A 57,671-nucleotide genomic window follows, 5' to 3' on the forward strand; every position below is an offset into this window, starting at 1 on the left:
GCTCTGGCAGAAATGCTAACCCACGTTTGATTCCTCACGAGAGGCCAGCCCCTGCCACGCGGAGTCATACTGTCTAACATTGCCTTCAGCTTGAGCGGGGCATCCTGTCTCCATGGCGGAAGAGGTGTTCTCGGATGCCGACCCTGTTCACAGGAGGTCAGGATCATGAAATTCGTTATCCGTACCATCATGCTGGCGGCAGTCATCGTCCCCGCGTTCGCATCGGCAGCGCAATCGAACAGCAGCCCGACCCGGGCAGAAGTGCGCGCAGATCGTGCAGGTCGAGCAGGCCGGTTACAACCCGGCCCGCAAGGACATTCACTATCCGCAATCGATCCAGCAGGCCGAGGCACGCCTCCGGTCGTCGGAATCGACGCAGCAAGCCGATGCATCGGGCTATGGGCCGGCACCGGCGGCAGGCGGCGACGCCGGGGCTGCGGTCCCGGGCCATGCGGCGGCGCAACGGTTGTACGTGCATCATTGACGTCATGCGCGCGAGCGCGGGTCGACCCGCGCTCGATACGACTTGCCGGCACGGTCGCCGACTCGCGTAGCGCGCGGTGTCAGTCGTCTCCCTTCTCGAGCACGTTCTGCGTGAGCGTGACCGACGGAATCGTCGGCTTGAGCAACGCGCGGCGCGCGCGGCGGCTCAGCCACTTCCAGCCGGCCACGAGCAGCAGTGCGACCAGCGGGATCGACGCGATCGTCCACGTACCGTTCGGGTAGTCGAATGCCATCAGCACCAGCACGCCGAGGAGGAACAGCAGCGTGAGCCACGATGTCACGGGCGCGCCCGGCATCCTGAACGACACGTCGTCCACCTCGCCGCGGCGGACCGCGGCGCGGAACTTCATCTGGCACACGACGATGAAGCCCCACGTGCTGATGATGCCGAGCGACGCGATGTTCAGCACGATCTCGAACACGCTCGACGGCACGAGATAGTTGAGCAGCACGCCAACGACGTAGATCGCGACCGTCACGAGGATGCCCGCGTACGGCACCGATTGCGCGCTCATCCGCGCGAGGAACGCGGGGGCCGAGCCGCCCATCGACAGCGAACGCAACACGCGCCCGGTCGAATACAGGCCCGAGTTGAGGCTCGACAGCGCCGCCGTCAGCACCACCAGGTTCATCACCGAGCCGATCCCCGGCACGCCGAGCGCGCCGAAGAACGTGACGAACGGGCTCTGGCCCGCCTTGTACGCGCTCCACGGCAGCAGGCAGACCAGCAGCACGACCGACGCGACGTAGAAGATCGCGATGCGCCAGATCACGTTGTTGATCGCACGCGGCAGCACCTTGCGCGCGTCCTTGCATTCGCCGGCGGCCGTGCCGACCAGTTCGACGCCCGCGAACGCGAACACCACCCCCTGCACCAGCACCAGCGCCGGCATCAGTCCGTGCGGAAAGAACCCGCCGTTGTCGGTGATCAGATGCATGCCGGTGTCGTGGCCGGCGACCGGCACGCCCGTGCCGAGGATCACCGAACCGATCACGAGAAACAGCACGATCGCGGCGACCTTGACCAGCGCGAACCAGAACTCCATCTCCGCGAACCACTTCACGCCGATCAGGTTCATCGTCGCGACGATGCAGAGCGCGACGAGCGCGAAGATCCACTGCGGCACGCCCGCGAACGGCGCCCAGTAATGCATGTAGAGCGCGACCGCGGTGATGTCGACGATGCCGGTCATCGCCCAGTTCAGGAAGTACATCCAGCCTGCGACGAACGATGCCTTCTCGCCGAGGAATTCGCGGGCATACGACACGAAGCTGCCGCTGCTGGGGCGATGCATCACGAGTTCGCCGAGCGCGCGCAGGATCAGGAACGAAAACGCGCCGCACACCAGATAGACGATCGCGAGCGACGGTCCGGCAGCCTGCAGCCGGGCACCGGCCCCGAGAAACAACCCGGTGCCGATGGCCCCGCCGATCGCGATCATCTGCACCTGTCGATTGCCGAGGGTCTTGTGATAACCGGCTTCGTGCGATTCGAGCCAGCTGCGTTTGTCGGTTTCACCCGTGGTCGACGGTTCGGGAATCGATGCCATGGCTGCGTCCTCGTGCACTAACGTGATTGGATTCATCCCGATCGCGATACGACCGGGACCACCGGTACCCAGGACCCGGCGCGCTGCAGCGCGCAGGGTCGTCCTGATCGCGGTTCGCCGATCGTGGCGAACGGCACGGTACGTCGCGAACGTATTCAGCCGTAATTCCGATCACAAACAGCATGCAAATTTCGACTGGTCCTGTTCGAATCCGTGCATACGGGCCATCGCCATCACGCCGCCCGGCAATCGCCTTGCACCGCGTGAGCGACGCCGGAGGTCGGGAACCGGCGAGCATCGGTTACGCCAGACCCCGATTCGCGGAATGAACCAGTTGGTTAATTTGGTGCGTCGGCGCGCGCTGCGGATGGGCAACCGCTGCGGCCGGCGCCGGCTCATGCACCGAAATGGGGAATCCGGTCCGCCGGAATTTCCGTCCGGTGCCGGTGCGGCAAGCATTTCACGGCGATGGCCCGGTTTTTGCTGGAGTAGCCCTGGCCGCGCAACGGTTGCGCATCGCCCGACGACATACCAGACAAGGAAGATTCACCGTGAGCCCGACGACTCGACCGTTCCCCCGCCGCACCTGGCTGGCTGCGCTGATCGCAGCCCCCGTGATGGCGCTGTTCGCTGCCGCGCCGGCGCAAGCCGACGCGCTCGACACCATCGCGAAAAACGGCGCGCTGCGCGTCGCGGTGCCCGAAGACTATCCGCCGTTCGGCTCGGTCGGTACGGACATGCAGCCGCAGGGCTATGACATCGACATGGCCGAACTGCTCGCCAAATCGCTCGGCGTGAAGCTGAAGCTGGTGCCCGTCAACAGTGCGAACCGGATTCCGTACCTGACGACCAACAAGGTCGACATGGTGATCTCGTCGCTCGGCAAGACGCCGGAGCGCGAGAAGGTCATCGACTTCTCGAGCGCATACGCACCGTATTTCCAGGGCGTGTTCGGGCCGTCCGACATGAAGGTGAGCACGCCCGCCGACCTGACCGGCAAGACGGTCGGCGCTACCCGCGGCGCGCTCGAGGAGATCGCGCTGTCGCAACTCGCGCCGAACGCGACGATCAAGCGCTTCGAGGACAACAACGCGACGATCCAGGCATTCCTGTCGGGGCAAGTGCAGCTGATCGCCGCCGGCAACATCGTCGCGGCGGCGATTCTCGCGAAGAATCCGCCGCGCCGCCCCGAGGTCAAGTTCGTGATCAAGAATTCGCCGTGCTTCGTCGGCGTCAACAAGAACGAGCCGCGCCTGCTCGCGAAGATCGACGACACGATCGCGCATGCGAAGCAGGACGGCACGCTGGGCGCGATGTCGAGGAAGTGGCTCGGCCAGCCGTTGCCGGCCGGACTGTGACGGATCGCAGTGTCGCCTGATACCTTGCCGCGGCCGGCACCCACGGCGCGGCGGGTGTCGTTGTCCGAACCCGAATCTACCCACTTCCCATGAGCTACCAGCTTCAATTCGGCGAGCTCGCCGATTACGCCGGCGTGTTCGCGAGCGGCGCGGCGATCACGCTCGCGCTGACCGCGGTCGCGACCGCACTCGGCGTGGCGGTCGGCGTGCTCGGCGCGGCCGCGTACAGCGCCGACGCGCCCGCGGCCGTGCGGCTGCGCCCGCTGATCGGCGCGTACGTCGAGGCGGTTCGCAACACGCCGTTCGTCGTCCAGCTGTTCTTCCTCTTTTTCGGCTTGCCGGCGCTCGGCGTGCACATCGGCGAATACACGGCCGCGATCCTCGCGATGACGCTCAATCTCGGCGCGTACTCGGTCGAGATCGTGCGTGCGGGCGTCGCCGCCGTGCCGAAAGGGCATCTGGAAGCGGCGTCCGCGCTGGCGATGTCGCGCGCGCAGATGCTGCGCCACGTCGTGCTGCCGCAGGCGCTCGCCAAGGTGTTTCCCGCGCTGTCGAGCCAGATCGTGATCACGATGCTCGGTTCGGCGGTCGTGTCGCAGATCTCGGTGGCCGACCTGACTTATGCGGCCGGCTACATCCAGTCGCGCAACTTCCGCGCGTTCGAGACGTACTTCGTGATCACGCTCGCCTATCTGGCGATGGCGCTGCTGCTGCGCGCGACGCTCGGCTCGATGGGGCGCCGCCTGTTCTCCCGTCGCGTGCGAGGTGCGCGATGACCGATTTCACGTTCGGGCAGATTCTCGCGAATCTGCTGCTGGCCGCGCGCTGGACGATCGTGCTGTCGATCGTGTCGTTCCTGTCCGGCGGCCTCGTCGGCCTCGGGCTGCTGGTGATGCGCGTGTCGGGCTCGAAGGTGCTGCGCGGCGCCGCCAAGCTGTATATCGAGGTATTCCAGGGCACCCCGTTGCTGATGCAATTGTTCATCGTGTTCTTCGGCCTGCCGCTCGTCGGTCTCGACGTGCCTCCATGGGTCGCGGCCACCGCAGGGCTCACGTTCTTCACCAGCGCGTATCTCGCGGAAATCTGGCGCGGCTGCGTCGAGGCGGTGCCGAAAGGGCAGTGGGAGGCATCGGCGAGCCTGGCCATGAGCTACGTCGAGCAGTTGCGGCACGTGATCCTGCCGCAGGCCGCGCGCATCGCGATCGCGCCGACCGTCGGCTTCGGCGTGCAGGCCGTGAAGGACACGGCGCTGGTGTCGATCATCGGCTTCACGGAGCTGACGAAGGTCGGCACCGCGATCTCGAACGCGACGTTCCGGCCGTTCGTCGTGTACGGCCTCGTCGCGCTGATCTATTTCGCACTCTGTTATCCGCTTACCCGTTACGCGCGCACGTTGCAAAGGAGATGGCATGCCGCTCGTTGAAACCCGTGGTCTCGAAAAGAACTTCGGCACCCATCATGTGCTCAAGGGCATCGATTTCGCCGTCGAGCGCGGGCAGGTCGTCTCGATCATCGGCCGCAGCGGCTCGGGCAAGAGCACGCTGCTGCGCACGCTCAACGGGCTCGAGAGCATCGACGCGGGCACGATCTCGATCGACGGCGAAAGCGTCGATGCACGGCACGCGGACCTGCGTGCGCTGCGGCTCAAGGTCGGCATGGTGTTCCAGCAATACAACCTGTTTCCGCATCTGAGCGCCGGGCAGAACGTGATGCTCGCGCAGTCGGTCGTGAAGAAGGCGCACCGCCAGCAGGCGCGCGCGATCGCGGAGCTGATGCTCGAGCGCGTCGGCCTCGGCGACAAGTTCGACGCGTTTCCGGAGCAGCTGTCCGGCGGCCAGCAGCAGCGCGTCGCGATCGCGCGGGCGCTCGCGATGAAGCCGAGCGTGCTGCTGTGCGACGAAATCACGTCGGCGCTCGATCCCGAGCTCGTCGGCGAGGTGCTGGGCGTCGTCGAGCAGCTCGCGCGCGAGGACATGACGCTGATCATGGTCACGCACGAGATGAACTTCGCGCGTGCGGTGAGCGACAGGATCGTGTTCATGCACCAGGGCAGGGTGTGGGAGAGCGGCACGGCAGAAGACATCTTCGAGCGGCCGCAGACGGTGGAGTTGACGCGGTTCCTGGGCAGCGTCCGGAACACGGAAGCCGTGGCGCGCTGATTCGCCGTGCCGGCGGGGTGCTGACATCGTCGCCCGGATCGTCGACAATCCGGCGAGTGCGCCGCGCCCGCGCGCGCCAAGCCGCCCGAGAGACGCTTCCATGTCCGGACTATCCATCCGCTCCGCCAGCCTCGACGATGCGCAGGCGATCGCCGATTTTCACGTCAAGGTCTGGCGGCATACCTATCGCGCGCTCGCGCCGGCGCAAGCGCATGCCGTCCTCGACGAGCGCTATCGCGGCAGGACATGGCGGGACAAGCTCGCGTCGAACGATGGCGACCAGCTGGTGCTCGTGGCGGAAATCGACGGCACGATCGTCGGCATCGGCGCGGCCGGCGCGCCGTCGGAGCCGATCTTCGGCGGCCGTGGCGAGATCAAGTTCCTGTATGTCGACCCCGAATTCAAGCGGCGCGGCATCGGCCGCGCGCTGCTTGCGCGACTCGCAACGCATTTGCAGACGATGCGGTATCGCGGCGCGGCGTTGAGTGTCGTCAAGGGCAACGACGCCGCGCTCGCCTTTTATGCATCGCTCGACGGCCGCCTGGCAGGCGAATTCGTCGATCCGGGGCCGATCTGGCGATCGCACAACATCGTGATGGTATGGGACGACCTGGCGCGTCTCGTTACCTGAATCCGCCTGCTGCCGCGCGCTCGCGCGTCACGCCAGGCGCGCGCGCAGCCACGTCGTGAACGCGGTCACGAGCGGCGAATCGGCCAGCTCGTGACGCGTGACCAGATAGTACGCATGACGCGACGGCACCGCCGCGCTGAACGGCCGCACGAGCGTGCCGTCGAGCAGGTCGTCGCGTACGGAGAGGCTGTCGCCGAGCGCGACGCCTTGCCCGTGCACCGCGGCTTCGACGCCGATGTGCGCGTTGCCGATTTCCAGAATGCGGATGCCCGGCAGCTTGTCCGCGTTCGCTTCGGCCAGCCAGCGCATCCACGAGCCCGCGTGCTCGCAGAACAGCGTGCGTCCCGCGAGATCCTGCACCTTGCGGATCGCATCGGGCCCGTTCATCAACGCCGGGCTCACGACCGGGAACAGCGCCGGATGCGCGAGCAGCTCGACGCGCCGGTTCCGCCAGTTGCCTTCCCCGTAGCGAATGCAGACGTCGACGTCGGGCGAATAGGTCTCGCGATCGTCGTTCGACGGAATCACTTTCAGGTGGATCCCCGGATAGCGCTCGAGAAAATCGCCGATGTGCCGGGCGAGCCAGCGCGACGTCAGCGACAGCGGGGTCGACACGACGAGATCGCCGGCGGCCGCCGGCGAATCGAGCCTGACGGTGGCGTTCGCGATCATGTCGAACGCGGCGCCGACCGGTTCCAGCAACGCCTCGCCTTCGGGCGTGAGCTTCACGCGTGCTTTTGATCTGACGAATAGCGCGACGCCGAGCGTGCTCTCGAGAATCCGGATCTGGTGGCTGACCGCGCTCGCGGTCACGTGCAGTTCGTCGGCGGCGGCCGACACGCTGCCGCGCCGGGCGGCGGCCTCGAATGCGCGAAGCGGGTTCAGCGGAGGCAGGCGGTTGCGCATCGGCGGGCACGTCGCGGGCGACGGTGCTGAGAAAAATTTCATTAAAGCGGATTCAATTTCTCGCTACAACAAAAAAAATTGAATGCCTACAGTGAGGGCAATCCAACCGAGTCGAGGTCGACCGCAATGAGCCTTACCGAACCGATCGAGCGCCTGTGGGGCGGCCGCTTCCAGTCGAAACCGTCCGACGCGCTGCAGAACCTGTCGCGCTCCGATCCGAGTTTCTTCCGCCTCGTGCCGTACGACCTGGCGGGCTCCCGCGCCCATGCGCGCGAACTGAATCGCGCCGGCATCGTGAACGACGACGAACTCGCGCAACTGCTGGCCGCCATGGACGGCATCGCGCGCGACTACGCGGCCGCTGCGATCGCGCCGTCGCTCGCCGACGAGGACGTGCACACCTTCCTCGAGCGCGTGCTCACGCAGCGGCTGCCGGCGCTGGGCGGCAAGCTGCGCGCCGGGCGCTCGCGCAACGACCAGGCGGCGAACGACCTGCGCCTGTACCTGCGCGACAAGGCGCGCCAGCTCGTGCGCGGCGTGCTCGACCTGCAGGATGCGTTGATCGGCCAGGCGAGCCGGCACGTCGACACGGTAACCGCCGGATTCACCCACCTGCAGCCGGCGCAGCCGATCGTGTTCGGCCATCAGTTGCTCGCGCACGCGCAGTCGCTGTATCGCGACGCCGACCGCCTGGTCGACTGGGACCGCCGCGCCGCGCGCTCGCCGCTCGGCGCGGCCGCGCTCGCGGGCTCGGCGATCTGCGTGCGGCCCGAGCTGTCCGCGCAGGAGCTTGGTTACGACGCGCCGTGCGAGAACTCGATCGACGCGGTGGCCGCGCGCGATCACGTCGCCGAATTCGTGTTCGTGACGAGCATGCTGGCCGTGAACCTGTCCCGGCTGTCGGAAGAAGTGATCCTGTGGACGTCGCGGCAATTCCGCTGGGTGGAACTCGACGACGGCTACGCGACGGGCAGCTCGATCATGCCGCAGAAGAAGAACCCGGACATCGCGGAGCTCACGCGCGGCAAGGCAGGGCGCCTGATCGGCAACCTGACGGGCCTGCTCGCGACGCTGAAGTCTCTGCCGCTCGCGTACAACCGCGATCTCGCGGAAGACAAGATCGCGGCGTTCGATTCGATCGACACGCTCGAACTCGTGCTGCCCGCGATGGCGGGGATGATCCGCACGATGCGCGTAAACGTCGACGAGATGCGTCGCCAGGCGCCGCTCGGCTTCACGCTCGCGACCGAGGTCGCGGACTGGCTCGCGCTGACGGGCGTGCCGTTCAGCGAGGCGCACGAGATCACCGGCGCGCTGGTGCGCGCGTGCGAGCGGGACGGCATCGAGCTGGCCGACGCGAGCGCGGAACAGCTGCAGGCCGTCGACACGCGCCTCGCGCCCGCGGTGCGCGCGCATCTGACGCTCGACGCGGCCGTCGCCGCCCGCGGCGGTGCGGGCGGCACGTCACCCGCGCGCGTGCGCGAGCAGATCGGCCGCCTGAGCGACGCGATCGAACGCCAGGCCGCCTGGGCGGCCGACTACCGGGGGCCGTCATGCTGAGCGCATCCGAATCGAGCCGTCTCGACGGCACACCGCAGCCGGCCGCCCGCGCGGCGGACGATCTCGCCGGGCTCGTGCGCGTGCGCCGGCGCTACTGGGGCCGCTATGTCGCGTCGATCGCGATCATTGCCGCGCTTGCCTACGTGGCGGTCGCGTTCGCGCGCGGACAGATCGAATGGCGTGTCGTCGGCCAGTTCCTGACCGCACACTCGATCCTGACGGGGCTCGTCAACACGATCGTGATGACCATCCTCGCGATGACGCTCGGCGTCGTGCTCGGGGTCGTCACCGCGGTGATGCGGCTGTCGTCGAACCCGGTGCTCGGCGCGATCGCGCAGGGTTACATCTGGTTGTTCCGCGGCACGCCGGTGATCCTGCAACTGCTGCTGTGGTTCAACCTCGCGCTGGTGTTTCCGACGCTCGGCATCCCGGGCATCGCCGCATACCGGACCGTCGACGTGATGACGCCGTTCCTCGCGGCGGTGCTCGGGCTCGGCATCAACCAGGGCGCCTATACGTCGGAAGTCGTGCGGGCGGGGCTGCTGTCGGTCGACACCGGCCAGTACGAGGCCGCGAAATCGATCGGCATGGCGCGCCTGCAGGCGCTGCGCCGGATCATCCTGCCGCAGGCGATGCGCGTGATCGTGCCGCCGATCGGCAACGAGCTGATCGGCATGGTCAAGCTGACGTCGCTGGCGAGCGTCGTGCAGTACGCGGAGATGCTGCACAACGCGCAGAACATCTATTACGCGAACGCCCGCGTGATCGAGCTGCTGATCGTCGCGGGCATCTGGTATCTCGCGGTCGTCACCGTGCTGTCGCTCGCGCAGGCGCGCGTCGAGCGGCGTTTCGCGCGCGGCGCGGGCCGGGCGGCGGGCCGCAAATGAACGACACGACCCTCAACCATCGGGAGAACGTCATGACGAACGCGGTCGTTCGCGCGGTCGACGTACGCAAGTCGTACGGCGATTTCCAGGCGCTGCACGGCATCACGCTCGACGTCGCGCCGGGCGAAGTGCTGTGCATCATCGGGCCGTCGGGCTCGGGCAAAAGCACGTTCCTGCGCTGCATCAACCAGCTCGAGACGATCAGCGCCGGCGCGCTGTGGGTCAACGGCGAACTGGCCGGCTACCGCCGCGCCGGCGACCGGCTCCACGAGCTGTCGGAGCGCCAGGTCGCGCGCCAGCGGCTGGCCACGAGCATGGTGTTCCAGCGCTTCAACCTGTTTCCGCACAAGACCGCGCTCGAGAACGTGATCGAAGGCCCGGTGCAGGTGCTCAAGCGCCGCCGCGCGCAGGCGGAGGAGGAAGCGCGCGCACTGCTCGCGCGCGTCGGGCTCGCGCACAAGTGCGACGCGTTTCCGGTCGAGCTGTCCGGCGGCCAGCAGCAGCGCGTCGCGATCGCGCGGGCGCTCGCGATGCATCCGCAGCTGATCCTGTTCGACGAACCGACGTCGGCGCTGGACCCCGAACTCGTCGGCGAAGTGCTGGCCGTGATGCGCGATCTCGCGAAGAGCGGGATGACGATGATCGTCGTCACGCACGAGCTCGGGTTCGCGCGCGAGGTGGCCGACCGCGTCGTCTTCATGGACGGCGGCCGGATCGTCGAGAGCGGGCCGCCCGACCAGGTGCTGTCCGCGCCGACCCACGCGCGCACGCGCGAGTTCATCTCCGCCGTGATTGCATGACCGGGCCGGGCGCCCCGTTTTGCAGCGCCCCAACGACCGAGCCGTCGACGAGCGCGGCGTAGTCCCCATTACTCCACCATGACAAGGCGACACCCATGAAAGCATCCGTCCTGACCCGCACGCTGGCCGCCGTCGCATTCGGCGCACTCGCATTTCATGCATCGTTCGCCGCCGCGCAAGCCGCGAGCGCGAAACGCACGCTGAACGTCGCGATCGTGCCGAACTACCCGCCGTTCGAATACAAGGATCCGGCGACCGACAAGCTGGCCGGCTTCGACGTCGATCTCGGCGAGGCGCTCGCCGCGAAGATGGGCGCGAAACTGAACTGGGTCGAAACGAGCTTCGACCAGATGATGAGCGCGGTCGCGACGCAGCGCGTCGACATGATCCTGTCCGGCATGACCGACCTGCCGACGCGCCGCGACGCGGTGACCTTCGTCGACTACATCGAGACCGGCCCGCAGTTCTATACGCTGAAGACACGCGCGGGCGAGTTCGCGCAGATGGGCGCGCTGTGCGGCAAGCGCGTCGGCTCGAGCCGGCGCACGTCGTTCCCCGACAACACCACCGCGTGGAGCGCCGAGAACTGCGTGAAGGCCGGCAAGCCGGCGATCATCGTCGTCGGCACCGACGGCTCGTCGGACGCGCGGATGCAGTTGCGCCAGAACCGCATCGACGCGGCCGTGCAGGGCGGCGAGACGCTGCCGTACCAGAACAGCCTCGAGCAGAACGCGTATGCGCCGGTCGGCAAGCCGTTCCTGTCGCAATACACGGGCATCGGCGTCGCGAAGAGCAACACCGCGCTGAGCGGCGCGCTGACGACGGCGCTCAACCAGCTGATCGCGGACGGCTCGTACCAGAAGCTGCTCGCGAAGTGGGGGCTCCAGGAGCATGCGGTGGCGAAGGCGATGGTCAACGGCACCCACTGAGCGAGCGATGACGGACCTGGCTCCCCGCTGGCCGGACGCGAAGCGCGCGTGCGTCGCGCTCGCGTTCGATCTCGACGGCCCGACCGGCGACGCGATGCTGAACGGGTCGATCTGGCGCAATCCGGCGTATTTCACGCTCGGCAGCTACGGGCCGTGGCGCGCGCTCGGGCGGTTGCTCGACATGCTTGCGTCGTTCGGCCTGCCCGCGACGTTCTTCGTGCCCGCGTGGGTCGCGCGGACCTGGCCCGACCAATGCGCGGCGATCGTCGAGCGAGGCCACGAGATCGGTTATCACGGTGTCCGGCACGAAGCGTTCTGGACGCTCGAGCCGGGGCGGCAGCGCGAGATCATGGCGCAGTCGGCCGACGTCTTCGCCCGCACGCTCGGGGTGCGGCCGGTCGGGTTCCGCACGCCGTCCGGCGACTGGAGCGAGGCGACCGTGGCGGTGCTGCGCGAAGCGGGCGTGCGCTATTCGAGCTCGATGCGCGGCGACGACCGTCCGTACCTGCTGCCCGGCGCGGACGGCGAAGCGCCGCTCGTCGAGATTCCCGGCCGCTGGGAGACCGACGATTACGCGTCGCTTGCCTATCACCGCAACCCCGACTATCCGGCCGGGCTCGACCGGATCGCCGGCTACGCGGCGACGCTCGACAACTGGACGCGCGAATTCGACGGCATCTACCGCGAAGGGCTGTGCCTGACGACGCTGCTTCATCCGAAAGTCTGCGGGAAGCCGGGGCGCATCGCGCTGCTGGAGGCCTGGCTCGGCCACATGTGCGCGCAGGATGGCGTGTGGTTCGCGCGCTGCCGCGACGTGGCCGACTGGTGGCTCGCGCAGCACGCGCGCGGCGCGCAACCCACGCACCGGAGCACCCCGTGAACACACCTCGTGCCTGGCCGGGCGGCGCGCGATGCGCGGTCGCGATCACGGTCGACTTCAACGACATTCATGGCATCCAGACACGCGAGCCGCGCATCGTCGGCCGGGAAAAATCGCTGTCGGTGTGGCGCTACGGCGCGACGCGCGGCGTCGACCGGCTGCTCGCGGCGTTCGACGAATTCAGCGTGCCGACGAGCTGGTTCGTGCCGGGCCGCGTCGCGCAGACGCATGGCGACGCCGTGCGGGCGATCGCTGCCGCCGGGCACGAGCTCGGCGTGAGCGGTTTTCGCTGCGAGGATTTCGACGCGCTGCCGCTTGCCGCGCAGATCGATGCGTGCCGTGCCGGGCGGGCCGCGCTCGCGGACGCGACCGGACATCGCGCAGAAGGCTTTCGCTCGTTCACGGGCAACTGGGCCGACGGCTTTGCGGACTTTCTCGTGGCGGAAGGCTTCACGTGGTCGTCGTCGTGGCGCGGCGACGACTTGCCGTACCTGCATCCGCGCGGCGACGGACGCACGAACGAAAACGACCCGCGGCTCGTCGAGCTGCCGCTGCACTACGAACTCGAGGACGAGCCGTACTTCGAGTTCAACCTGTCGCCGCCGGTGCCGGCCGGTCAGCCGCGCATCGCCGCGTACCGTGACGTGCTCGACAACTGGCGGCGCGACGTCGACGGGTTTCGGCGCTTCGGGCTGTGCTGCGTGCTGCGCCTGCATCCGGAGATCATCGGCACGGTGGGGCGGATCGACCTGCTGCGTGCGTTGCTCGAGCACCTGCGCGACGCGGGCGACGTCTGGTTTGCGACCGGGCGTGACGTCGCGCGCTGGTGGCGCGAGCACGTGAGCGCCAACGAGCCGGGCCATCCGGTCGATGTATTTGCGCGCTGCGTCTCTGAGGAGTCGGCGCGATGACGATGGATCCCGAAACGCGCGCCACCCGGCTCGCGACGTTCGTCGCGCACACGCCTGCCGCCGCCGTGCCTGACGAGGTCGTCGCAAAGGCGACGCGTCATGTGCTCGATACGTTCGGTGCCGCCCTGGCTGGAACCTCGGCCGTCGAGACGCGCAGCGCGCGTGCGCTCATCGGCGCCGTCGCGCACGGCGGCGCGTCGCTGTGGGGCACGCAGTGCAGGGCAGGGGCGCGCGACGCCGCGTTCGTCAACGGGATCGCCGCACACGCGCTCGAGCTCGACGATGCCGGCGGCTGCGATCATTCGGGTGCCGTCGTGCTGCCGGCCGTGCTCGCCGCGCTGTCGTGCGCCGGCCGCCCCGTGACCGGCCGGGAATGCGTGACCGCAATCGTGCTCGGCTACGACGTCGGCCGGCGCGTGCTGGAAGCCGCCGGCGGCTACGCGGCCCACAACGGTGCCGGCTGGCACTCGACACTCAGTTGCGGCGTGTTCGGCGCGGCGGCCGCGAGCGCACGCGTGCTCGGGCTCGACGCCGCGCGCACGCGCGACGCGCTCGGGCATGCGGCAAGTTTCTCCGGTGGTCTGTGGGGCTTCATCCACGACGGCTCGCAGACGAAACGGCTGCATGCCGGCCGGGCCGCGGAAGGCGGCGTGCTCGCGGCGCTGCTGGCACGCGAAGGGGTGAGCGGCCCGGCCAGGGTGTTCGATGACGTATGGGGTGGCTTCTTCAACACGTTCGCCGCGCAATCGCAAGCGCCCGACGCACTGACCAACGGCCTCGGCGCGCACTGGAAACTGATGCGCTGCTCGATCAAGCCCCACGCGTCGTGCCGCAGCGCGCATGCGGCGGTCGACGCGGCACTGCAGCTTGCGGACGGCCGCACGTTCGAGGCCGGCGAGATCGAGCGGGTGGTCGTGCGGGCGAGCGCGTTCGTGGCCCGGATGTGCGGCGGGCGCGACCTGTCGACGCTGTCGTCGGCGCAAATGAGCCTGCCGTACGCGGTGGCGGCGGCACTCGCGTACGGCGACACGGGGATCGGCGTGTATCGCGACGACCGGCGTACGAATTCGCGCGTCACGGCGTTGCTCGCGCGTATCGCGATCGAGGTCGATCCGGCGCTGCGCGATCTCGACGAGCCGGCCGTGATCCTGCAGCGCGCGGACGGACGGCGGGAATCGCGTCACGTGCCGATCGCGCTCGGCGATCGGCGCAATCCGCTGTCCGATACGGCGCTGCTGGCGAAGTATCGCGCGCTGGCAGGCATGGCGCTCGAGCATGCGCAGGCCGATGCGTTGAGCGACACGTGCCTGTCGCTGGACCGGTTGGCCGACGCGCGGGTGCTGAACGCGCTGCTCGCGGGGGATGCGGAACGGTGTCGATCGTGATTGCTTGATGACTACACCGTCGATGTTGCCGAGAACGGCAAGATCGGATTGTTCCTCGCGCTGCATGAAAATTTTGACCTCGTCGTGCTCGACGTCATGCGCCCGGAGCTGAACAGATTCGAGGTGCTCAAGCGCCTCCGTGCGGAAAAGCAAACGCCCGTGCTGCTGCTGACTGCCCGCGAAGCAATCGAGGACATGGTTTGAGCTCGGCGCGGACGACTATCTGCTCAAACCGTTCGCCTATGCGGAATTTCTCGCCCGGATTCGCTCGTTGCTACGGCGCGCACCAAGGACCGCCCGGGACATCCTGCTCGTCGCCGACATGGAGATCGACCTGCTCAAGCGGCGCGTGCGTCGCGGTGACAATTGCATCGAGCTGACCGCGCAGGAGTTCGCGTTGCTGCAACTCCTGGCTGAGCGGGAAGGTGAGGTTCTGACACGTACTTTCATCATCTCGCAGATTTGGGACATGAACTTCGACAGCGACACGAATGTCGTCGACGCCGCGATCATGCGCCTGCGCGCCAAAGTCGACAATTCGTACGACAAGAAACTGATCCACACCATCCGGGGCATGGGGTACGTGCTCGAGGACCGTTCATGACGGAAAACGCGGCGCCTTACTCGCTGCTCACGCGGCTGACGGTCGCCTTCGCCATCGTCGCCGGTATTGCGTTTGCGCTCTCTGCCGCTTACCTGTATCGATCCCTGTCGACTGAACTGCAGCGGCGCGATGACACCGAAATCAGCGGCAAACTGAGTCAGTTTTTGCAGTTGGCTCACGCAAGCGGTTCGGCACGGAACATTCGGGCGATGCCGGCGGTGTTTCACGAAGTGCTGCTCTCGCATCCCGGTGTTTACCTCGGGATTTACGACGCGCGGAACAATCCGCTCGTCGAGAACACGGCCGTGCCGATCCGCTGACGCTCTCGATCAATGCGTTGATCGCGAACGGCAGCTACCGGAACGTACTCAGCCGCTGGAGTCTCGATGCGGAGGCGATCGACCGTTCGCAGACCAATCCGCCGGGATTGCCGAAGACGTGAGCCGGTAGGGCGGGGTGACGGGCGACGGGTGTCACGCACGGCGTGTGAAATGATCAGCAGGCGAGTGTGCCGAAGCGCGCGCGCCGCAAGCGGGAGACCCGTGCCCGCAAGCTGGACGCCGCGCTCAGAGCGATGGCCGAGAAGGGCATGGAGAGCGTCGCCATTAACGAATCCCGGAGGCCGCCGCCGTAGGATCTGTAGCTGGAACGCGAGCGGACGCCAGCCTCATCACAGGCATATACTTCCAAAATTGGTTGAATAGGATTTATGCGATGAAGGAAGAGCGACCCATTGGGGCCGCGCGGCTGGAGTTGCCGGCTGAGCGCGGCGTTGCACAGTATCAGCGGCTGGCGTCCCTGCTGCGGCACCGCATAGCAAAGGGTGATTACCCGCTCGGCACGCAGCTGCCGCCGATCACGCAGCTTGCAGACGATCTCGGCGTCGCCGTCGTGACCGTTCGGCAAGCATACGAGCTGCTTTCCAAGGAAGGGTTGGTCCGCAGCCAGCGGGGCGTCGGGACCCACGTTACAGCGCTGCCCGCCACCACGGGCGACTTCGAGCAGGTAATCAACAACCCCTTCGCCGCGCCGCAGGCGCTCGTCTTCGAGATACTCGAAGTCCGGCACGGCACCAAGGTGCCGCACGAGCTGCTCGGACCCGATGACCGGGCGGTCGACGACTACGTGTGTGTTCGCAAGCTTCACTCGTATTCCGGCGAGCCATTCTGCTACACCGAAATCTATCTGCCCATTTGGGTATTCGAATCACTGCCCCAGGACACCGCGAGGAAGCGCAAACTGCTTGCCGCGGTGCTCGACCAACTGGGCCCGCGCTGCAAACGCTTGCGGCAACGCATGGCCGTGATGCCCGCGGATTTTCCTCTATGCGACATGCTGAAGATTCCGTTTGCGTCGCCCGTCGCGAAGATCTCGCGGCGCCTGGTTGACGGTAAAGGCAACGTGCTGTACGCCGGTGCCGCCTGGTATCGAGGCGACCGCTACGTCTCCGAGATCGACCTCCCGGCTTCCGCCCTGAAAACCGCGCCCGAAATCACCGAGCCTCAGCGACGCACTGTCGGATAAGTCCGCGACTGTCGGGTAAGCCCGTACTTGACGTCATTTTTCGCATACCTAAACTACTAACATTAGGCATTTAGGTTCAATTCTCCGAAGTTAAGTCCTCGAAGGAGTTCGAAGCGCATGCGGAACCATTTCCTCCTCGCTGCCGCCTTGCTCACCTCGCAAGCAAGGGTGGCGGCTCCTTATCCGACCAACCCTATCGCTTCCGGCTTCATGGCGGCGCAGGCAACCGGCCCGGCGATGAAGACCACATGGTGCCAGCCCCAATGAAGCCCATACCTCGCGTGATCCGCGCGGCAGACCTTGCCGCCTACGCGCCGGCCAACCATACCGGCACCTCCAATGTGCGCGTGATTGGTCCCGAGACCGTCGGCGCGACGGCGCTCGAAGTGCTGATCGGCACGATCGTGAAATCGCACGGTGCGCGGCCGCACGCGCATCCCCACCTGGAGCAATGCGCGTACATGATCGAGGGAACCGGCGAGTCTGGGGCGGAGGGTCGCGTGGAAGCGATGGAGCGCGGAACCTGGGCCTACGTTCCGGCAGGCGTGTTCCATTCGTTTCGCGTGACGAGCGAGCAGCCCGGGCGGGTGCTGGTCGTCTATACGCCACCCTATGGCGAGAACCCGGCGCACACGGTCACGGAACCCGACGGCGCGTCCGGCACGAGCGGCCACGGCGAGGTGCGCGTGATTGCCGTCGGGGACGCCGCAACGGGCACCGTTCCCCTTATCGACCGGGAGACCGTTGGCGCGCGCTGGGTCGACATTGCTGCGCTGCGCATGAGCGCCGGCAGCGTATCGGCCTGCGGCACGGAGCCGGACGCCGAGCAGGTTCTCTACGTGGAAAGCGGACGAATCGATGCGTGTGTCGACGGGCAGGCCTTCGGTCTCGCCCCGGGCGATTTCCTGTTTGTTCCGCGCGGGGCGGCCGCCTCCCTGCGCTCGTTGCCGCAGCAGCCTGCGTCCGGCTTCCTTGTCAAAGGGCGCGTTCCACCCACGGCTTTACCTTCACCCACCATCGGAGACAACAGATGAACGCACGGATTCTCTCGCAGCCCGCCACGTCCACCGGCGCCCCGCTGCCGCTGCCCGCTCTGCCGCAGGACAAGCTCCTGACCGTCAACATCGAGCAGATTCCGCTGATCAAGGATGTCTTCCCGGGCATCCACATCAGGCCGCTGCGCCTGGATCTGGAGCGCGGCGAATGGGTCATCATGGCCATCCTGGAACCTGGCTGCTCGCTGCCGATTCACTACCACACCGGTACGGCGCAGGTGTGGACGATCCAGGGCCGCTGGATGTATCGCGAGTACCCCGACCAGCCGCAGACTGCGGGCTCCTATCTGTACGAGCCTGGCGGCTCGGTGCATACGTTCTACACCCCCGCGGACAACACCGAGGACACCATCACCATTGCCTGGATCGAGGGCGCGCAAGTCAGTTTCAACGAGGACGGCACGTTCCATTCGCTCAATGATGCGGTCTCGATGCGGTACGCGATCGAAGCGCTCTCGGCGGTGCGCGACATCGGGCCGGTGCCCTACATCCGCGGCAATGGTGCCGACGTAGCCGGTTACTGACCGAAAAGAGGAGCACGGGCCAGATGAAAAACGACTCCGACCAAGGCGGACCGCTCGCGGGCTTGCGCATTGTCGATATCACCGAGGTCGTCATGGGACCTTCGGCCACACAGATGCTGGCCGACCTTGGCGCCGATGTGATCAAGGTCGAGCCCCCCGGCGGCGACATGCTGCGCGCCACCGGTCCTGGCGGGCGCGCGGGCGCTGGCCCGCTGTTCCTCAACCTGAACCGCAACAAGCGCAGCATCGTGCTGGATCTGAAGCGCCCCGAAGGCAAGGAGGCGCTGCTGAAGCTGGCGCAGACGGCCGACGCGCTGGTCTACAACGTGCGGCCGCAGGCGATGACGCGCCTCGGGCTCGACTACGACGTGCTGCGGCAGGTGAACCCGCGACTGATTTATGTTGGCACGTTCGGTTTCAGCCAGCGCGGCCGCTATGCGGACATGCGCGCCTTCGACGACCTGATCCAGGCGGCAGTCGCCATCCCCGAAGCCAGCGTACGGGCCGGTTCGGACATGCCGCGCTATGCTCCGCTCAATCTCTCCGACCGGGCGACGGGCCTGTACGCGTTCGGTGTGATCTGCGCGGCGCTGTTCGCGCGCGAACGCACCGGCCGCGGCCAGGCGGTCGACGTGCCGATGTTCGAAACGACCGCGCAGATGATGCTGGGCGACCATCTGTACGGCCACACGTTCGTCCCGCCGCGCGGCGGCTTCGGTTATCCGCGACTGCTCAACCCGCAGCGCAGGCCGTACGCCACGCACGACGGCCTCGTGTGCCTCGTCGTCTACACCGACGAACAGTGGAAAGCCTTCATGCGCGTGATCGGCGAGGCCGAGCGGTTTGAGAGCGACCCGCGGTTTGCCGATGGTGAAACGCGCACGCAGCATGTCGAGGCGTTGTACCAGATCCTCTCTGATGCGCTGAAAACCAAGACTACGCAGCAATGGCGCGAACTGCTGGAACCGCTCGGCATTCCGGTATTGTCGGCACACACCTTCGAGTCGCTGCTCGACGATCCGCACCTGCAGGACATCGGGTTCTTTCAGCAGCTCGAACATCCCACGGAGGGCGTGCTGCGAACCCTGGCGGTGCCCAGCGAATGGCCGCAAACGCCGCTGCCGCCCCTGCGCCCGCCGCCTTTGCTTGGCGAGCACAGCGCGCAAGTGCTGGCCGAAGCCGGCTACTCGCCCCAGCAGATCCGCGAGATGGTACAGGCGGGAGTGACGCAAGTGGCGGCGTGTAGCGAGTCAACGGGAGTCGAAGCATGAGCGAGCTCGTGCACGTCAGCCGGCAGGATGGGCGGCTAATGCTCACCATCGACCGCCCGGAGCGCCGAAATGCACTCAACGCGGAAGTGATCGGAACCTTGGAGGATGCGCTTGATTGCGCCCGATCGGACGAGACGATTCGCGCTGTGGTGCTCAGCGGCGCAGGCGACGACGCGTTCTGTGCCGGCGCCGACCTCGGCGGGGATGCGTTCGCGTTCGACTACGCCATGCCGACCAGCGCCTATGCCAATCTGCTGCGCACGGCCCGCACGCTGAACGTGCCGCTCGTCGCGCGCGTCAACGGCGCCTGCATGGCCGGCGGCATGGGCCTGCTTGCCATGTGCGATCTCGCGATCACCGCCCGGCATGCCACATTCGGCCTGCCGGAGGCGAAGGTAGGCGTGTTCCCGATGCAGGTGCTCGCCGTTCTGCAGGCTCAGCTGCCGCAACGCTGCCTGGCGCAGCTGTGTCTGACGGGCGAGCCCATCGACGCGGCGCGGGCACGCGAGATCGGTCTGGTGAATGAGGTGGCCGACGACCTCGATGCCGCGCTCGAGCGCCTGCTGTCGCGGCTGCTCGCCAACTCGCCCACCGCGCTGCGGCGCGGCATGTATGCGATGAAGGCGATGCGTTCGATGTCCTTCGAAGAGGCGATCGCGTTCGGCGAAGGGCAGCTCGGCCTGCTGGCACTAACCCGGGACGCGCGCGAGGGCGTGGCTGCATTCAAGGAAAAAAGGAAACCGCAATGGACGGGAAAATGACATTCTCGATGCCGGGCAAGGTCGTGCGCATCGGCGGCGCCTCGGGCTTCTGGGGCGATAGCAGCCTCGGGCCGGCGCAACTGGTGCGCTGCGGGGGCATCGATTACCTGGTGTTCGACTATCTCGCCGAGCTCACCATGTCGATCCTCGCCGGCGCGCGGGCGAAGCGACCGGAGGAAGGCTACGCCATCGACTTCGTCACAGTGGCGCTGCGCTCGGTGCTGAAGCAGGCGGTCGAGCAGGGCATTCGCATCGTCAGCAACGCGGGCGGCGTGAACCCGAAGGGCTGCGCGACAGCGGTGCAGGCGCTGGCCGACGAACTTGGCGTACCGGTGCGCGTCGCGATCGTCGAAGGCGACGACGTACTTGCGCTCGCCGACGCGATGCGGGCGGCCGGCGCCATCGAAATGTCCAGCGGCGAACCGATGCCGGAGCGGTTGGTGTCGGCCAATGCCTATCTCGGGGCACTGCCCGTCGCGCAGGCTCTGGCCGCGGGCGCCGACATCGTGATCACCGGGCGCTGCGTCGATAGCGCTGTCACCCTGGGCGTGCTGATGCATGAATTCGGCTGGGCGGCCGACGACTTCGACCGGCTCGCCAGCGGCAGTCTGGCCGGCCACATCATCGAATGCGGCTGCCAGGCGACGGGCGGCCTGCACACCGACTGGGCCAGCGTGCCGGACTGGGCGAACATCGGCTATCCGATCGTCGAGTGCCACGAAGACGGTAGTTTTGTCGTCACCAAGCCAACGGACACCGGCGGCCTCGTCACGCCCGCGACCGTCGGTGAGCAACTGCTGTACGAGATCGGCGATCCGGCCAGTTATCTGCTTCCGGACGTGACCTGCGACTTTCGACACGTGCGCATCGAACAGACCGGGCCGCATCGCGTGCTCGTGACCGGCGCGCGCGGCCGGCCACCGACTGACACCTACAAGGTCAGCGCCACTGCGTCGGCGGGCTTCAAGGTTTCAGGACAACTTACCATCATCGGAATCGACGCTGCAGCCAAGGCGAGGCGCACGGGCGAGGCGCTGCTCGAGCGAGGCCGGTTGCTGCTGCGTGAGTGTGGGTTCACGGATTTCCTGGGCACCCATATCGAGCTGCTCGGCACGGAGTCGGCCTACGGGCCCCATGCGCGCCCGTTGCCGACGCGCGAAGTCGTGTTGCGCCTGACGGTGACGCATGCCGACCGGCGTGCACTGCAGATGTTCAGCCGCGAGTTGGCCGCACCAGGGACATCCTGGTCACCCGGCACGACCGGTGCGGGTGGCCGTCCCTCGGTGTCGCCGGTGCTGCGGCAGTTCGCCTGGCTCATGCCGAAGGAGCAAGTGACGCCGACGGTCACGCTCGGCGACACGACCTTCACGGTGACGCTGCCGCCACCGCAACCGCAGGTCGCGCGAGAACCGCTGGCGCCTATCGAAGGTGCGCTGCCTGCCGGCCCACGCCAGACCGTGCCGCTGTTGAGAATCGCGCTCGGACGCAGCGGCGACAAGGGCGACATTTCCAACATTGGTCTCATCGCGCGGCATCCGGCCCTGCTGCCGGTGCTAAGAGACCAGGTGACGTCAGAGCGGGTCGCGACGTACCTCGGCCATCTGGTGCAGGGGCCGGTCCAACGTTACGAACTGCCCGGCATCCATGCCATCAATCTCGTCTGCGAGCGGGCATTGGGCGGCGGCGGCATGGCATCGATGCGTAACGACCCGCTCGGCAAGGGCATGGCGCAGATGCTGCTCGACATGCCGGTCGACGTTCCCACCGGCATGTTGCAGGAGTTCCCCGCGTGAATTTCGATTTTTCCGACGACCAGCTTGCGATTCGCGACGCCGTCGACGCGCTTTGCGCCGACTTCGGCGCCGATTATTGGCTCCAGCGCGACCGCGATGGACGCTGGCCCAGCGAATTCTGCGATGCCGTTGCCCGCGGCGGGTGGTTTGGCGTGACCATGCCAAGAGAACATGGCGGCGCCGGCCTCGGCATCTCGGCGGCCGCGATGGTGATGCGTACGGTCGGCAAGCTCGGTTCGGCGGCGGTGTCGTCAGTCCACCTGAACCTGTTCGGCCCGCAGCCGGTGGTCGTGTTCGGCAGCGAGGCGCAAAAGCGGCGCATGCTGCCGCCGCTGATCGACGGTTCGGATCGCGCCTGCTTCGGTGTGACCGAACCCGACGTCGGGTCCGACACCACACGCGTCAGAACCTCCGCCCGCCGCGCGGGCGACCGCTACATCGTCCACGGCCAGAAAGTCTGGACTTCGACCGCCCAGCAAGCGAACAAGATACTGCTCGTGGCCCGCACGACGCCGATCGAGGCATGCGCGCGGCCGATGGACGGCGTGACGCTGTTCTACACCGACATCGATCGTTCGCATTTGCGTATCTGCGAGATCGAGAAGATGGCGCGCAAGGCGGTGGACTCGAATGAACTGTTTATCGACGGGCTGGAAATCCCGGTCGAGGATCGCATCGGAGAGGAAGGCCAGGGTTTCAGGTACCTCCTGCACGGGCTGAACCCGGAGCGCATCCTCGTCGCGGCTGCCGCGCTCGGCGCCGCCGAGACAGCGTTGGCGCGGGCCACGGACTATGCCAAGGAACGCGTCGTGTTCGGCCACCCGATCGGCAAGAACCAGGCGATTCAGCATCCACTGGCGGAATGCTGGATGCGCCTTCAATCGGCCGAACTGCTGATGTGGAAGGCGGCGGCGCTCTATGACGCCGACAAGCCCTGCGGTGTCGAGGCCACGGCGGCCAAGTACCTGGCGGCGGAGGCCAGTTTCGAGACGTCGTTGCGCGCGGTGCGCACGCACGGCGGCTATGGCTACGCGAAGGAGTACCACGTCGAGCGCGGCTTGCGCGAAAGCGTGCTGTCGCTGCTCGCACCGGTGACGCAGGAGCTCGCATTGTGCTACGTGGCCGAGCAGGCGCTCGGGCTGCCGAAGTCGTATTGACGCGCACGGCGCGAGGCAAACGGAATCCAGGGGGCAGGACCTGCGGGTCAATGGCGGAGCGACGCTGCGCGGCAATCCGGCAGAAATGGGCGACGCCTGTGCCCGGGTTATTGCCGACCGTCCGCATGACGGAAACATCGCGATAGATGGAAACGTGTCATCGTCAGCGGCCGAACGTGTCGCGTGGCGAGATAAACGGTTAGACATCCAAATTGTAAAACTGAGTTTTCAAAGGAAATGGCGTGAAGAACTTCACAGTAATATCGCCTGAATTCAAGGATCTGGAACGGCTGCACCGGGTGCATGAGTTCAATGGCTTCGATGGCAGCGGTCAGAACAATTCACCCGCCCTGCAATGGAACGGCGCGCCGGAAGAAACCAGGAGTTTCGCGCTGACGCTGTACGACCCGGACGCACCCACCGGCAGCGGCTTCTGGCACTGGATTCTGTTCGATATCGATTCGTCCGTCACGCAGCTTGCCGCCGGTGCAGGCTCCACCGACGCCGCTGACCTCGGCGCCAGTGGCACTCAGGCCACCAACGACTACGGTACCGCCGGCTACGGCGGCCCCTGCCCACCCAAGGGCTTGCCGGCGCACCGCTATATCTTCACCGTGCACGCGCTGCGTGTGCCGAAGCTTGATTTGCCAGCCAACGCGCCCAACGCGGTGGTGCGCTTCGTGATCCACCAGAACACGCTCGCCGTGGCCACCCTGACCGGCCTCTACAGCCGATGAGGGTGCTCGCATGAATGGGGCGGACACGATCGAATAATCCGATGCATTACAGCTTCCCAAACTTTGGAGACTGCAAGATGAGAACGGGCATGGTCAAAACGGTACTGATACTGCTGGCGTTGTTGACGACGCCGTTCGCCGCGAAGGCCTGGGAGCGCGGCAAGGTCGAAACATTTGCCACGTTGCCCCCTGGCGAGGCGCATCCTGAGGGGATCGCCCTGGACCATGACGGCAACGTCTACGTCGTGACGGTCGCGGCGAACAAGCCTTTGACGAGTGAGGGAACGCTCATTGTGTTCGACCCACAGGGCGAGCACCTACGGACTGTCCGCATCAAGGGCTCAAGCCGGCTATTGCTCGATGTCGGTTTCAATCCGCAGACCGGCAAGTTGCTCGTCATCGATTATCAGTATGGGAAGGTTTTGAGCGTCGATCCCGATACGGGTGTCTCAGCGGTATTCATGACGGTCACGGGCAAGAATCCCGGCCTTGACGGGATGACGTTCGATGCCGCCGGCAACGTGTACGTCACCGACTCCCACCAGGGCATCATCTGGAAAACCGGACCAGGCGGCGGCGAAGGGTTGGCATGGGTCAAAAGCCCACTGCTCAGTCCGACAAGGCCAGCGCCGCACATCGGCGCGAATGGTCTCGCGTTCAACAAGGAGCGGACGGCGCTGTTCGTCGCCAACACATCGAACGACACGATCGTGAAAATACCGGTGACCGGCTTGGCGCTTGAACCTGGCACGCCCGAGGTCTTCGTCAATCGCGTCGGCGGCGGGCCCGACGGCCTGATCATCGACGAGCACGACAACATCTGGATTGCATGCAACCAGTCCAACGAGATTGTCGTACTCGAGCCGACACAGGGGCGAGTGATTGCAAAGCTCGGCGATTTCGGCGGAATCGATCGCAAGGGGGCGCCCATAGGTCTCCTTTGGTCGAATAGCCTGGTCTTCCGCGATGACGACGTGCTTGTCACCAACTTGTCTCTCGATTACGCCGCGGCACTTTCGAGGCTTAGCGATGAGCTTGGCTTCGCGCATCCCGTGGCCGCGGATCTGCGGACAATCGATGGGCCATGGGCAGGCCAGGTGAAGGTCCACACGATCTCGAAAATCAAGAGGCGGATACCGCAAGGCCAGGACCTCACCGCACGGCAATAAGATTCTGCTGCTCCACTGCACTGCGTTCGACCGCTGGCGTGCGCATATCACGCGATCGAACACATGCAGCGCAAGACCGAGATGAATCGGCGAATGGTCGGTATGTACCGTCAATAAAAGCAGTGGGAATAAGGATCGTATCGAGGTCCTCATTGCCGCTCGATATCCACCGTGGAAGGAAGAAAGGAGACGAACGTGCAATTTTCTGCGAAGACCATTTGCGGGGCTACATTCCTGTTGGCGGCCGGGAGTGCGGCCGCAGAGTCGAACGTCACACTGTACGGCGTGGTCGATACATTCATGCAGTATCTTAATAATGGCGGTCACACTTCGTACTCCGAACGAAGCGGTGGTGAATCGGGTTCGCGCTTCGGATTATTGGGGCGGGAGGATCTGGGCGGAGGGCTTCAGGCAAAGTTCGATATTGAAACAGGCTACAACGTCAATAACGGGATGCTCTTCACCGATACGACGGCGTTGTTCTACCGTCAGGGATGGGTCGGGCTCTCCGATAACAAATACGGTTCGCTGACGTTCGGACGGCAGTATCAGCCCTCATTCAATACCGCCTATGGCGCCGATCCGTTTGCACTCGACGAAGTCCTGTCGCCGTTTGTCGCGTCGGTCCTTGCCGTAGACAGGAACACGCTGTCGACACAATCGATCGCCGGGCGCACGAGCAATGCCGTGCTCTATCAATCGCCGGACTTCGGTGGCGTACGGCTGGCCGCGATGTACGCGTTCGCCGCGACGGTCACGCAACCCGTGCCAGCTTCGACGGGCAACCTGCTTGACGTGTCCGCAACCTACACCGGGTATGGGCTGTATGCGTCTATCGCTTATCAATCGCAGCGTCCGGGAACGCAGGCAGTCACCGTCGGGCCGCTTGCTTCGCTAAACCTGGTCGCCACCGAACACTTCACCGGTGCACTCGCATATCGCTTCGGGATTGCGAACATCCAGTTCCTTTATACGTACGCGCGACCGCACGACGCACCAGCGGGCTCGGCGGCCGCGCTCGCCGGCACTGCGCACCCGGTAGGCATCGCGGGCATCGGCGTAACCATTCAGGCATCGCCGCAAGACGTTGTCGAGATCTCGGGAATCGAACGTAACGTGCGCGGCTCACACGACAATACGCTTGGCGTCCAACTGGGTTACGACCATCTCCTTTCGAAACGGACAAGCTTGTACGTACGGGCCGGCCATATGAAGAACAACGGTACCGCAACGACGAGCTGGGTCGGGGTACGGGTTGCCACGCCGACGGGTGCGCCGGATTTTGGTGCGTCTCAGACACTGGTCGCTGTAGGCGTCTCGCATCGCTTCTGATTTGGCTGTCAGCAGCCGCGCCATCATGGGGATAGGCCAGGTGGCGTGATTCGCTTTCATGAGCTCGAACCCTTGTCGGGCAGCGTTGTGGCGGCGACGTTCAATTCCCTCGATGCGCGTCGCATGGCTCGCTTGCCTCGCCTTTCTGAACTGGAATGGCGGGTTTCGCGTCGTTCAGGACTGAATCGAACCGCGCGCGAAACGCGGGGTCCCGCCTTGCGAGAAGGCTTGCCTCGACCCAGAGGGTAAAGCAATCGTCGCTTTGCAAGTAATCACGGAGTTTCAACAACGCGGAGTGCAGGTTGCACGTCCGCTCGTCCTGCTTCCAGTGCAATGATTCGATCAACAAGTCGGACTTGTCGTAAAAGTTGCAATAGAACGCGCCGCGCGTGTAGCCTGCCGCTTCGGCGACATCGGCCACGCTGGTCGCCGGAAATCCCTTTTCGATAAAGAGCTCCCGAGCGGCTTTCACCATTTGCTCGCGCGTCTGCGCTCTTCGTTCCGCGTGCGTCAGCCTTTTGCGTTTCATTGGATGTCCATGAGAAGTCCAGTGTCCCAATGGGCGGATCGGAGCAGGCTGCCGGCTGACGCCCGAGCAAAGACGAGGCCAATTCCGCAATTGTAAATGATATTCAGATCAATAGTGACTTGTTTGTCGATTAAGACGTTTGAATCTATACTGCGGTTCTGATCGAGATCGGAATCGTCATGTCGAAGACAACAAATCGCCCGATACAAAAGCGCGCCGCTCCGCGAACGCCTGCCGTTACTTTGGAGACCGCTGACGCGCGGGAGCCACGCGGCGCCCGCCGCAAGAGAGAGACGCGGGCCCGCTTGCTCGAGGCTGCGCTCAAGCTCATGGCCGAAAAAGGCATGGAAGGTGTGGCCATCAACGAAATCACCGAGGCGGCCGACGTCGGCTTCGGCTCGTTCTACAACCACTTCGAGTCCAAGGAGGCGATCTACGCGACGCTGGTTGAGTCCGTGTTCGAGGAGTTCGCCGACTGGCTCGACCGTCTCGCGACCGGCGTGTCCGACCCGGCCGAGGTGATCGCTGTCTCCGTGCGCTATACCTTGCTGCGCGCGCATCGCGAGCCGCTTTGGGGCCAATTTTTGGTACGGGAGGGCTTTTCCTCGCGCATGCTTACCCGCGGACTGGGTCAGCGTTTGTTGCGGGATGTGCAAAGGGGCATCGATGCAAAGCGTTTCGCCGTCGCGGATCCATTCGTCGCGTTCTTGTCCGTGGGCGGCACCGTGCTTGCCGCGGTGACAGCCGAACTCGGCGTCGTCGTGCCGGAGGCGCCGAATGCCGACGCGTTGAACGCGTTCGATTTCAGCAGCGAGCATCTCGCCGAGCGCGTGGCCGCCGTTCTGCTGCAAAGCCTGGGCCTCAAACGGGCGGAAGCCGAAAAGGTTGCGACGCGTCCGTTGCCGATCGTGGAACCCGCTGTCGAAGCCGACTGAAAACCATGACGGCATACCGCTCGGCTGACCGTCGGCAAGGCGGGTAGCCGAGCGGTATTCACTCATTGCGCGAACCCCGAACGGGCCGCATACGATCCCGAAATCGATATGGCGTCGTTTGCGATGTGGGTGGCCGGGGACGGACACTGCACCGTCGGCGCCCAATTCGCTGAACGGCTTGCCGTCGACATTGGCGGGCTGCCCGCGCCGGCGTCGAGAGCGCGAACGGTCGCCGCCAGTTGCCCGGCGATGGTCGTCAGCGCGCGGCGATGACCGTCCGCCAGCGCATCGTAACCAGCGGCTACAGGCTCGAACACCGTGCTGCGGCAAGTCAGCTTTTCACCGGGCGCGCCCGGCGAGCGAATACTCCAGATCGCATCGACGACCACCCGCGCACCAGGCCACGACTCGAAACGCTGCATGTCGACGGCAACGCGATAGACGTGCGCATCGCCTTTCTGCTTCGGACGGGGAGCGCTGACCTCGCTCAACTGTTGTGTCGCTGCGATCGACAGGGCCATGCGTATTTCGTCGCTCAATGGCGACGCCCAGCGTTCGTTTTCGAGCACGTCAACCTGCGTCTCGCTGATCCTGACGACGAGCTGATTGCGCGCAACCTGGTCCGGCACGTTGACAGATTGAATGTCGATCAAGGCAGCGGGACCGGAAACGCTCGAAGCGGCCCCGGCTCGCGCCTCCGGCGCCAGCGTATAGAACCGACTGGGCGGCGACGACGCACAGGCGGACAGCGCGAGCGCACTCGCCGCTGCGAGTACTCGAATGACGGCGGCGCGTCTTTGAAATGCGTTGAACATCATTGACGATCCCCTTTCTTGCCGAACACGAGTGCTTCGGGATGGCGGTCCAGATAGTCCGCGAGCCCGTTCAGAGACTGCAACGTGCGGGTCAATTCCTGCATCGCCCCATGAACGTCCGCTTGCATCGGCGAATCCTGTCCAAGAGTCGCTTGTGCCGCGTCGAACGTTTTCTGGGCGGATGCGAGCGTGGATCGCGCTTGCGGCACGACTTCCGTGTTGAGCTGACCGAAGAGGCGGTTCGCGCTTTCGAGTGTGCCGTTCAGATTCGCCCCGATCTTGTCGAACGGAACCTGATTGAGCTTCTTGGCGATTTCGGCAATCTGAACTTGCAGTTCATCGAGCGTGTTCGGCACGGTGGGCAGCTCGATCGGCGTGTTGCGCAGATTGACCGTCGCGTGCGGTGCATGCGGGAACATGTCGAGTGCCACATAAAGCTGGCCTGTGAGCAGGTTGCCGGTTCGCAATTGGCCGCGCAGCCCCTGCATGACGAGGTGTTGCAGCATGTCGTGGCCGCCCTGGCTATTCGGCGCGGGCAGCGACGTGTTCGAACGGCGGCTGAGCCGGTCGGGATAGAGCGCCATGGTCACTTCCATGCTGAAATTCTCGGCCTTCTCGTCGTACTCGAGACCGATCTTCGTCACTTGACCAAGCGTGATGCCGCGCAGATCCACCGGTGCGCCGACCGACAGTCCACGCAGCGACTGGTTGAAATGCATGGCGACATAGAGCGGTGCGCCGTCCGGCTCCCGCATGGCGTCGGTTTGGTCCGACGCGAGCCTGAACGCCGCGCCGTCGGCGGCTTGCGGGCCGGCATCTTGTCCCGGCGGTGCTTCGAAGGCCAGCCCGCCCATGATGACGGTGGCAAGCGATTGCGTGTTGAGCTTGAGCCCGCCGGAGTCGAGACGCAGATCCACGCCGCTCGCGTGCCACCAGCGCGTGTCGGTCCCGACGTACTTGTCGTACGGCGCATTGACGAACACGTTGACGATGACGCCCGATCCCTTGGGGTCGAGCGAAAAGCCGACGACCTGACCGACTTGAATCCTGCGGTAGAAGATGGGGGCACCGATATCAAGCGAGCCGAGCGAATCTCCTCGCAGCGTGTATTGATGTCCCTGCTGGTCGGCGGTCACGATCGGAGGATTCTCGAGACCGGCGAAGTCTGTCTTGCGCACGGTCGAGCGGCCGATGTCGGCGCCGATGTACGCGCCGGACAGCAACGTGCCAAGGCCGGATATTCCGCTCGCGCCGACGCGTGGACGCACCACCCAGAATCGCGCCCCCTCGGTGGCGAACTTTCCGGCTTCCTTATCGAGCTGGATCTTGACGCGGACATGCCGAAGATCGTCCGACAGCGCGATAGTGCGCACGGTGCCGATCTCGACATCCTTGTATTTGACCTTCGTTTTGCCCGCCTCCAACCCTTCGGCGTTATTGAAGGTCACGGTGACGGTCGGCCCTTCATCGGTGATGGATTTCGCGAGAAGCGCGATACCGATCAGCGCCGAGATCAAGGGAATCAGCCATACCAGAGAAGGAAGCCAGCGGCTACGAGGCTTTATCTCCGGATGCGGTAAGTCAGAAATTTGCATCGCTGAAAGGAATCGAATGAATGGTTGTCGAAGCCGGACGGTACGCGGCGATTACGATCGTGCGGAAGAGCGTGCCGGCCGGCGCCGGACGTTGTCCCAGATCAGGCGCGGATCGAACTCGTTCGAGGCGAGCATGGTCAGCACCACGACCGAGCCGAAGGCCAAAGCCCCCGGTCCCGCGGTGATCTGCGCCAGCGATCCGAAATGCACGAGTGCCACGGTGAGCGACACGACGAATATGTCGAGCATCGACCAGCGCCCGACGCGCTCCACCATGCGATAGAGCTTGGCGCGCTCGAGCGGCTGCCAGTCGGAACCGCGATAGGCGGCGACGGTTTGCAGCGTGAGAATGGCGAGCTTGAGCATCGGCACCAGGACGCTGGCGACGAACACGATGACCGCGAGCGGCCAATCGCCCGACCGCCAGAAGTAAGAAATGCCGCCAAGAATCGTGTCGTCCTCGGCGCGTCCAAGCGAAGAGGTATGCATGATCGGCAACAGATTGGCCGGGATATAAAGCAAAGCAGCGGCAAGCAGCAACCCGAAAGTCCGCGTGATGCTTTCGGGGCGCCGCTCGTGCAGCGGTGAGCGGCACCGAACACAGCGCGAATCGGCACCGTGCGCGCTGCGCGAGTGAACGAGCCCGCAGCAGTGGCAGGCGATGAACCCGGCGTGCCTCGCGGTGACCGAAGCCGTTGCCGACTCGGCGGCAGGCGCAGCATCGCCATGCACATCACGCTGCTTGTTGCGCCGCCGCGTCAGCCCGGCGGGAGCGCCACCATGCATGACTTCGTCGCGCATCTCCCATAGCATGCCGGGGTCGAAAGCGGCGATCACGCAAAACATCAGCGTCAACGCGCCGAACGCGAACAGCGACGTTCCCGGGATGACTCGCGCGAGACTCACCATCTTCACGATCGTAATGAGCACCCCGAGCATGAAGACTTCCGTCATGCCCCACGGACGCACGAATTGAACGAGGCGCAGTACGGCGTCGAAAGCGCGTGGCACACGGCCCGCACGCAGAGGCAGCAAGAGATAGAGCAGGGCGACGAGTTCGAACGACGGGAACAGCATCGTCGTGCAAAAGACCATGGCTGCAACAATATGCATATGGCCTTTCCATAGCGCCTGAACGGCTTCAAACAGCGTGGCGTGCGACGTCAGGCCATTGGTTTCCAGCGCGAGTACCGGGAACGCCTGCGCGATCAAGAACGTGATCAGTGCGGCGAGCGTGACCGCGCAGACCTTCTCGAGCGTCAAACCGGCGTGACGCACCCCTTTGATGCTTGCGCCGCAAGACGAGCAGTGCGCAACCAGACCGCGCAGACGCGGCGGCTTGCGAAAGAGGGAATCGCACTCGTGACAGGCAATCAGATCTCGATGTTCCATATGGAAGAAAACAGAACGGACGAACATGGACGACCGATCGTGGCGGGGCGGCCTGCTTCTCGCGTGCCGGCCCGCCCGATCGCAAATGAACCGAACGGGCGCGAATCAGTCGCGCGACGCCGACTTCCCTGGCTCGGGCGGCAATTCGCCCATCGCCTGAAACAGCGCCGCGGTATCGCCGAGCCGCTGGCTCTGCGCGCGGACCGCGTCGAGCCGTGCAGTCAGGAACTGCTGTTCGCTCGCTTGCGCCGCCGATACCGGCAAGGACCCGAGTCGATAACGCGACGTCGTTTCGTCGAACAGTTCATGCGCCGAGCGCACCTCGCTTTCGGTCGATGCGAGCGTCTGCGCATCGTTTTCGAGCGCGGCAAGCGAATCGGCGACGTTCTCGAAGGCGGACAGGACCGTCGATTTGTAGTGCAGCACCGCTGCCTCATACGTCTCCTTCGTCGCACGCCGATGCGCGAGCAACGCGCCGCCATGGAAGATCGGTTGCGCCGCACTTGCACCGATCGCCCATATGCCGCCGGCGCCGGTGAGCAGGGCCGGCCAACTGAAGCCGGCGCGGCCCATCGAGGCCGTCAGCGACAGGCTCGGGAAAAGCTGCGCCGTCGCTTGGCCGACATCGGCCGCGGCCGCTTGCACAGCGGCTTCGGCAGCTTGAATGTCCGGACGCGAGCGAAGCAGCTGCGCCGGTACGGCGACCGGTACGCGCTCGGGCAGCGCAAGGCTATCCAGATCGGGGACGACAGGCGCCGCATCCGGCGTGCGGCCCAACAGCACGGCCAGTGCGTGGACGGCGCTCGCGCGCTGCTGTCGCAGCGGCGGGAGGGTAGCGGCGAGCGCGGCGGCCTGCCGCGCGGAGGCCAGTGCCTGCGCATGCGAGATCGAGCCGAGCGCTTGTCGCAGCGCATCGTCGCGCGCCGTATCGCCGGCAAGCGTCACGAGACGTTCGGTGAGCGCGATCTGACGATCGAGCGCCGCGGCATTGATGGCGGCGCCGACGATATTCGCGGCGAGCGCGCGGCGCGCCGCCGCCAGTTCATACGCCTGCACGTCGACGCGAGCCGCACTGGCCTTGTTCCCGTAGCGAGCGGCGCCGAACAGATCGAAGTTGTACTGCGCCTGCAACTGACCGACGAAGACGTTGTAGCGTTCGGTGCTTGGACCGATGCCGGGGACGACGGGCGAACGCGTACGCTCGACCTGCGCGCTCGCGTCGATCGACGGCAACGTCGACGCACCGATCTGGGCCCGCAGTTCCTGCTGCGCGGCATTCAGCGAGCGCTGCGTGGCGGCGAGCGTCGGGTTGTTGTGCAGCCCTTCTTCGACGAGCGCATCGAGCGCGTCGGAGCGGTAGAGCGTCCACCATTGCGGAACCGGCGTTGCGCCGACATCGAAATGTTGCGCTGTACCGCCCGCCGCGACGGTCTGCCGAGGTTGCGGCTGCGCCCCATAATGCGCGGGCGACGGCATCGCGGGTGGCGTACCGCTCGGGCCCAACGAACAGGCGCTCGTTGCAAGTGCCGCGAACACGGCGATAGTGGATGTCTTGATGGCAAGTTGCATGATCAGATCTCCGCGTGTTCGACGACGGGCTGTTGCATTCCGCGCTCGTCGCGCCGAACACGGAAGGAAGTTGCATAAAGGGCCGGCAGGAAGAACAGCGTGAGCACGGTGGCGATCGTGATGCCGCCCATGAGCGACGTAGCCATCGGGCCGAAGAAGCCTGAACGAAGGAGCGGAATCAAGGCCAGCACCGCGGCCGCGGCCGTGAGCATGATCGGACGGAAGCGCCTGACGGTCGCGCCCACGATTGCATCGAAACGGGGTTGGCCTGCCGCGATGTCCTGCTCGATCTGATCGACGAGAATCACCGAATTGCGCATGATGATGCCGAACATCGCGATCACGCCGAGCATGGCCACGAACCCGAATGGTTCGCCGAGCAGCAGCAGCGCGCCGACGACGCCTATCAAGCCGAGCGGTGCGGTCAGCACCACGATCAGCACGCGCGAGAAGCTCTGCAGCTGGATCATGAGCAGGGTCAGCACCGCGATGATGAGGATCGGCATTTCGGCATTGATCGACGTCTGGCCCTTCATGCTTTCCTCGACCGAGCCACCCACCACGATGCGATAGCCGATCGGCAGTTGCGCGCGAAGCTCGCTCAGTTGCCGGTCGACGTCGTGCGTGACGTCGATACCTTGCGCGTCGCCGCGAATGTCGGCTTGCACCTTGATGGTCGGCTGCCGATCGCGTTCCCAGATCACGCCGTACTCGAGCGCCGTGCGCACATGGCCGAGCGTGCCGAGCGGTACGGGGCCGCTGGGTGTCGGAATGGCGAGGCTCGCGAGTTGCGACGGATCGACGCGCTCGCTCTTGGGTGCGCGCAGATCGACGTCGATCAGCTTGTCGCGCTCGCGGTACTGCGTCACCGTGTAGCCGGAAAGCGTCATGGCGAGGAAGCTCGACACATCCTGCGAGGTCACACCGAGTTGACGAGCCCGGTTCTGGTCGATCTGGAACGACAGCGAGCGCTCTTCCGGCTCATCCCAGTCGAACTGCACATTGCGCGTGCGCGCGTCGGCACGTACCTTGTCCGCCACCTTTTGTGCGATCTCATGCACTGTCGTGATGTCGTCGCCGCTCACGCGGAATTGAATCGGATAACCGACGGGCGGCCCATTCTCGAGTCGCGCCACACGTGTTTGTACGCCGGGGAATTGCTTCTCGAGCGACGCGTCGAGCCATTTCATGAGCTTTTCCCGTTCCTTGACGTCCTTTGCCGTGATGACGAATTGCGCGAAGTTCGGCTGCTGCAATTGCTGGTCGAGCGGCAGATAGAAGCGGGGCGCGCCGGTGCCGACGAAGTCGACGACGCGATCAATTTCGGGGCGGCCGTGCAGGGCCTGCTCGAGGCGTTGCGCTTCACGCAGCGTCGCGGCGAATGAAGCCCCCTCGGGCAGACGCATATCGACGAGCAACTCGGGGCGCTCGGAGTTCGGGAAGAATTGCTTCGGCACGCGAGTGAAGGCCGCCATGGCAACGGCGAATGCGATCGCCGTTGCGCCCAGCACCAGCCAACGGTGCTCGATGCACCAGGCCACCCAGCCGCCCATGCGGCGATAGAAACCCGTGTTGTAGATATCGTCGTCGTGGCCGTGGCCACCGTGCTCGCCCGCCTTGCGTTCGGGGAGCAGGTGATAACCGAGCAGCGGAACGAGCACGACGGCGGCGAACCACGAAACGATGAGCGCGATCGCCGACACTTCGAAGATCGAGCGCGTGTATTCGCCGGTGCTCGACTTGGCGAGCGCGATCGGCAGGAAGCCCGATACGGTGACGAGCGTACCCGTCAACATCGGAAAGGCCGTGCTCGTATAGGCGAATGCCGCCGACCGCGTGCGGCTCCAGCCTTGCTCGAGTTTCACGGCCATCATCTCGACGGCGATGATGGCGTCGTCCACGAGCAACCCCAGCGCGAGCACGAGGGTGCCGAGCGAGACCTTGTTCAGGCCGATGCCGAACAGATACATGCACAGCGACGTCACGGCGAGCACGATCGGGATCGAGATCACGACGACCATGCCCGTGCGCAGGCCCAGCGAGACGAGGCTGACCACCAGCACGATCGCGACGGCCTCGGCCACGGCCTCGACGAAATCGTCGACCGAATGCTTGACGGTGTCGGGCATGCTCGAGATCTGGACGAGCTTGAGCCCCGCGGGCAGGCGTGCTTGCAGTTCGGCGCGCTCGCCATCGAGCGCCTTGCCGAGCCGGATTACGTCGCCGCCTGTCTGCATCGTGACGCCGATCCCGAGCACGGCATGGCCGTTCGTGCGCATCTGCGTGACGGGCGGATCGTCATAGCCGCGGTGGATCTTTGCGATGTCGCCGAGGCGGAACGTACGGTGATTCACCGAAATCAGCGTGTCTTCGAGCGCATGCACGTCTTTGAACGCACCGCTCGTGCGCACGAATACGCGATCGTCGGCCGTGGTGAACGTGCCGACCGGCGCCACGGCGTTCTGCGCATCGATGGCGTGAGCGAGTTCCGCGGGCGTGATCGCGAGCTTCGTCAACTGCGTGTTCGAAATTTCGATGAAGATGTGCTGGCCAGGGTCGCCAAAGTAATCGACCTTCGCGACGCCAGGCACGCGCAGGAGCACCGTGCGCAATTGGTCAGCATAGTCGTGCAGTTGGGCGGCCGAAAAGCCGTCGCCTTCAAGCGCATAGATGTTCGTATAGACGTCGCCGAACTCGTCGTTGAAGAACGGGCCGACGATGCCCTGCGGCAGCGTGGCCCGGATGTCGCCGACCTTCTTGCGCACCTGATACCAGGTTTCAGGCACCTCCTTGACGGGGGCCGAGTCCTTCATCGCAAAGAAGATCATCGACTCGCCGGGGCGCGAATAGCTCTTGATGTTGTCGACGTAGGGCGCGGCTTGAAGCTGGCGCGCGATGCGATCCGTGACCTGCTCCTGCACTTCACGTGCACTCGCGCCGGGCCAATACGTTTGAATGACCATCGTTCTGAACGTGAACGGCGGATCTTCGGATTGCGAAAGATGGGTGTAGCCGATGACGCCGAACAGCGTCATCAGACCGATCAGGTAAATGACGAGCTGCTGATGACGCAGCGCCCATTCGGAAAGATTGAAGCCGCCTTTGCCTTTGCTTTCGGCCTGCGGAGCGGCGGCGAGCGTCGTGTCGCCCGCCTTTTCATGATCGACGATGCTCATGACGCGAAGTCCTCGGGATGCAACGGGGCGACGACTTGCACATGCTCGCCGGCGCTCACGGTATGGACGCCCTGCACGACGACGCGTTCACCGTCGTGCAGGCCGGTGGCGACTTCAACCGTTCGCTCGCCGTAGTTCGTGACGGTGACGGGACGCAGCACAAGCTTGTCGGTGCCCGGTTGAACGACCCAGACTGCGGGCTTGTCGCCATCGTGAAAGAGCGCCGTGGCTGGCAGCGCGAAGGGGGAAACGCCGTTGTTCGCGTGGGCGATATCGAACTGCACCCGAGCCGTCATGCCGAGCCGAATCTCGGGAGTCGGCGCAATGAGCGTCAGCTTGACGCGCCAGGTGCGGCTTTGCTGATCGGCGCTTGGTGCGACCTCGCGCACGCGTGCTTCGAAGGTCTTGCCGGGCACAGCCGACAGCGTGACCTTCGCGGACTTGCCGACATTGAGCGAATTCAGTGCGCTCTCGGGGGCGTCGCAGGCGATATCGACATCGCCGCTCCAGTCGAGGTGATAGACGGCCTGCCCTTGCTCGACGTTCTGGCCCGTATCGGCGTCCTCGGACTTGATCACGCCGTCGTGGTCCGCGACCAAATTGGTATAGCGCAGGTGGTCTTCGGCCAGGCCCATCTGAGCCAACGCCGAATCGCGCTGCGCGAGCGCCGTTGCATAGGCGTTCTGCGTTTGCTCCAGCTGCGCCGGGGCAATCAGATTGGCCTGCGCCTGCGCTTGATCCCGAGCGAGCTGCTGTTTCTGATAGGCGAGCTGGTGCGTTGCCGCATCGAGCTGAGCGCGTGCGTTCGCTGCATTGTTGCGCAGGTCGGTGGGGTCGAGGACTGCGAGCACTTGCCCGGCTTTCACCGTATCGCCCAGGTGTACGCGGCGCTCGGCAATTTTGCCGCCGACGCGAAACGAAAGCGTCGTCGCGTAGCGCGCGTCGACCTGCGCCGGCAACGAGGTGGCGTCCGGCGTGCCGTCGGCATGCACGGCAAGCGCGACGACGGGCTTCACCTCGGGGGCGACAGGTTCGCGCGTATGACAAGCCGCGAGCAGGACCGCGCCGCAAACGGCGAGACAAAGGCCCGCCCGACGGGGCAACGCAGTGGAAGACGGGCGCGAGGACGACCGCGTTTCAAGACCTGGGAGTTTCACGATGTTTCCAAAGCAAGGGGTTAGCAACAGGAAAGGGGACCAGTCATTCGTCAGGGTTTTTACCGATAAGCATCGATCGGTGGTGACATTAAAGTCGAAGATGATAGAATTGTCAATTATGACTTTTAGATCCGAAACGATGAGCGACAAGAAACAGACAGGCGCACCGGTGAACGGTGGGCACCCCGGTTCGCGATGGCCCCGCGAAGGGGCCATGGAAGTCGGCGGTGCTCGTGCGGTGGACGGTGCGAGCCCGGGCGAGGGCGACCGGCGCGAACCTCGCGGTGCACGGCGCAAGCGTGAGACGCGTGCTCGCCTGCTCGACGCGGCGCTCGCCCTGGTGGCGACGAAAGGTCTCGAATACGTGACCATCAACGAGATCACGGAAGCAGCGGATGTGGGCTTCGGCTCGTTTTACAACCATTTCGAATCGAAGGATGCGCTTCATGCGGCGCTCATCGATTGGGTGATCGAGGAGTTCGGCGACCGGCTCGACGCGCTTGTGAGCGGTCTGTCCGATCCGGCGGAAGTGGTCGCCGTGTGCGTGCGACAGACGTTGTTGCGCGCGCGGCGTGAACCGGTTTGGGGGCGTTTCCTGATCCGCGAGGGTTTTTCGGATCGCGCACTGCACCTCGGCATGCATCGGCGGTTGAGGCGCGATAGCGAGGCGGGTATTGCCGCCGGACGCTTCGTCGCGGCCGATCCCTTCATGAGCCATGTCTCGGTGACAGGCATCGTACTCGCGGCGATTGCCGCGGAGCTCAATGTCGCCGCTCCGGACCGCTCGCCGGCCGAACGGGATCAGGACCGGGACGTTGTGCAAGAGCACCTCGCGGAGCGCGCCGCCGTAGCCGTATTGCAGACGTTGGGTCTGGATCGTGCCGAGGCAGAGGGCGTCGCACTGCGGCCGTTGCCGGTAGCGCCACATTGACGGCGAACGAACGGACGTAACCGGGACGATCTCATTTCCCGACACGAATTGTGCTGAAGATTGTCGGCATCGTGCTGCCGCGCTCGCCGTGGCTGCTGGTGCCGGCGTCGTCTGGGCACGCGCGTTCGTATCGTAGGGATACCTGCATCATGCTTGCCACGGCAACGCGTTTTTCGAAGCAGCTACGCCGTCTTGATGAGCGGGCCGTCGGGTACCGCGGCCATCGAAGGTGTGATGATGCTCGGTGCGCAGGACGTCCGATCGCTGACGATCGTGCCCGTTCCAGGCCCCGGCGCCGGCGCCGGGCGGCACGGAGCGCGCCGGGCTCGTGCGGCGTACTGAAGCATGATTTTTGGAGGCGATGCGCGGGCGGTGGGGAACCTACTCCCGCCCATTCGCATAAAGCGTGCTTGCCAGATAGCGCCGACGCACCTCGCGCAGTGCTGTCGCAAGGATGGCGCTGACAGGAAGCGCGAGCAGTACGCCGAAAAAGCCAAACAGTTGGCCGAATGCCAGCAGCGCGAAAATTGCCGCGAGCGGATGCAGACCGATGCGCTCGCCGATGAGCCGCGGCGTAAGAAACGCCGTCTCGAGCACTTGACCGATCCCATAGATCAAGGCCACCGCACCGAACCCGTACCAGTCGCCGAACTGGAGCAGCGCGGCGAGTAGCGCGAGTACGAGCCCCGTCGCGAAGCCGACATAAGGGATGAAGACCGCAAGCCCGGTAAACACACCGACAGGCAGCGCGACGCCGAAGCCGGCGAGGCCCAGCGCGATCGGGTAGAACGTGGCGAGCACGACCATGACGAGCAATTGGCCGCGCAGATATTGCGACAGAATCTGATCCATCTCGGTGACGAGCGCGTACGTTTTGCCGAGCCACGGCCGAGGCACGAGGCTTTCGATCCGAGCGAAGAACTTGCGCCTGTCGTAGAGCAGGTAGTACAGCACGAGCGGTACCACGACGACATTGCCGACCACGGCAACCAATGCGCTGCCGCCCGTGCGCACAGAGCGCCATGCTGCAAGCTGTACCGACTGTTCGCCGCCTTCGATCCGGCTCGTCAGTACGTTGCGCAAGCTCGACAAATCGAACGACCCGTTCAGGCCGAACATGGCGAGCTTCGGCTGCAGCCACGCATTGATCTGTGCCGCGAATCCTGGAATTCGCGCGGCGAGCGCCGGCAGTTCCTTCTGGATCACGGCGAACACGAGCAGCCCGAGCGACACGATCACCGACGCAAACAAAAGCATCATGACGAGCGCAGCCAGAGAGCGTGGAATACGCTGACGCACGAGCCATTCGACGCCGGGCTGGAGCATGTAGGCAATCAAGCCGCCAAGCAAGAACGGCGTCAGCACGGGACGCAAGGTCCACATCAGAACGCCGAGCCCGACTGCGAGGGCACCGCAGAGCACTGCCTGGCGCTGGTAGGAATGGGGTCGCGTACGCTCTTGCTGCGGCTCGCGCGTTGCGGGTGGATTCGTCGACATCTTCGGGCTCGTGCGTGGCTGGCCGGTCCTGCTTCTCGGGATGGGGAGACGACGATCGTCCGGCTTGATGTCGGCTCTGGATACGACATCGTACCCACAAATGATAATTTTATCACCTATGACAAAATAGGTTGAGTATGTGCGTGCCGGCATCCGACGATAAAGCTGCCCCAGGCAGAGTCGCCGCGCACGTAACGTCTCGATCGCACTTATTGACAAAACTATCAGCGATGAGTTTAATGTCACCAACAGACCGAGCAATGAATCGGACAAGCAACCATAGAGACGATAGGAGCTGAGCGTGGAGACAAGTACGCATCGTGGCGTTCCCGGATTGACTACTGCACAACCGTCGCGTCATCCCCATCCCACGACCAGGGCGTCAGCGTTGTCGTACTTGATCTTCGACCGTCCGGACCTCGGACAGGCCGAGCGATTTCTCAACGACTTCGGACTGCGAACGGTCTTTCGAAACGAAGCGTCGTTGCTGTTGCGAGGCACCGGCCCGGCGCCGTTCTGTTATGTCGTTCGCCACGCGACGAAGGCACGGTTTGCCGGCTTTGGGTTGAAGGTCGATAGCCAGTCGGACCTGCATGCGCTGACCAAGCTCCCCGGCGCCTCGGGGGTGGAATCGTCGGACTGGCCTGGCGGCGGATATCGCGTCACGTTGACCGACCCGTCGGGCTTTCGCGTCGATGCGGTCTGGGGCGTTCGCGAAGTCGAACCGTTGCCCCATCGAAACGCGCTTCAATTCAATTCCGTGGACGCGGCAGTACGAATCAACGACATGCAGCGCCCGCCGACGGTCGCGTCTGAAGTCATCAAGCTGGGGCATGTCGTGCTCGAGCTGGCGGACTTCCAGGAAACGTGCGCGTGGTACACACAGCACTTCGGTTTCATCCCGAGCGATGTGCAGACGCTCCCGGACGGCTCACCCGCCGTCGCCTTCATGCGTCTGGATCTTGGCGAGCGGCCAGCCGACCATCACACGCTCGCGTTGGCGCAAGGCTTCATTCCGAAGTACAGCCATAGCGCCTTCGAATTGATCGATGCGGACGCGGTCGGCATGGGGCAACGCGTGCTACGCGAAAAAGGCTGGACGCACGCTTGGGGTATCGGACGTCATATTCTGGGCAGCCAGATATTCGACTACTGGCAAGACCCCTGGGGCGACAAGCACGAACACTACTGCGACGGCGACCTCTTCACGTCGGACGTACCCACCGGCCAGCATGTGGTCAGCCGTGAAGCGATGGCCCAATGGGGGCCGACGATGCCACGCAGTTTCACCAAACCCAAGCTCTCGCTATCGAGTCTGGCCGCCCTCGTTCGCAACCTCCGACGTAGTCCGGATCTGACGCTGAGCAAGCTGCTGGCGCTCGCCAAGATATTCGCCTGACACCCCCGCATCTCCGACCCATAGAGGCTCGAAACCATGTCACTGCATGTTCTGCATTATCGGCACGAAGGCCACGCTCGTTGGGGCGTGGTACGAAACGGCGCCATCACGCCCATTCCCGGCGAATTCGCGACCACGGCGGAATTTATCGCCGCGAATCCGGTTGAGCGCCTGCTCGAACTCGACGCTCCGACGATTCCCGAGTCGACCGTGCAATGGCTCTCGCCGGTCACGTCGAATCAGCAGTTCATCTGCCAGGGCGCGAATTATCGCCAGCATATGATCGAATCCGGCATGGATCCGGACGTCAAGAAGTTCAACATGATCTTCACGAAGGCCGCGAGCTGCATCGTCGCTGCTGACTCGAAACTGGTGAAGCCACGCGAGGTACGGTTTCTCGACTATGAGATCGAGCTCGGCCTCGTCCTCAAACGCGACATCACGTCCCGCGAAACGGTGACTGACGAGAACCTGCACGATTTCATTGCCGGCGCCGTGATCGTCAACGACTACTCCGCGCGCGACATCCAGATTCCGCAGATGCAGTTCTACAAGGGCAAGAGCTATCGTACGTTCGGCCCTGTCGGTCCGTACCTTTGCCTGCTCGAAAAGCACGACATGCCGAAGCTGAAGGACCTCGCGCTGACGCTGACCGTCAACGCAACGGTTCGACAGAGCGATTCCACTTCGGGTCTCGTCTACGGCCCGGCAGAGACGTTGACCGAGTTGTCCGGCGTTCATGACCTGCATGTCGGTGACTTGCTCGCAACGGGTACGCCATCCGGTTGCGCGCTGATCATTCCGTCGCCGGAGAAGCAACGCGCCGCGGCACAGCTGCCTGAAGCGGAGAAATGGCGTCTTTTCCTCGCCTTGCAAGCGGAGCGACCGCAGTACCTGCAGGACGGCGATGTGGTCGAAGCACGTATCGTCAGCCAGGATGGCTCGATCGATCTGGGCACCCAGCGCAACGTCGTCGTCGCAGAGGCCGCATGAAAGGCGTCGCAAACGAGCAGGACGTCCTCGCTATCGAATCGCAGGGTCAACCGGCGGATATCCCGTCGAGTACCTACGAAATGATCTGCCGGGGCGCCGCCATCAATCCATCGGCACCCGCGCTTTCGTTCTTCGCAACCGCGGACGACTACGCGAACCCGGAGCGCTGGACTTACAGCGAACTGGTGCGCGACATCACGCGCACGGCAAACATGTTGTCGCGGCTGGGCGTACAGCGAGACACGGTCGTCGCCTATGTATTGCCGAATCTGCCCGAAACGCACTTTGTGATCTGGGGTGGCGAAGCCGTCGGCATTGTCTGCGCGATCAATCCACTGCTCGAAAGCGACGCGATCGGCGAGTTGCTCAATGCGTCAGGCGCCAGTGTGATCGTCACCTTGGCGCCGCATCCCGGCACGGACCTGTGGCCGAAAGTGCAGGCGGTGTTGCACAAGGTTGGGTCGCTCAAGCATGTCGTGCTGGTCAACCTTGCCGACCATGTGCCGGACGAACAGCGATTTGCGGCCCGAATGCTTCAGCGCGGCGAATGCTCGAGATTGCACGGCGAGGAAGGTGTGCAGGGCGCGGTTCCTGCGCAGATCGCCATCCACGACTTCGGCGAAGCAATCGCACGGGAGCCGGGCGTGGAGCTCTGCACACCGCACCGAATGAACAGGGACGACGTGTCGTCCTACTTCTGCACGGGCGGCACCACTGGCCTGCCTAAAATCGCGATGCGCCGGCATGGCAACGAGGTGGACAATGCATGGAGCGCCGGACGATTCCTCGGCGAAAGCGTTGGCCCGGGCAAGACGATGTTCTGCGGATTGCCGCTGTTCCACGTCAATGCCGTGATGGTGACGGGACTGCTGCCGTTTTCACGCGGTGCGCATGTCGTGGTGGGCACGCCGCAGGGTTATCGCGGAGAAGGCGTCGTCAAACGCTTCTGGGATATCGTCGCGCATTACCGGATCAACTTTTTCAGCGGCGTGCCGACCCTCTATGGCTCGCTGCTGGACGTGCCCGCTGACGGCCGGGACATCAGTTCGCTCGAGTACGCGTTGTGCGGTGCTGCGCCGATGCCGATGGAATTGTTGCGTGCTTTCCAGACGCGAACCGGAATCAGGATCCTCGAAGGCTACGGTCTCACGGAAGGCACTTGTATCAGCAGCGTCAATCCGCCGCTTGGCGAACGGCGGGTCGGCTCGATCGGCCTTCGCCTGCCGGGCCACGCCATGAAAGCCGTGATGGTTGATGAAACAGGCCGCTACGTGCGGGACTGTGTTGCGGACGAGATTGGCCAACTGGTGATCTCCGGTCCGAACGTGTTCATCGGCTATATGCGGCCGGAGCAAAACAGCGGCATCTGGATGGATCTGGCTGATGGCGGCAGATGGCTCAATACAGGCGATCTGGGACGCTGCGACGCAGACGGTTACTTCTGGCTCACCGGCCGCAGGAAGGAGCTGATCATTCGCGGCGGACACAACATCGATCCGGCAGCGATCGAAGAAGCGCTGCACCGGCATCCCGCAGTGCAGATTGCCGCGGCAGTAGGGCGTCCTGATATGCACGCAGGCGAACTGCCGGTCGCCTATGTCCAGCTCAAGCCGGACATAACGGCAAACGAAGCGGAAATGGCAGCGTTCCTGCGTGACGAGATCAGCGAACGCGCTGCGATTCCCAAAGGCATACGGATCGTTGAAAAGATGCCCTTGACGGGTGTCGGCAAGATCTTCAAGCCCGCGTTGAAGCGGATCGAAACCGTAGATGCGCTGCGGTCTGCGCTCGTCGAAGCTGGCGTCGAGGGCGCAACTGTCAGCGTCGTTGAAGACGCCTTGCGCGGGATTTCAGTTCATGTCGAATTGCCCGACTCGGAACTCGAATCATTGGCGACGTCCGCGCTTGGACGCTTTCCGTTCGCGTTTTCGATCGCTATCGCGGCGAGTGCCGGAAGCAGCGTTGACGACAACGCGGCGTCGGATACGCCCAGGGCGTCGAAGTGATTCACTGACGTACTGGACAACTTGTCGAACCTGACTGCCGCGTAGAAGGGCAGAAAAAGTAACTGACGTTCGCAGTTCCTGACTCCACACGGTGCGAAGACATCAAACAACGCAGGGACTCGGATAAATCATATCGTTGTACTGAGCATGCCTACGTAACAAAGGGGGACGATGTCTGGAATCGGTCCAAGGATACGAGAACCGATCCAACGATCCGGATCAATGGGCGGATCGTTAAAGCCGTGTGGACGATAAAAGCCATTTAGCCGATGAGGCAGGAGAAGACGCGTGATGAACTACTGGAACAATGTCCGGCCTGCCGTTGCGGCGGGTGTTATCTGTTCGGCTGCGCTTGCTGGAAATGCGAATGCACAGTCGGCAGGAAGCTTTACCCTGTCGACAGGGTGGCTTCACGTCGCACCCCAGGGCAATGCCACGCCGCTCACGGTGGAGAGCGTGGGTGGCGTTGCCGTCAATCAGCAGTTGCCGGGCACGGGTGCACACGCGTCGTCAACCGATACGCTCGGCATCAACACCGAGTACTACGTGACCGACAACCTCGGCATCGCCACACTCATCGGCCTGCCGCTCACGGTCAATCTGCAGGGCAGGGGGACGCTCGCGAAGTACGGCACCCTCGGCACGACGCGACCGATGCCGCCTGCCATCGAGCTTCGATATCACCTGTTCGATGCTCAGTCGAAATTTCGTCCTTTCGTCGGATTGGGCGTGAACTACACGTGGTTCACCCAGGTTCGCGCAACCAACGCCCAGTTCATCACCGATAGCGTGGGTCCTGGCGGATCGATACGCGCGACCCTCGGTGCATCGTGGAACCCCGTGTTCGATGTCGGGGCAAGTTACGCGATTTCCAAACATTGGTCGGTCGGAGCGTCTGTCGGCTACATCCCGCTCAAGACGCACATGACCATATACGGACGGACCGCAACCGGAACGCAGATCGTTTCCAGGTCGACGCTCCGGATCGAACCCATTAACGTCTTTCTGAACGTCGGCTATACGTTCTAGCGCCAGCGACGAGCGTTCCCTGACGTCAAACCCGGCGGCGGATCGTGCAATGGGGCCCGGCTTTCCCGGGTCTTCAAACCATCCCCACACATGACCGCGCCTGCCTGAGCCGTTTGACCGCTCGGGGGAACGGGTCGGTCATACCCCGATGCTCGCATTTGCGCAGACTTACCATTGGATCAAAAAGTGAAACGACAGATCCTCAAGGCCATTCTCTTTGCCATGCCCAAGGTCCTCGACCTGACGGCACGCCGCTTCCCTGCCTATCGCGATCGGCTCAAGGAGCGCGATCTCGTCGCGTGGATCGGGCTCATGGATCAAAGCATCGGTCGCGTCATCAAGATCAAGAACGGCCGCATCCGGTCGTGTGCCGGCAGGCATCGTCAGCCCGACGTGCGCATGCAATTCAAGGACGTGGCCACCGCGCTGAAATTTCTCTCCGCCAGTCCGGACTACCTGGATATCATCCATGCGGCGAAAAACTTCAAGGTGGTCACTGAAGGCGACGACGCGTTGCTGGTGTGGTTCATGCAAACGCTGAGCATGATGCAAACCATCAGCCTGCCGATGGGTACGCCCATGCGCGACGGCACGCAGCGCTACACCACGTGCACCAACGGCGGCCCTTTGTTCGTGTACGTGAGAAATGGACGCATCGTTCGCGTGACGCCTGTCGATCTCGACAACAAGGATGCGTCGAGCTGGGAGATTGAAGCGCGCGGACGCCGTTTCAGCCCGCCACGGCGTGGCCTCGTCGCGCCGCACGCATTGGCGATCAAGTCGCTCGTCTATTCGGAAAAGCGCATCCTTCACCCGATGAAGCGAGTCGATTTCGACCCGGACGGCGAGCGCAATCCGCAAAACCGCGGCAAGTCCACCTATGTACCCATCAGCTGGGACGAGGCGTTGGACATCGTCGCGAAAGAGATCAATCGGCAAAAGCGGGTTCACGGTCCGGGCTCCATTACGTTTCCGATGTCGTCGCACCATCAGTGGGGCAATATCGGCTACTACCTCAGCGCGTTGACGCGGTTTGCCAACCTGATCGGCTTCACGCGGGTGGCCGCCAATCCGGACAGCTGGGAAGGGTGGTACTGGGGCGCCATGCATCACTTCGGCAACTCGATGCGCGTTGGCGTGCCGTCCGGCTATGGCGGAATCGAGGACTGCCTGAAGGAAGCCGAAATGATCGTTTTCTGGTCGAGCGACCCGGAAAGCACGAATGGCGCCTACGCCGGTTTCGAAGGTACGCCGCGGCGTCTTTGGGCCAAGGAACTGGGAATCGAGTTCGTCCATATCGATCCGCACTGCAATCCGACTGCCCAATTGCTGGGTGGGCGATGGATTCCGGTCCGACCGCAAACGGACGCGGCCCTCGCCACTGCCATCATGTATGTATGGCTGATGGAGGACCTGTACGACAAGGATTACGTCGCTAACCGGACGACCGGGTTCGACGAATGGCGGGCCTACCTGACGGGCGAGACGGATGGCGTGCCCAAAACGCCCGAATGGCAGGCGCTGGAAACCGGCGTGCCCGCCAAGGACGTCCGGGCCCTGGCGCGGCGGTGGGGGAAGAAGAAGGTGTATCTCGCCGTCGGAATGACGGGCGCGGGATTTGGCGGGGCGGGACGCGGTGCGACGGGGGCCCAATGGGCGCGTTGCATGATCATGATGATGGCGATGCAGGGTTGGGGCAAGCCGGGCGTCAATTTCGGCTGCCTCGAAATCGGCGTTCCGCACGATCTGAACTTCTACTTTCCAGGCTACGCGGACGGTGGGATGTCGGGCGAGCTCGCGTGGACCGCGAACGCCGTGAACAACTATCAACGCATGCCGCACATCCTGACGATGAATCCGGTCAAGCAGATGGTTCCGCGGCAGCAGTTGCCCGATGCAATCATCAACGGCCACGCGACAGGCTACCTCTGGGACGGCATGTCCCAGGAAGCGCAGTTCGCGCCGTTCAGTTATCCGATGCCCGGTTACTCGCCGATCCGCATGATCTATCGCTATGGCGGCTCTGCCTTCAGCACGGTGACGAAAGCGGGGCGCTGGGCCGATGCCTACCGTCACCCGAGCATCGAGTTCGTGGTCAATCAGTCGATCTGGATGGAAGGCGAGGCGACGTTCGCCGATATCATTCTGCCTGCATGCACATCGCTGGAGCGGTGGGACATCGGCGAATGGTCGAATTCCGGTGGCTACGCGCATCACGGCTTCAACACGGTCAATCACCGCATGATTACGCTGCAGCATAAGTGCATCGAACCTTTGGGCGAGTCTCGCTCTGACTATGACATCTTCACCGCTATTCTGACCCGTCTGGGACTTGGCAGCGTGTTCACCGAGGGCTGCGGGGAGCTGGACTGGGTCAAGCGGGTTTTCGACTCGTCGGATTTGCCGGATCACATTTCGTGGCGCGAGTTCTGCCGTAAAGGCTACTTCGTTGTACCAACCGAAAAACCGGAATTGCGACATCCAGTGGATATGCGCTGGTTCGCGGAAGGCCGGCGCAAGGATCTGCAGGAGCCGCATCCGATGCCGTCGCAATATGCCGAAAAATTCGGCATGGGCCTGCAGACGCCCAGCGGCAAGCTCGAGTTCGTACCCGAGTTGCTGAAGCGGCACACAGCGGACAACCCGGAGCGGCCGGCGGTGAACCGATACATCCCGTCCTGGGAGGGCATGCGCTCTCCACTGGCACAGCGATATCCGCTGCAACTGATCGCCACGCATAGCCGTTACAGTTTTCACACCCACTGCGACGGCAAGAACTCCTCGGTCAACAGCATCGAGGATCATCGTGCGTTGATTGGCGGACATCGCTTCTGGCTGCTGCGGCTCGGCGCCGTCGACGCTGCGGCCCGCGGCATTGCCCATCGCGATCTCGTCAAGGTCTACAACGACCGCGGTGCGGTCATCTGCGCGGCTGATGTATCGCCGCTGGTCACTGCCGGGGTAGTCAAGTCATACGAGGCGAGCGCTGAATTCCAGTTGATCGAAATGGACGGGGAGTGCGTCGAAATTGGCGGTTGCATGAACCTGCTGACTCCGGATCGGCCCCAGACGGCAGGTACCAGCAGCATGAGTCCGAATTCATGTCTTGTGCAGGTGGAAAAGTGGAAAAGCGCGGATGCTTTCCTGATCGGTCGCGCAGCGTGAGGAGCATACGATGAGCAAATGGAATCTGGTTATCAAGGTCGGGCAATGCGAGAACTGCCAGAACTGCGTCATCGCGGCGCGCGATGAGCATGTCGGCAATGACTTTCCCGGGTACGCCGCGCCTGCCGCGGCCAGCGCCGAAAGCCCCATTCGCATCCTGCGCCGCGTGCAGGGCGAGTCCCACATGGTCGAAACGACGTACTTGCCGGTGATGTGCAATCACTGCGACGACGCACCCTGCATGCGCGTCGGCGGCGACGCGATCCACAAGCGATCCGACGGCATCGTCATCATCGATCCGGACAAGGCGCGAGGGCGCATGGACATCGTCAAGTCCTGCCCGTACAAGGCAATCGTCTGGAACGAGGAACTGCAACTGCCGCAGACCTGGATCTTCGACGCGCATCTGCTCGATCAAGGTTGGTCACACCCGCGTTGTCAACAGTCGTGCCCGACCGAGGTGTTCGAAGCGGTCAAGCTCGATGACGGGTCGATGGCCGAGAAGGCTCGCCGCGAGGGCCTCAGGGTGCTGCAGCCCAACTTCGGGACGAAGCCACGCGTGTGGTACAGCGGCCTGGAGCGATGGGACACCTGCTTCATCGGAGGAAGCGTGAGCGCGCTGATTGGCGATGTGGTCGAATGCGTCGCGGGTGCGGAAGCGACCCTGTACAGCGGCGATCGCTTGGTGGCCGAAACCGTGTCGGACGACTTCGGCGATTTCCGGTTTGGCAGTTTGGCGAAGGGCAGCGGCGTCTACACAGTCGAAATCCGTCATGCACACGGGGAGGCTTCGCGCCAGTGCGAGCTGGGCGAAAGTGCCTACCTTGGCGAACTCCGCGTTGCTCCGTCTTCACGAAATATCGCGAATGACGGACTTCATCAGGCTGTGTTATCCGAGAGCCGCGGTTCCGTCACATCGTGACGGACTCGTCTCGCCTCGATGCGTAAGGGCGTTCGTGCGCTAGCTGCGAACGCGCGCCTTTTGAGGATCGTAAAAAACGGGCGCGGTCACCCGCGCGTCGATGCGTTTCTGCTGGCCGTCAAGCTTGCCGACGTGGAGCACGTCGCCAGGCTGCGCGTGGTACACGTCGATTCGCGCGAGTGCGATGTTCATGCCGAGGATCGGCGAGCGCATGCCGCTCGTGACGACCCCCACCTGCGCCCGCCCGTCGTGCACGCAATCGCCGTGACGGGCCGGTTCGTTGCCGGCGAGTTCCAGCCCGACCAGCCGGCGATGCGGATGCGCGCTACGGCGCAGCAGCGCGTCCCGCCCGACGAAGTCGTCGGTCTTCGTGTTGAGCGGAACGCTGAATCCGATGCCGGCCTCGAACGGATCGGTTTCGTCGGTGAATTCGTATCCGGCGAACACGAGCCCGGCTTCGATCCGCAACAGGTCGAGCGCCTCGAGTCCGAGCGGCACGAGCCCGTGCGGTTGACCTTCTGCCCAGATCGCATCCCATACGGCCTGCGTATCGCGCGGATGACACCAGACCTCATAGCCGAGCTCGCCGGTGTAGCCGGTCCTGCTGACGATGACGGGGCAGCCGTCGTCGCGGCCGAGGCGGCCGATCAGGAACCGGAACCAGCCGAGGCTGTCGAGCGACGGTTGCGTCGCGGGCGTCCGGATCAGCGCGCGCAGGATCTCGCGGCTGCGCGGCCCTTGCACCGCGACATTGTGGATCTGGTCGGACGACGACTTGATCCATGCCTTCATGCCGAGCCTGTTCGCCTGCTCCCGCAGCCAGATACCCGCGAAATCGTCGCCGCAGATCCAGCGGAACGTGTCGGGGCCGAGCCGCATCAGCGTGCCATCGTCGAGCATTCCGCCGTGCGGATGGCACATCGCCGAGTAGACGACCTGGCCGACCGCGAGCCTGCGCACGTCGCGCGTCAGGCAGTATTGCAGCAGGGCCTCGGCGTCGGGACCGACGACATCGAACTTGCGCAACGCGGACAGATCGATGATCGCCGCGCGCTCGCGGCAGCCGTAGTACTCGTCGATCGCGCCATAGCCGTCGAACCGCGCCGGCAGGTGCCAGCCGCGGTAGTCGACGAAGTGTCGCGTGAGCGCCGACGTGCGCGCGTGGAAGCCCGATTGGCGCGTCAGCACGGGCAGGGCGTCGGGTGTGGATCGGATAGCGGTGGACATGGTGAAGCGCGCTTCGCTTGAGTAGGTTCGGATCCGGATGTCGGTCGGTTGCCACGCGTTTGCGGGATCGATGTCGTCGGGGCACGACGTGCTGACGCAGAGCAACGGCTTCAACGCGCGCATCAGCACGTAGTCGCCCGGGCGCGACCACGGTTCATCGATCGTCATCTGCCCGTGCGCGTCGATCGCGGTATTGAAGAAGAAATTGATCGCCGGCCAGCCGGGACGCGCGGCCACGCCGTAATCGGCGAGCGCCGCGCTGATGTTGTCGCTGCAGTTCGGATGACCCGGGTAGCCCTGCGTTTCGTAATAGCGCGCCGTGCACGCGAGCGCGAACGTGTCGTGCCGGCCGACGGTGTCGTGCACGACTTCCAGCATCGGCTGCATGAGCTGGTCGAAGCATCGTGCATACAGACCGGGCAGCGGATACGCATGGCCATTCAGCGTGCGCGTGACAGTCGGATCGATGCCGACTTCCTGATGGCGGCCGAGCGCGTCGAGATCGAATGCGACGAAATCGGAGCATTGCCTGCCATCGACGTCGACGATCTGGATGTACTCGCCGGCCGCCACCGTGTAAGCGACGGCGGTGCCTGGACGGATCACGAAATCGGCGAGCGGATCGGCGAGCGGCACACTCGTCTCCGTGGCAGCGGACTTTCGTGCGCGGACGACGGACAGGTGCAGTTCCGTCGCCGGCCGGCCGGCCCGGTCGACGGGCACGGGGCCGCCGGGGGCCGCGACAATCGCGACGAGCGGCTCCGTCGCGACGAACGTGCGTGCGCAGCCGGCATGGGTGTCGCCGGACCAGAGGATCGCTCCGACCGGCAACGGCGCGCCCGTCAGTCCGTGTCGTTCGAACAGGGTCGTGATATCCCGTTGTGCGGCGAAACCGCCGTTCAGGCATTCGGCGATGAAGCGCGCGCCGTCGTCGGGCGTCAGGTCGAGCGCGGCAAGCGCGCTGCCGCCGTCATGCACGCGCAATGCGAGCAGTTCGGCCCGCTGCCGGCCCTCGACATCGATCACCTGCAGCGTGTCGCCGGCATCGAGCATGACGGCGGCGAGCCCCGAACCGGCGACGCGATGGCGTTCGCGGCCGGCCGCATGGCCGGACAACGCGGGTTCGTGCGGCCGCGATACGGACGGCGGACGAATAAGCATGGACGTTCCTTGCATGGATGGACGGGCGCGGCTCGCGATGCGAGTGGCCGCGAATGACACGGCTTGCGTCGCGGCGCCCGGTGCACGGCCGGGCGCCGCAACTCGGCGCGACGGTCAGCCTGCACGCACGCGCGGCTCGGGCGCCCGCTCGCCGAGGTACGCGTCCATCGAATCGTCGAGCGCGTCGAGCCAGGGCGTGTGATGCGGCGGCGACTGGGTGCCGGTCATCAGCGAGCGATAGGACTTGTCGCGATAGCCCATGATGTTCTCGTGCTTGTCGTGCTTCCACGCGAGGAACGTGCGATTGACGCCGGCGATGTCGAAGTTCGGATAGTCGGTCGCTTCGATCAGGTCCTGGATATAGCTGCCCTGGTACTCGAACATCTGCTGGTTGGTGACCAGCGATTCCTCGCGCGCACGCCACGCGAGGCTGTCTGCGTGCATCGCGTCGAAACCGGGCAGCGCGATGCGGCCGAGAATCACGTCGCGTGCGTACCAGGCTTGCGCGTCGAACATGTTGAACGAGTACCAGAGGTCCTGCATGCCGAGATAGATCAGTTTCGGATTGCGCTCCCAGAAGATGCCCTTGTACAGGTCGAGCGGCCAGAGCCGGTTGTTCGTCTTCAGCCGCAGGCTGTCGGGCAGGAACGGGAAATGGTGCTGGTATCCGGTGCAGAGGATGATCGCGTCGATCTTCTTGCTGGTGCCGTCGGCAAAAAACGCGACGTTGCCGCGAACGCGCTCGAGCAACGGCTTTTCTTCCCAGTTCGCCGGCCAGTGATAACCCATCGGCGCGGTGCGATAGCAGCTCGTGATGCTGCGCGCGCCGTACTTGTAGCATTGCGACCCGATGTCCTCGGCCGAATAGCTGCTGCCGACGAGCAGGATGTCCTTGTCCTTGAATTCGAGCGCATCGCGAAAATCGTGCGCGTGCAGGATGCGTCCGCCGAAACTGTCGAAGCCGGGAAAGCTCGGCAGGTTCGGCGTCGAGAAATGGCCGCATGCGTTCACGACATAGTCGAAGTCTTCCGCATACACGACGTCCTTGTCGAGATCGTGCACGGTCACGGTGAAGCGGCCGCTGGCGTCGTCGAACGCGATCTGGCGCACGACGGTGCCGAACCGGATGTATGGACGCACGCCGGCCTTCTCGACGCGTCCCTTGATGTAGTCCCACAGCACTTCGCGCGGCGGATAGGACGCGATCGGCTTGCCGAAGTGTTCCTCGAACGTGTAGTCGGCGAACTCCAGGCATTCCTTCGGGCCGTTCGACCACAGATAGCGGTACATGCTGCCGTGGACGGGCTCGCCGAATTCGTCGGTGCCGGTGCGCCACGTATAGTTCCACATGCCGCCCCAGTCGCGCTGCTTTTCGAAGCAGACGAGTTGCGGGATGTCCGCGCCCTTCGCCTGGGCCGACTGGAAGGCGCGAAGCTGGGCCATGCCCGACGGGCCCGCACCGATGATTGCAACACGTTGTGTCATCGCGTTCTACCTCGTTGGAAGTGATTAGCCATTCGGGCGCGGACGTACGTCACGTCGCGCGCTGCCGCCGCGCCGCGAGCGCGGTGTTCTTCATCAGGAAGGCGATCGTCATCGGCCCGACGCCGCCCGGAACGGGCGTCAATGCACCGGCGACGCGCGACACGCTGTCGTGGTCCACATCGCCGACGAGCCGCGTCGCGCCACCGGATTCGATCCGGTTGATGCCGACGTCCACGACGACCGCGCCCGGCTTGATCCAGCCCGCATCGACGAGCCCCGGCTTGCCTGCCGCCGCGACGACGATGTCCGCCTGGCGGCACAGCTCCGCGGCATTCGCGCTGCGCGAGTGGACGGTCGTCACCGAGCAGTCGCACTGGAGCAGCAGCGCCGCCATCGGCTTGCCGACGACGTGCGAGCGCCCGACGACGACCGCATGCTTGCCGCGCAGATCGCCGACGATCTCCCGCAGCAGGTGAAGGCAGCCCGACGGCGTGCACGGCACGAGCACGTCCTGGCCGAGCGCGAGCCCGCCGACGTTCTCGCGATGGAAACCATCGACGTCCTTGCGTGGATCGATCGCATCGATCACGGCCGCGGCGTCGAGCTGCGCGGGCAGCGGCATCTGCACGAGAATCCCGTGTACGTCGGGGTCGGCGTTCAGTTCGGCGACGAGCGCGAGCAAGGTGGCCGCGGCGCTGTCGGCGGGCAGTCGGTGCTCGATCGAACGGATCCCGACCTGCTGCGCGCGCAGGATCTTGTTGCGCACATAGATGTGGCTCGCCGGATCGTCGCCGACGAGCACGACCGCGAGGCCGGGCATCACGCCTTCCGCGCGCAGCCGCGCGACGTCCTGCCTGACGGATTCCAGCAGCGCGTCGGCGATCGCCTTGCCGTCGATGAGCGTCGCGCCGCTCATTTGAAGATCACCGTGCGGCTCCGGTTCAGGAACACACGGTGCTCGGTGTGGTACTTGACCGCGCGCGACAGCGCGACCGTCTCGGTGTCGCGTCCGATCGACACGAGATCGTCCGGTTGCAGCACGTGGTCGACGCGCTGCACCTCCTGCTCGATGATCGGCCCTTCGTCGAGGTCGGACGTCACGTAGTGCGCGGTCGCGCCGATCAGCTTCACGCCGCGCTCGAATGCCTGGTGGTACGGCTTCGCGCCCTTGAACCCCGGCAGGAACGAGTGGTGGATATTGATCGCACGGCCGGAAAGCCGCTCGCACAGGTCGTTCGACAGGATCTGCATGTAGCGGGCCAGCACGACGAGCTCGGTGCCGGTTTCGTCGACGATGCGCAGCAGCTCCGCCTCCTGCCGCGCCTTGGTGTCCGGCGTGATCGGCAGGTAGATGAAGCGGATGCCCTCGCGCTCGGCCATCGGCCGCAGGTCGAGATGGTTCGACACGACCGCGGTGATCCGCATGCGCAGCTCGCCCTTGCGGAAGCGGTACAGCAGGTCGGACAGGCAGTGGTCGAACTTGCTCACCATCAGCAGGACCTTCATCGGTTCGCCGGCGCTTTTCAGTTGCCACTGCATCGAGAAGTCGCGGGCTACGCTGCCGAAATCGCGCTGCAGCTGCTCGACGTTGCCGCTCGCACCGGCGTTGAAGCGGAACACGGCACGCATGAAGAACGTGCCGCTGACCTCGTCGTCGTACTGCGCCAGTTCGCTGATGTAGCAGTTCGATGCGGCGAGCTGAGAGGTGACGGCAGCGACGATGCCGGACGTGGCCGGGCAGCTGATCGTCAGGATGTAGTTCGGATTCACGTCGTGTGTCCTCGAAACGGATCGGAATGCGGGAAAGGCCGGCCGCCACCGTGGCGCGTGGTCACGCGCGGTCGTCACGGCATCAGCCGATGGCGGTGCGCTTCGTCTTCTCGGGATCGTCGAACGGCAGCAGTGCGGCGGTCGCGCGCGTCTCGATGCTGCCCTTCACGACGAGCGGCGCGCCAGCGTGGGCATGTTCGACGTCGAGGCGGGCGATCGCGAGCGAGCGCCCCGTCAGCCGCGAGACCATCGCGCACGTGATCACGCCGACCTGTTTGCCGTCGCGCCATAGCGTGTCGGCAGCCTGCGCGGCCTTCGTGGCCTCGAGCTCGACGCCGAAGATCCGGAACCGCTCCTTGCCAGCCAGCCGGACATGCTCGGCAGCGCCGCAGAATTCGGTCTTGCCGGGCGACACCGTGAAATCGAGGCCGAGCTCCCACAGCGTGTCGCCTGCGCGTTCGTCGGCAAACGGGTACATCTCGGAGTTGTCGTACGGGTAGAACAGCAGGGAGCTCTCGACGCGCAGCCAGTCCAGCGCGGTGAACGCGCATGGGACGATGCCCATCGCCCGGCCTTTCTCGAGGATCGTGTCCCAGATCAGCGGCGCGTCGGCGGCCTTGCAGAAGATCTCGTAGCCGCGCTCGCCGGTGTAGCCGGTACGCGAGATCATCACCGGCCGCCCGAACAGGCGCGTCTGAATGTGGTGGAAGTAAGGCAGGTTGCGGATCTCCGGCACGTATTCGGCGAGGAAGTCGACCGCGACGGGCCCTTGCAGCGACAGGTCGTGCAGGTCGTCGTCGAACAGCACGGCGACCTGCCGGCCGTACGCGGAGCGCACGAGGCGCTCGTACCCCGCGCCCGCGCCATGGACGACCATGAACGCGTTGGGGCCCGTCCGGTAGACGATGCAGTCGTCGATGAACTTGCCGCGCTCGTCGAGCATCGTCGCGTACACCGACTTGCCCGGATACAGCTTGCCGATGTCGCGCGTCGTCGCCCAGTTCAGCAGGCATTCGGCGTGCGGGCCGACGTAGTGCACCTTCTTCAGCCCCGATACGTCCATCAGGCCGGCGCGGGTGCGAATGGCCTCGTGGTGGTCGGCGAGGTCGGTCGAATAGGTCCATGCGGTGCCCATGCCGTTCCAGTCCTCGAGATTCGAGCCGAGTGCGCGATGCCGGTCCGCCAGGGCGGAGATGCGCCAGGAGTTCGCCATCTTGAATGCTCCATACGAAAGTGAAGGTCGATCACGAAAAAACGCCGGGTCAGGCGTCGACGTCGAACTGGCTGAGCCACTCGACGAGCGTGTGCCGGTAGCGGGACATGCCCTTGTATTCGGCGATCGGCTCGGGCAGGTCGCGCAGCACGCGGTGCAGCCGGCGCGCCCAGACCGGATTGCCGACGAGGTCGGCCATGCTGCAGAGGTAGGTGCGGATGCCGAACATCAGCGCGTTGCTGCGCGGCAGCCGCGCCATCAATTGCAGCTCGACGCGCAGATGCACAGCCTCGCCGACGTTGTCGGGCGTCACGCGCCCGCGGTCCGCGCCCCACAGGTGATAGGTTTCGGGCGACGTGTCGAGGCGCGGATGGATGGTCAGCGTCCAGTTCAGGCGGCGCACGGGTTGCCCGACCTGCACGGCGAGCAGGTATTTCAGCGCGCGGTCGAATACGCCCGCCTGGTGCGCGAGCGGCACCGGCGCATGCCATTGCCTGAAGCTCATCCCGGCATCGAACGCGAGCGACCAGTCGGCCGGGCCCGTGACGACGCCGGCGTCCATGTACAGGTCGCCGTCGCGCTGGTCGAGCAGCGCGATGTCGCCTTGCGCCTGCCGCATGATGTATTCCAGCGGGCCGTACGGCAGCGTGCGCGCGTCGCCGAACACGAAGGTCTGTTCGAGGTCGAGCGCGCGGTTTTGCCATCGCCAGCGATCGTCGTCGCGCTCGAGCGCGAACCACTCCGGATAGTCGTGCGCCAGATGCGTCATGACCAACTCCAGCGTGTCCCACGACGCGGTCTCCATGTGCGGCATCACGATCGCACGGCGCGGCTCGGCGTCGAGCACGCGCGCACGTTCGGCGATCTCGGAACGGTAGTGCTCGTCGATGTCGAAGCAGTGCGCGTAGACCGAGCCGGGATCGCGCGGCGTCGCGGGTTCGAGGTTGACCGAATACATGTACCGGTCCTCGGCGAACGGAAACGGAAAGCGCGCGATCGCCGCCGGGCTGTTGCGGAACGAGAAGTCGTCGCGATACGTCTGCGCGGGCTTGATGAATACGCTCATGACACGGTTCTCACAGGTCGAGGGTCAATGCGCCGCCGCACGCGCGCGACACGCAGGGCATCAGATGGGTCGCGCGCGCGTCGGCGTCGAGGAACGCGTCGCGATGCTCGACCGCGCCGTCGAGATAGCGCGTCGCGCACTGGCCGCATGCGCCGCCGCGGCACAGATTGGGCACGTCGATGCCGGCCGATTCGAGTGCCTCCAGCAGGCTCTGGTCGGCACCGACCGCGATGCGGCGGCCGCTGCGCCGCA

The 57,671-nt window shown here is 64.8% G+C and carries 48 protein-coding genes and 2 pseudogenes (1 of these 50 running past the window's edge); 33 read left to right on the forward strand and 17 right to left on the reverse strand.

Annotated features, from left to right (window positions below; all coding sequences use genetic code 11):
- Nucleotides 1-274 precede the first annotated feature (274 nt).
- Nucleotides 275-484: a hypothetical protein gene (locus tag DIE06_RS31380; RefSeq protein WP_260433833.1), complete on the forward strand. Its 210-nt coding sequence runs from the start codon at nt 275-277 to the stop codon at nt 482-484.
- Between the two features lie 79 nt (nt 485-563).
- Here the strand turns inward: DIE06_RS31380 and ansP are convergent, their stop codons facing one another.
- Nucleotides 564-2,054, reverse strand: a complete 1,491-nt coding sequence (ansP, locus tag DIE06_RS31385) for an L-asparagine permease (RefSeq protein ID WP_124664757.1) — start codon at nt 2,052-2,054, stop codon at nt 564-566.
- Between the two features lie 551 nt (nt 2,055-2,605).
- Here ansP and DIE06_RS31390 point away from each other — a divergent pair.
- The 5 genes from DIE06_RS31390 to DIE06_RS31410 all read left to right on the forward strand — a co-directional run bounded on the left by DIE06_RS31390 (nt 2,606) and on the right by DIE06_RS31410 (nt 6,202).
- On the forward strand, nt 2,606-3,412 hold the full coding sequence (locus tag DIE06_RS31390) for a transporter substrate-binding domain-containing protein (protein ID WP_124664758.1): 807 nt from the start codon (nt 2,606-2,608) through the stop codon (nt 3,410-3,412).
- Between the two features lie 89 nt (nt 3,413-3,501).
- Complete coding sequence (locus DIE06_RS31395; RefSeq protein ID WP_124664759.1) at nt 3,502-4,188, forward strand: amino acid ABC transporter permease; 687 nt, start codon at nt 3,502-3,504, stop codon at nt 4,186-4,188.
- Nucleotides 4,185-4,835, forward strand: coding sequence for an amino acid ABC transporter permease (locus DIE06_RS31400; protein ID WP_124664760.1), 651 nt, complete (start codon nt 4,185-4,187; stop codon nt 4,833-4,835). The genes DIE06_RS31395 and DIE06_RS31400 overlap by 4 nt, the downstream gene beginning before the upstream one ends.
- Nucleotides 4,822-5,571: an amino acid ABC transporter ATP-binding protein gene (locus DIE06_RS31405; RefSeq protein WP_124664761.1), complete on the forward strand. Its 750-nt coding sequence runs from the start codon at nt 4,822-4,824 to the stop codon at nt 5,569-5,571. The genes DIE06_RS31400 and DIE06_RS31405 overlap by 14 nt, the downstream gene beginning before the upstream one ends.
- Nucleotides 5,572-5,671: 100 nt before the next feature.
- Nucleotides 5,672-6,202, forward strand: coding sequence for a GNAT family N-acetyltransferase (locus DIE06_RS31410; protein ID WP_124664762.1), 531 nt, complete (start codon nt 5,672-5,674; stop codon nt 6,200-6,202).
- A gap of 27 nt (nt 6,203-6,229) precedes the next feature.
- On the opposite strand, the gene gcvA is transcribed toward DIE06_RS31410, so the two are convergent.
- On the reverse strand, nt 6,230-7,108 hold the full coding sequence (gene gcvA, locus DIE06_RS31415; protein WP_124664802.1) for a transcriptional regulator GcvA: 879 nt from the start codon (nt 7,106-7,108) through the stop codon (nt 6,230-6,232).
- 126 nt (nt 7,109-7,234) lie between these two features.
- Here gcvA and argH point away from each other — a divergent pair, with 126 nt between their 5' ends.
- From argH to DIE06_RS31520, 19 genes and pseudogenes are all read left to right on the forward strand, one after another.
- The gene (argH, locus tag DIE06_RS31420; RefSeq protein WP_124664763.1) at nt 7,235-8,668 is read left to right on the forward strand and encodes an argininosuccinate lyase; all 1,434 of its coding nucleotides are present in this window, start codon (nt 7,235-7,237) and stop codon (nt 8,666-8,668) included.
- Nucleotides 8,662-9,555: an amino acid ABC transporter permease gene (locus DIE06_RS31425; protein ID WP_124664764.1), complete on the forward strand. Its 894-nt coding sequence runs from the start codon at nt 8,662-8,664 to the stop codon at nt 9,553-9,555. Before argH ends, DIE06_RS31425 begins: the two co-directional genes overlap by 7 nt.
- Nucleotides 9,552-10,355, forward strand: coding sequence for an amino acid ABC transporter ATP-binding protein (locus DIE06_RS31430; protein ID WP_124664765.1), 804 nt, complete (start codon nt 9,552-9,554; stop codon nt 10,353-10,355). The genes DIE06_RS31425 and DIE06_RS31430 overlap by 4 nt, the downstream gene beginning before the upstream one ends.
- A 95-nt stretch (nt 10,356-10,450) precedes the next feature.
- Complete coding sequence (locus DIE06_RS31435; protein WP_124664766.1) at nt 10,451-11,284, forward strand: ABC transporter substrate-binding protein; 834 nt, start codon at nt 10,451-10,453, stop codon at nt 11,282-11,284.
- A gap of 7 nt (nt 11,285-11,291) precedes the next feature.
- Complete coding sequence (locus DIE06_RS31440) at nt 11,292-12,164, forward strand: polysaccharide deacetylase (protein ID WP_124664767.1); 873 nt, start codon at nt 11,292-11,294, stop codon at nt 12,162-12,164.
- Nucleotides 12,161-13,075, forward strand: coding sequence for a polysaccharide deacetylase (locus DIE06_RS31445; protein WP_124664768.1), 915 nt, complete (start codon nt 12,161-12,163; stop codon nt 13,073-13,075). Before DIE06_RS31440 ends, DIE06_RS31445 begins: the two co-directional genes overlap by 4 nt.
- Entirely contained in the window at nt 13,072-14,460 is a 1,389-nt protein-coding gene (locus tag DIE06_RS31450) for an MmgE/PrpD family protein (protein WP_124664769.1), read from the forward strand. The genes DIE06_RS31445 and DIE06_RS31450 overlap by 4 nt, the downstream gene beginning before the upstream one ends.
- Nucleotides 14,461-15,064 (forward strand): annotated as a pseudogene (locus tag DIE06_RS31455) (winged helix-turn-helix domain-containing protein).
- Nucleotides 15,061-15,366 (forward strand): annotated as a pseudogene (locus DIE06_RS31460) (two-component sensor histidine kinase); the annotation flags it as partial. The pseudogenes DIE06_RS31455 and DIE06_RS31460, both read left to right, overlap by 4 nt.
- A 412-nt stretch (nt 15,367-15,778) precedes the next feature.
- The gene (locus tag DIE06_RS31475; protein WP_124664770.1) at nt 15,779-16,588 is read left to right on the forward strand and encodes a GntR family transcriptional regulator; all 810 of its coding nucleotides are present in this window, start codon (nt 15,779-15,781) and stop codon (nt 16,586-16,588) included.
- A 263-nt stretch (nt 16,589-16,851) separates the two neighbouring features.
- Nucleotides 16,852-17,622 carry a cupin domain-containing protein gene (locus DIE06_RS38725; RefSeq protein ID WP_221624076.1) on the forward strand — a complete coding sequence of 257 codons (771 nt, stop codon included), beginning with the start codon at nt 16,852-16,854 and terminating at the stop codon, nt 17,620-17,622.
- Nucleotides 17,619-18,167 carry a 2,4'-dihydroxyacetophenone dioxygenase family protein gene (locus DIE06_RS31485; RefSeq protein ID WP_124664771.1) on the forward strand — a complete coding sequence of 183 codons (549 nt, stop codon included), beginning with the start codon at nt 17,619-17,621 and terminating at the stop codon, nt 18,165-18,167. Before DIE06_RS38725 ends, DIE06_RS31485 begins: the two co-directional genes overlap by 4 nt.
- Nucleotides 18,168-18,190: 23 nt before the next feature.
- Nucleotides 18,191-19,438 carry a CaiB/BaiF CoA-transferase family protein gene (locus DIE06_RS31490; protein ID WP_124664772.1) on the forward strand — a complete coding sequence of 416 codons (1,248 nt, stop codon included), beginning with the start codon at nt 18,191-18,193 and terminating at the stop codon, nt 19,436-19,438.
- A complete protein-coding gene (locus DIE06_RS31495) occupies nt 19,435-20,199 on the forward strand; it encodes an enoyl-CoA hydratase-related protein (RefSeq protein WP_124664773.1) in 765 nt (254 codons plus the stop codon). The genes DIE06_RS31490 and DIE06_RS31495 overlap by 4 nt, the downstream gene beginning before the upstream one ends.
- Nucleotides 20,184-21,992: an acyclic terpene utilization AtuA family protein gene (locus tag DIE06_RS31500; RefSeq protein WP_124664774.1), complete on the forward strand. Its 1,809-nt coding sequence runs from the start codon at nt 20,184-20,186 to the stop codon at nt 21,990-21,992. Before DIE06_RS31495 ends, DIE06_RS31500 begins: the two co-directional genes overlap by 16 nt.
- Nucleotides 21,989-23,149 carry an acyl-CoA dehydrogenase family protein gene (locus DIE06_RS31505; protein ID WP_124664775.1) on the forward strand — a complete coding sequence of 387 codons (1,161 nt, stop codon included), beginning with the start codon at nt 21,989-21,991 and terminating at the stop codon, nt 23,147-23,149. Before DIE06_RS31500 ends, DIE06_RS31505 begins: the two co-directional genes overlap by 4 nt.
- Nucleotides 23,150-23,391: 242 nt before the next feature.
- Nucleotides 23,392-23,886, forward strand: a complete 495-nt coding sequence (locus DIE06_RS31510; protein WP_124664776.1) for a YbhB/YbcL family Raf kinase inhibitor-like protein — start codon at nt 23,392-23,394, stop codon at nt 23,884-23,886.
- 77 nt (nt 23,887-23,963) lie between these two features.
- Complete coding sequence (locus DIE06_RS31515) at nt 23,964-25,055, forward strand: SMP-30/gluconolactonase/LRE family protein (RefSeq protein WP_260433834.1); 1,092 nt, start codon at nt 23,964-23,966, stop codon at nt 25,053-25,055.
- A gap of 195 nt (nt 25,056-25,250) precedes the next feature.
- Nucleotides 25,251-26,387 carry a porin gene (locus tag DIE06_RS31520; RefSeq protein ID WP_124664778.1) on the forward strand — a complete coding sequence of 379 codons (1,137 nt, stop codon included), beginning with the start codon at nt 25,251-25,253 and terminating at the stop codon, nt 26,385-26,387.
- A 100-nt stretch (nt 26,388-26,487) separates the two neighbouring features.
- On the opposite strand, the gene DIE06_RS31525 is transcribed toward DIE06_RS31520, so the two are convergent.
- Nucleotides 26,488-26,916, reverse strand: coding sequence for a TetR/AcrR family transcriptional regulator (locus DIE06_RS31525; protein ID WP_124664779.1), 429 nt, complete (start codon nt 26,914-26,916; stop codon nt 26,488-26,490).
- Between the two features lie 179 nt (nt 26,917-27,095).
- Between DIE06_RS31525 and DIE06_RS31530 the strand changes: the two genes are divergently transcribed.
- Nucleotides 27,096-27,851: a TetR/AcrR family transcriptional regulator gene (locus tag DIE06_RS31530; protein WP_124664780.1), complete on the forward strand. Its 756-nt coding sequence runs from the start codon at nt 27,096-27,098 to the stop codon at nt 27,849-27,851.
- Between the two features lie 62 nt (nt 27,852-27,913).
- Here DIE06_RS31530 and DIE06_RS31535 read toward each other — a convergent pair whose 3' ends face one another.
- The 6 genes from DIE06_RS31535 to DIE06_RS31560 all read right to left on the reverse strand — a co-directional run bounded on the left by DIE06_RS31535 (nt 27,914) and on the right by DIE06_RS31560 (nt 37,555).
- Nucleotides 27,914-28,666, reverse strand: a complete 753-nt coding sequence (locus DIE06_RS31535) for a membrane integrity-associated transporter subunit PqiC (protein ID WP_124664803.1) — start codon at nt 28,664-28,666, stop codon at nt 27,914-27,916.
- Nucleotides 28,666-30,261 carry an intermembrane transport protein PqiB gene (locus tag DIE06_RS31540; RefSeq protein ID WP_124664781.1) on the reverse strand — a complete coding sequence of 532 codons (1,596 nt, stop codon included), beginning with the start codon at nt 30,259-30,261 and terminating at the stop codon, nt 28,666-28,668. Before DIE06_RS31540 ends, DIE06_RS31535 begins: the two co-directional genes overlap by 1 nt.
- A gap of 51 nt (nt 30,262-30,312) precedes the next feature.
- Nucleotides 30,313-31,680 (reverse strand): PqiA/YebS family transporter subunit, encoded by a 1,368-nt coding sequence (locus tag DIE06_RS31545; RefSeq protein ID WP_124664782.1) that lies wholly within the window; start codon nt 31,678-31,680, stop codon nt 30,313-30,315.
- A gap of 78 nt (nt 31,681-31,758) precedes the next feature.
- Nucleotides 31,759-33,222, reverse strand: a complete 1,464-nt coding sequence (locus DIE06_RS31550; RefSeq protein WP_124664783.1) for an efflux transporter outer membrane subunit — start codon at nt 33,220-33,222, stop codon at nt 31,759-31,761.
- Nucleotides 33,223-33,224: 2 nt separating this feature from the next.
- Nucleotides 33,225-36,398 carry an efflux RND transporter permease subunit gene (locus tag DIE06_RS31555; RefSeq protein WP_124664784.1) on the reverse strand — a complete coding sequence of 1,058 codons (3,174 nt, stop codon included), beginning with the start codon at nt 36,396-36,398 and terminating at the stop codon, nt 33,225-33,227.
- The gene (locus DIE06_RS31560) at nt 36,395-37,555 is read right to left on the reverse strand and encodes an efflux RND transporter periplasmic adaptor subunit (protein ID WP_124664785.1); all 1,161 of its coding nucleotides are present in this window, start codon (nt 37,553-37,555) and stop codon (nt 36,395-36,397) included. The genes DIE06_RS31555 and DIE06_RS31560 overlap by 4 nt, the downstream gene beginning before the upstream one ends.
- 214 nt (nt 37,556-37,769) lie before the next feature.
- On the opposite strand from DIE06_RS31560, the gene DIE06_RS31565 reads away from it, so the two are divergent.
- The gene (locus DIE06_RS31565; RefSeq protein WP_124664804.1) at nt 37,770-38,486 is read left to right on the forward strand and encodes a TetR/AcrR family transcriptional regulator; all 717 of its coding nucleotides are present in this window, start codon (nt 37,770-37,772) and stop codon (nt 38,484-38,486) included.
- Nucleotides 38,487-38,867: 381 nt separating this feature from the next.
- On the opposite strand, the gene DIE06_RS31575 is transcribed toward DIE06_RS31565, so the two are convergent.
- Nucleotides 38,868-39,983, reverse strand: coding sequence for an AI-2E family transporter (locus DIE06_RS31575; protein ID WP_124664786.1), 1,116 nt, complete (start codon nt 39,981-39,983; stop codon nt 38,868-38,870).
- A gap of 301 nt (nt 39,984-40,284) precedes the next feature.
- On the opposite strand from DIE06_RS31575, the gene DIE06_RS31580 reads away from it, so the two are divergent.
- The 6 genes from DIE06_RS31580 (at nt 40,285) to DIE06_RS31605 (ending at nt 49,497) form a co-directional block, all read left to right on the forward strand.
- Nucleotides 40,285-41,382: a VOC family protein gene (locus DIE06_RS31580; protein ID WP_124664787.1), complete on the forward strand. Its 1,098-nt coding sequence runs from the start codon at nt 40,285-40,287 to the stop codon at nt 41,380-41,382.
- Between the two features lie 36 nt (nt 41,383-41,418).
- Nucleotides 41,419-42,375 carry a fumarylacetoacetate hydrolase family protein gene (locus tag DIE06_RS31585; protein ID WP_124664788.1) on the forward strand — a complete coding sequence of 319 codons (957 nt, stop codon included), beginning with the start codon at nt 41,419-41,421 and terminating at the stop codon, nt 42,373-42,375.
- Nucleotides 42,372-44,381 (forward strand): acyl-CoA synthetase, encoded by a 2,010-nt coding sequence (locus tag DIE06_RS31590; protein ID WP_124664789.1) that lies wholly within the window; start codon nt 42,372-42,374, stop codon nt 44,379-44,381. Before DIE06_RS31585 ends, DIE06_RS31590 begins: the two co-directional genes overlap by 4 nt.
- Before the next feature lie 291 nt (nt 44,382-44,672).
- The gene (locus DIE06_RS31595; RefSeq protein ID WP_124664790.1) at nt 44,673-45,410 is read left to right on the forward strand and encodes an OmpW family protein; all 738 of its coding nucleotides are present in this window, start codon (nt 44,673-44,675) and stop codon (nt 45,408-45,410) included.
- Between the two features lie 186 nt (nt 45,411-45,596).
- A complete protein-coding gene (locus DIE06_RS31600; protein ID WP_124664791.1) occupies nt 45,597-48,575 on the forward strand; it encodes a molybdopterin-dependent oxidoreductase in 2,979 nt (992 codons plus the stop codon).
- A gap of 10 nt (nt 48,576-48,585) precedes the next feature.
- Nucleotides 48,586-49,497: a 4Fe-4S dicluster domain-containing protein gene (locus DIE06_RS31605; protein ID WP_124664792.1), complete on the forward strand. Its 912-nt coding sequence runs from the start codon at nt 48,586-48,588 to the stop codon at nt 49,495-49,497.
- Between the two features lie 39 nt (nt 49,498-49,536).
- Here DIE06_RS31605 and DIE06_RS31610 read toward each other — a convergent pair whose 3' ends face one another.
- The 7 genes from DIE06_RS31610 to DIE06_RS31640 form a co-directional block, all read right to left on the reverse strand.
- Nucleotides 49,537-51,885 carry a DUF1989 domain-containing protein gene (locus DIE06_RS31610; protein WP_185733516.1) on the reverse strand — a complete coding sequence of 783 codons (2,349 nt, stop codon included), beginning with the start codon at nt 51,883-51,885 and terminating at the stop codon, nt 49,537-49,539.
- 114 nt (nt 51,886-51,999) lie between these two features.
- Nucleotides 52,000-53,370: an NAD(P)-binding domain-containing protein gene (locus tag DIE06_RS31615; protein WP_124664793.1), complete on the reverse strand. Its 1,371-nt coding sequence runs from the start codon at nt 53,368-53,370 to the stop codon at nt 52,000-52,002.
- 49 nt (nt 53,371-53,419) lie between these two features.
- A complete protein-coding gene (locus tag DIE06_RS31620; RefSeq protein WP_124664794.1) occupies nt 53,420-54,286 on the reverse strand; it encodes a bifunctional 5,10-methylenetetrahydrofolate dehydrogenase/5,10-methenyltetrahydrofolate cyclohydrolase in 867 nt (288 codons plus the stop codon).
- Complete coding sequence (gene purU, locus DIE06_RS31625) at nt 54,283-55,140, reverse strand: formyltetrahydrofolate deformylase (RefSeq protein WP_124664795.1); 858 nt, start codon at nt 55,138-55,140, stop codon at nt 54,283-54,285. Before purU ends, DIE06_RS31620 begins: the two co-directional genes overlap by 4 nt.
- 82 nt (nt 55,141-55,222) lie before the next feature.
- Complete coding sequence (locus tag DIE06_RS31630) at nt 55,223-56,353, reverse strand: aminomethyltransferase family protein (protein ID WP_124664796.1); 1,131 nt, start codon at nt 56,351-56,353, stop codon at nt 55,223-55,225.
- Between the two features lie 49 nt (nt 56,354-56,402).
- Nucleotides 56,403-57,419 (reverse strand): DUF3445 domain-containing protein, encoded by a 1,017-nt coding sequence (locus DIE06_RS31635; protein WP_124664797.1) that lies wholly within the window; start codon nt 57,417-57,419, stop codon nt 56,403-56,405.
- A gap of 10 nt (nt 57,420-57,429) precedes the next feature.
- Nucleotides 57,430-57,671 carry the 3' portion of a PDR/VanB family oxidoreductase gene (locus DIE06_RS31640; RefSeq protein ID WP_124601702.1) on the reverse strand. Its footprint extends 694 nt past the window's final position, so only the last 242 of its 936 coding nucleotides appear in the window; the start codon falls outside the window, past its right edge; its stop codon occupies nt 57,430-57,432.

It is taken from the genome of Burkholderia sp. Bp8998 (assembly GCF_003854235.1).
In the GTDB taxonomy this organism is placed as follows: Bacteria; Pseudomonadota; Gammaproteobacteria; order Burkholderiales; family Burkholderiaceae; genus Burkholderia.

Bases quoted from the DNA above. Each gene is read 5' to 3' on its own strand.
- ansP (WP_124664757.1), bottom strand. From the start codon at position 2,054: ATGGCATCGATTCCCGAACCGTCGACCACGGGTGAAACCGACAAACGC.
- DIE06_RS31395 (WP_124664759.1), top strand. From the start codon at position 3,502: ATGAGCTACCAGCTTCAATTCGGCGAGCTCGCCGATTACGCCGGCGTG.
- DIE06_RS31400 (WP_124664760.1), top strand. From the start codon at position 4,185: ATGACCGATTTCACGTTCGGGCAGATTCTCGCGAATCTGCTGCTGGCC.
- DIE06_RS31405 (WP_124664761.1), top strand. From the start codon at position 4,822: ATGCCGCTCGTTGAAACCCGTGGTCTCGAAAAGAACTTCGGCACCCAT.
- DIE06_RS31410 (WP_124664762.1), top strand. From the start codon at position 5,672: ATGTCCGGACTATCCATCCGCTCCGCCAGCCTCGACGATGCGCAGGCG.
- gcvA (WP_124664802.1), bottom strand. From the start codon at position 7,108: ATGCGCAACCGCCTGCCTCCGCTGAACCCGCTTCGCGCATTCGAGGCC.
- argH (WP_124664763.1), top strand. From the start codon at position 7,235: ATGAGCCTTACCGAACCGATCGAGCGCCTGTGGGGCGGCCGCTTCCAG.
- DIE06_RS31425 (WP_124664764.1), top strand. From the start codon at position 8,662: ATGCTGAGCGCATCCGAATCGAGCCGTCTCGACGGCACACCGCAGCCG.
- DIE06_RS31430 (WP_124664765.1), top strand. From the start codon at position 9,552: ATGAACGACACGACCCTCAACCATCGGGAGAACGTCATGACGAACGCG.
- DIE06_RS31435 (WP_124664766.1), top strand. From the start codon at position 10,451: ATGAAAGCATCCGTCCTGACCCGCACGCTGGCCGCCGTCGCATTCGGC.
- DIE06_RS31440 (WP_124664767.1), top strand. From the start codon at position 11,292: ATGACGGACCTGGCTCCCCGCTGGCCGGACGCGAAGCGCGCGTGCGTC.
- DIE06_RS31450 (WP_124664769.1), top strand. From the start codon at position 13,072: ATGACGATGGATCCCGAAACGCGCGCCACCCGGCTCGCGACGTTCGTC.
- DIE06_RS31475 (WP_124664770.1), top strand. From the start codon at position 15,779: ATGAAGGAAGAGCGACCCATTGGGGCCGCGCGGCTGGAGTTGCCGGCT.
- DIE06_RS38725 (WP_221624076.1), top strand. From the start codon at position 16,852: ATGAAGCCCATACCTCGCGTGATCCGCGCGGCAGACCTTGCCGCCTAC.
- DIE06_RS31485 (WP_124664771.1), top strand. From the start codon at position 17,619: ATGAACGCACGGATTCTCTCGCAGCCCGCCACGTCCACCGGCGCCCCG.
- DIE06_RS31490 (WP_124664772.1), top strand. From the start codon at position 18,191: ATGAAAAACGACTCCGACCAAGGCGGACCGCTCGCGGGCTTGCGCATT.
- DIE06_RS31495 (WP_124664773.1), top strand. From the start codon at position 19,435: ATGAGCGAGCTCGTGCACGTCAGCCGGCAGGATGGGCGGCTAATGCTC.
- DIE06_RS31500 (WP_124664774.1), top strand. From the start codon at position 20,184: ATGGACGGGAAAATGACATTCTCGATGCCGGGCAAGGTCGTGCGCATC.
- DIE06_RS31515 (WP_260433834.1), top strand. From the start codon at position 23,964: ATGAGAACGGGCATGGTCAAAACGGTACTGATACTGCTGGCGTTGTTG.
- DIE06_RS31525 (WP_124664779.1), bottom strand. From the start codon at position 26,916: ATGAAACGCAAAAGGCTGACGCACGCGGAACGAAGAGCGCAGACGCGC.
- DIE06_RS31530 (WP_124664780.1), top strand. From the start codon at position 27,096: ATGTCGAAGACAACAAATCGCCCGATACAAAAGCGCGCCGCTCCGCGA.
- DIE06_RS31535 (WP_124664803.1), bottom strand. From the start codon at position 28,666: ATGTTCAACGCATTTCAAAGACGCGCCGCCGTCATTCGAGTACTCGCA.
- DIE06_RS31540 (WP_124664781.1), bottom strand. From the start codon at position 30,261: ATGCAAATTTCTGACTTACCGCATCCGGAGATAAAGCCTCGTAGCCGC.
- DIE06_RS31545 (WP_124664782.1), bottom strand. From the start codon at position 31,680: ATGTTCGTCCGTTCTGTTTTCTTCCATATGGAACATCGAGATCTGATT.
- DIE06_RS31550 (WP_124664783.1), bottom strand. From the start codon at position 33,222: ATGCAACTTGCCATCAAGACATCCACTATCGCCGTGTTCGCGGCACTT.
- DIE06_RS31555 (WP_124664784.1), bottom strand. From the start codon at position 36,398: ATGAGCATCGTCGATCATGAAAAGGCGGGCGACACGACGCTCGCCGCC.
- DIE06_RS31565 (WP_124664804.1), top strand. From the start codon at position 37,770: ATGGAAGTCGGCGGTGCTCGTGCGGTGGACGGTGCGAGCCCGGGCGAG.
- DIE06_RS31575 (WP_124664786.1), bottom strand. From the start codon at position 39,983: ATGTCGACGAATCCACCCGCAACGCGCGAGCCGCAGCAAGAGCGTACG.
- DIE06_RS31585 (WP_124664788.1), top strand. From the start codon at position 41,419: ATGTCACTGCATGTTCTGCATTATCGGCACGAAGGCCACGCTCGTTGG.
- DIE06_RS31590 (WP_124664789.1), top strand. From the start codon at position 42,372: ATGAAAGGCGTCGCAAACGAGCAGGACGTCCTCGCTATCGAATCGCAG.
- DIE06_RS31595 (WP_124664790.1), top strand. From the start codon at position 44,673: ATGAACTACTGGAACAATGTCCGGCCTGCCGTTGCGGCGGGTGTTATC.
- DIE06_RS31605 (WP_124664792.1), top strand. From the start codon at position 48,586: ATGAGCAAATGGAATCTGGTTATCAAGGTCGGGCAATGCGAGAACTGC.
- DIE06_RS31610 (WP_185733516.1), bottom strand. From the start codon at position 51,885: ATGCTTATTCGTCCGCCGTCCGTATCGCGGCCGCACGAACCCGCGTTG.
- DIE06_RS31615 (WP_124664793.1), bottom strand. From the start codon at position 53,370: ATGACACAACGTGTTGCAATCATCGGTGCGGGCCCGTCGGGCATGGCC.
- DIE06_RS31620 (WP_124664794.1), bottom strand. From the start codon at position 54,286: ATGAGCGGCGCGACGCTCATCGACGGCAAGGCGATCGCCGACGCGCTG.
- DIE06_RS31630 (WP_124664796.1), bottom strand. From the start codon at position 56,353: ATGGCGAACTCCTGGCGCATCTCCGCCCTGGCGGACCGGCATCGCGCA.
- DIE06_RS31635 (WP_124664797.1), bottom strand. From the start codon at position 57,419: ATGAGCGTATTCATCAAGCCCGCGCAGACGTATCGCGACGACTTCTCG.